57 protein-coding genes (2 of these 57 only partly in view) are annotated in these 56,122 nt (G+C 53.4%); 33 read left to right on the forward strand and 24 right to left on the reverse strand.

The genetic code is table 11. The features are described from left to right. Positions 1 to 1,164, reverse strand: partial view of a glutamate synthase large subunit gene (gene gltB / locus KIF87_RS12070; protein WP_063143593.1) — the 5' end (the start) only. 3,297 nt of this gene lie to the left of the window's left edge; 1,164 of the gene's 4,461 nt are visible here — the first part of the coding sequence; its start codon is at positions 1,162 to 1,164; its stop codon lies off the left edge, out of view. A 687-nt stretch (positions 1,165 to 1,851) separates the two neighbouring features. Between gltB and mnmL the strand changes: the two genes are divergently transcribed. Then, on the forward strand, positions 1,852 to 2,793 hold the full coding sequence (gene mnmL, locus KIF87_RS12075) for a tRNA modification radical SAM protein MnmL/YtqA (RefSeq protein ID WP_213328848.1): 942 nt from the start codon (positions 1,852 to 1,854) through the stop codon (positions 2,791 to 2,793). On the opposite strand, the gene KIF87_RS12080 is transcribed toward mnmL, so the two are convergent. Next, the gene (locus tag KIF87_RS12080) at positions 2,773 to 4,275 is read right to left on the reverse strand and encodes a helicase HerA-like C-terminal domain-containing protein (protein WP_213328849.1); all 1,503 of its coding nucleotides are present in this window, start codon (positions 4,273 to 4,275) and stop codon (positions 2,773 to 2,775) included. The genes mnmL and KIF87_RS12080 overlap by 21 nt on opposite strands. A 137-nt stretch (positions 4,276 to 4,412) precedes the next feature. Here KIF87_RS12080 and KIF87_RS12085 point away from each other — a divergent pair, with 137 nt between their 5' ends. After that, positions 4,413 to 6,059, forward strand: coding sequence for a dihydroxyacetone kinase subunit DhaK (locus KIF87_RS12085; RefSeq protein WP_213328850.1), 1,647 nt, complete (start codon positions 4,413 to 4,415; stop codon positions 6,057 to 6,059). Positions 6,060 to 6,151: 92 nt separating this feature from the next. On the opposite strand, the gene ahr is transcribed toward KIF87_RS12085, so the two are convergent. From ahr to pepA, 5 genes are all read right to left on the reverse strand, one after another. Further along, positions 6,152 to 7,171 (reverse strand): NADPH-dependent aldehyde reductase Ahr, encoded by a 1,020-nt coding sequence (gene ahr / locus KIF87_RS12090; RefSeq protein WP_029739607.1) that lies wholly within the window; start codon positions 7,169 to 7,171, stop codon positions 6,152 to 6,154. 83 nt (positions 7,172 to 7,254) lie between these two features. Continuing rightward, complete coding sequence (locus KIF87_RS12095; protein WP_198886065.1) at positions 7,255 to 7,758, reverse strand: GNAT family N-acetyltransferase; 504 nt, start codon at positions 7,756 to 7,758, stop codon at positions 7,255 to 7,257. Positions 7,759 to 7,881: 123 nt separating this feature from the next. Next, positions 7,882 to 10,737 carry a valine--tRNA ligase gene (locus tag KIF87_RS12100; RefSeq protein ID WP_213328851.1) on the reverse strand — a complete coding sequence of 952 codons (2,856 nt, stop codon included), beginning with the start codon at positions 10,735 to 10,737 and terminating at the stop codon, positions 7,882 to 7,884. Continuing rightward, complete coding sequence (gene holC / locus KIF87_RS12105) at positions 10,737 to 11,180, reverse strand: DNA polymerase III subunit chi (RefSeq protein ID WP_008502815.1); 444 nt, start codon at positions 11,178 to 11,180, stop codon at positions 10,737 to 10,739. Before holC ends, KIF87_RS12100 begins: the two co-directional genes overlap by 1 nt. A gap of 118 nt (positions 11,181 to 11,298) precedes the next feature. Continuing rightward, on the reverse strand, positions 11,299 to 12,810 hold the full coding sequence (gene pepA / locus KIF87_RS12110) for a leucyl aminopeptidase (protein ID WP_023309366.1): 1,512 nt from the start codon (positions 12,808 to 12,810) through the stop codon (positions 11,299 to 11,301). A gap of 266 nt (positions 12,811 to 13,076) precedes the next feature. On the opposite strand from pepA, the gene lptF reads away from it, so the two are divergent. The 5 genes from lptF to mtgA all read left to right on the forward strand — a co-directional run bounded on the left by lptF (position 13,077) and on the right by mtgA (position 19,336). After that, positions 13,077 to 14,177: an LPS export ABC transporter permease LptF gene (gene lptF / locus KIF87_RS12115; protein ID WP_213328852.1), complete on the forward strand. Its 1,101-nt coding sequence runs from the start codon at positions 13,077 to 13,079 to the stop codon at positions 14,175 to 14,177. After that, positions 14,177 to 15,259 carry an LPS export ABC transporter permease LptG gene (gene lptG / locus KIF87_RS12120; protein WP_213328853.1) on the forward strand — a complete coding sequence of 361 codons (1,083 nt, stop codon included), beginning with the start codon at positions 14,177 to 14,179 and terminating at the stop codon, positions 15,257 to 15,259. The genes lptF and lptG overlap by 1 nt, the downstream gene beginning before the upstream one ends. Positions 15,260 to 15,394: 135 nt before the next feature. Continuing rightward, the gene (gene arcB, locus KIF87_RS12125) at positions 15,395 to 17,728 is read left to right on the forward strand and encodes an aerobic respiration two-component sensor histidine kinase ArcB (protein ID WP_213328854.1); all 2,334 of its coding nucleotides are present in this window, start codon (positions 15,395 to 15,397) and stop codon (positions 17,726 to 17,728) included. Between the two features lie 232 nt (positions 17,729 to 17,960). Further along, entirely contained in the window at positions 17,961 to 18,614 is a 654-nt protein-coding gene (elbB, locus tag KIF87_RS12130; protein ID WP_213328942.1) for an isoprenoid biosynthesis glyoxalase ElbB, read from the forward strand. Further along, entirely contained in the window at positions 18,611 to 19,336 is a 726-nt protein-coding gene (gene mtgA / locus KIF87_RS12135; protein ID WP_213328855.1) for a monofunctional biosynthetic peptidoglycan transglycosylase, read from the forward strand. Before elbB ends, mtgA begins: the two co-directional genes overlap by 4 nt. Positions 19,337 to 19,374: 38 nt before the next feature. Here the strand turns inward: mtgA and npr are convergent, their stop codons facing one another. The 11 genes from npr to KIF87_RS12190 all read right to left on the reverse strand — a co-directional run bounded on the left by npr (position 19,375) and on the right by KIF87_RS12190 (position 27,294). Beyond that, the gene (gene npr / locus KIF87_RS12140; protein ID WP_003861872.1) at positions 19,375 to 19,647 is read right to left on the reverse strand and encodes a PTS phosphocarrier protein NPr; all 273 of its coding nucleotides are present in this window, start codon (positions 19,645 to 19,647) and stop codon (positions 19,375 to 19,377) included. After that, entirely contained in the window at positions 19,644 to 20,498 is an 855-nt protein-coding gene (gene rapZ / locus KIF87_RS12145) for an RNase adapter RapZ (RefSeq protein ID WP_014885397.1), read from the reverse strand. The genes npr and rapZ overlap by 4 nt, the downstream gene beginning before the upstream one ends. 45 nt (positions 20,499 to 20,543) lie before the next feature. After that, entirely contained in the window at positions 20,544 to 21,035 is a 492-nt protein-coding gene (gene ptsN / locus KIF87_RS12150; protein ID WP_008501443.1) for a PTS IIA-like nitrogen regulatory protein PtsN, read from the reverse strand. Between the two features lie 82 nt (positions 21,036 to 21,117). Next, positions 21,118 to 21,405 (reverse strand): ribosome hibernation promoting factor, encoded by a 288-nt coding sequence (gene hpf, locus KIF87_RS12155; protein ID WP_008501444.1) that lies wholly within the window; start codon positions 21,403 to 21,405, stop codon positions 21,118 to 21,120. Positions 21,406 to 21,427: 22 nt separating this feature from the next. After that, entirely contained in the window at positions 21,428 to 22,861 is a 1,434-nt protein-coding gene (rpoN, locus tag KIF87_RS12160; protein ID WP_063143582.1) for an RNA polymerase factor sigma-54, read from the reverse strand. A 47-nt stretch (positions 22,862 to 22,908) separates the two neighbouring features. Further along, complete coding sequence (lptB, locus tag KIF87_RS12165; RefSeq protein ID WP_023309359.1) at positions 22,909 to 23,634, reverse strand: LPS export ABC transporter ATP-binding protein; 726 nt, start codon at positions 23,632 to 23,634, stop codon at positions 22,909 to 22,911. Positions 23,635 to 23,640: 6 nt separating this feature from the next. Next, the gene (gene lptA, locus KIF87_RS12170; protein ID WP_023309358.1) at positions 23,641 to 24,195 is read right to left on the reverse strand and encodes a lipopolysaccharide ABC transporter substrate-binding protein LptA; all 555 of its coding nucleotides are present in this window, start codon (positions 24,193 to 24,195) and stop codon (positions 23,641 to 23,643) included. After that, the gene (gene lptC / locus KIF87_RS12175) at positions 24,164 to 24,739 is read right to left on the reverse strand and encodes an LPS export ABC transporter periplasmic protein LptC (RefSeq protein WP_121424777.1); all 576 of its coding nucleotides are present in this window, start codon (positions 24,737 to 24,739) and stop codon (positions 24,164 to 24,166) included. Before lptC ends, lptA begins: the two co-directional genes overlap by 32 nt. Next, a complete protein-coding gene (kdsC, locus tag KIF87_RS12180; RefSeq protein WP_023309356.1) occupies positions 24,736 to 25,302 on the reverse strand; it encodes a 3-deoxy-manno-octulosonate-8-phosphatase KdsC in 567 nt (188 codons plus the stop codon). The genes lptC and kdsC overlap by 4 nt, the downstream gene beginning before the upstream one ends. Positions 25,303 to 25,316: 14 nt before the next feature. Next, complete coding sequence (gene kdsD / locus KIF87_RS12185) at positions 25,317 to 26,303, reverse strand: arabinose-5-phosphate isomerase KdsD (protein ID WP_213328856.1); 987 nt, start codon at positions 26,301 to 26,303, stop codon at positions 25,317 to 25,319. A 13-nt stretch (positions 26,304 to 26,316) separates the two neighbouring features. Beyond that, positions 26,317 to 27,294 carry a calcium/sodium antiporter gene (locus KIF87_RS12190; protein ID WP_023309354.1) on the reverse strand — a complete coding sequence of 326 codons (978 nt, stop codon included), beginning with the start codon at positions 27,292 to 27,294 and terminating at the stop codon, positions 26,317 to 26,319. 227 nt (positions 27,295 to 27,521) lie between these two features. Here KIF87_RS12190 and mlaF point away from each other — a divergent pair, with 227 nt between their 5' ends. The 7 genes from mlaF (at position 27,522) to murA (ending at position 32,315) form a co-directional block, all read left to right on the forward strand. Beyond that, complete coding sequence (gene mlaF, locus KIF87_RS12195; RefSeq protein WP_213328857.1) at positions 27,522 to 28,334, forward strand: phospholipid ABC transporter ATP-binding protein MlaF; 813 nt, start codon at positions 27,522 to 27,524, stop codon at positions 28,332 to 28,334. A gap of 7 nt (positions 28,335 to 28,341) precedes the next feature. Next, positions 28,342 to 29,124, forward strand: a complete 783-nt coding sequence (mlaE, locus tag KIF87_RS12200) for a lipid asymmetry maintenance ABC transporter permease subunit MlaE (protein ID WP_023333605.1) — start codon at positions 28,342 to 28,344, stop codon at positions 29,122 to 29,124. A 4-nt stretch (positions 29,125 to 29,128) separates the two neighbouring features. Next, positions 29,129 to 29,677, forward strand: coding sequence for an outer membrane lipid asymmetry maintenance protein MlaD (gene mlaD, locus KIF87_RS12205; protein WP_023309352.1), 549 nt, complete (start codon positions 29,129 to 29,131; stop codon positions 29,675 to 29,677). 18 nt (positions 29,678 to 29,695) lie between these two features. After that, the gene (gene mlaC, locus KIF87_RS12210; protein WP_023333604.1) at positions 29,696 to 30,331 is read left to right on the forward strand and encodes a phospholipid-binding protein MlaC; all 636 of its coding nucleotides are present in this window, start codon (positions 29,696 to 29,698) and stop codon (positions 30,329 to 30,331) included. After that, positions 30,331 to 30,624, forward strand: coding sequence for a lipid asymmetry maintenance protein MlaB (mlaB, locus tag KIF87_RS12215; RefSeq protein WP_032639716.1), 294 nt, complete (start codon positions 30,331 to 30,333; stop codon positions 30,622 to 30,624). Before mlaC ends, mlaB begins: the two co-directional genes overlap by 1 nt. Positions 30,625 to 30,750: 126 nt before the next feature. Next, positions 30,751 to 31,005, forward strand: a complete 255-nt coding sequence (ibaG, locus tag KIF87_RS12220) for a BolA family iron metabolism protein IbaG (protein ID WP_023333602.1) — start codon at positions 30,751 to 30,753, stop codon at positions 31,003 to 31,005. Positions 31,006 to 31,055: 50 nt separating this feature from the next. Further along, a complete protein-coding gene (gene murA / locus KIF87_RS12225) occupies positions 31,056 to 32,315 on the forward strand; it encodes a UDP-N-acetylglucosamine 1-carboxyvinyltransferase (protein ID WP_023309349.1) in 1,260 nt (419 codons plus the stop codon). A gap of 60 nt (positions 32,316 to 32,375) precedes the next feature. On the opposite strand, the gene sfsB is transcribed toward murA, so the two are convergent. Beyond that, on the reverse strand, positions 32,376 to 32,663 hold the full coding sequence (sfsB, locus tag KIF87_RS12230) for a DNA-binding transcriptional regulator SfsB (RefSeq protein WP_121424774.1): 288 nt from the start codon (positions 32,661 to 32,663) through the stop codon (positions 32,376 to 32,378). 230 nt (positions 32,664 to 32,893) lie between these two features. Further along, positions 32,894 to 33,865, reverse strand: a complete 972-nt coding sequence (gene ispB / locus KIF87_RS12235) for an octaprenyl diphosphate synthase (RefSeq protein WP_024906360.1) — start codon at positions 33,863 to 33,865, stop codon at positions 32,894 to 32,896. A 257-nt stretch (positions 33,866 to 34,122) separates the two neighbouring features. Here ispB and rplU point away from each other — a divergent pair, with 257 nt between their 5' ends. The 4 genes from rplU to cgtA all read left to right on the forward strand — a co-directional run bounded on the left by rplU (position 34,123) and on the right by cgtA (position 36,965). After that, positions 34,123 to 34,434, forward strand: coding sequence for a 50S ribosomal protein L21 (gene rplU / locus KIF87_RS12240; RefSeq protein WP_003025032.1), 312 nt, complete (start codon positions 34,123 to 34,125; stop codon positions 34,432 to 34,434). Between the two features lie 19 nt (positions 34,435 to 34,453). Continuing rightward, the gene (gene rpmA / locus KIF87_RS12245; protein ID WP_004385076.1) at positions 34,454 to 34,711 is read left to right on the forward strand and encodes a 50S ribosomal protein L27; all 258 of its coding nucleotides are present in this window, start codon (positions 34,454 to 34,456) and stop codon (positions 34,709 to 34,711) included. Between the two features lie 97 nt (positions 34,712 to 34,808). Continuing rightward, complete coding sequence (locus KIF87_RS12250; protein ID WP_159515010.1) at positions 34,809 to 35,774, forward strand: DMT family transporter; 966 nt, start codon at positions 34,809 to 34,811, stop codon at positions 35,772 to 35,774. Positions 35,775 to 35,789: 15 nt separating this feature from the next. After that, positions 35,790 to 36,965 carry an Obg family GTPase CgtA gene (gene cgtA, locus KIF87_RS12255; RefSeq protein WP_010436018.1) on the forward strand — a complete coding sequence of 392 codons (1,176 nt, stop codon included), beginning with the start codon at positions 35,790 to 35,792 and terminating at the stop codon, positions 36,963 to 36,965. Between the two features lie 34 nt (positions 36,966 to 36,999). Here the strand turns inward: cgtA and pmrB are convergent, their stop codons facing one another. The 3 genes from pmrB to dacB are packed head-to-tail and all read right to left on the reverse strand — an operon-like array spanning position 37,000 to position 40,138. Beyond that, entirely contained in the window at positions 37,000 to 38,043 is a 1,044-nt protein-coding gene (gene pmrB, locus KIF87_RS12260) for a two-component system sensor histidine kinase PmrB (RefSeq protein ID WP_213328858.1), read from the reverse strand. Further along, positions 38,040 to 38,702 (reverse strand): two-component system response regulator PmrA, encoded by a 663-nt coding sequence (pmrA, locus tag KIF87_RS12265; RefSeq protein ID WP_024906362.1) that lies wholly within the window; start codon positions 38,700 to 38,702, stop codon positions 38,040 to 38,042. The genes pmrB and pmrA overlap by 4 nt, the downstream gene beginning before the upstream one ends. A 2-nt stretch (positions 38,703 to 38,704) precedes the next feature. Further along, positions 38,705 to 40,138, reverse strand: coding sequence for a serine-type D-Ala-D-Ala carboxypeptidase (gene dacB / locus KIF87_RS12270; protein ID WP_213328859.1), 1,434 nt, complete (start codon positions 40,136 to 40,138; stop codon positions 38,705 to 38,707). Positions 40,139 to 40,366: 228 nt separating this feature from the next. On the opposite strand from dacB, the gene greA reads away from it, so the two are divergent. Continuing rightward, positions 40,367 to 40,843: a transcription elongation factor GreA gene (gene greA / locus KIF87_RS12275; RefSeq protein WP_014171793.1), complete on the forward strand. Its 477-nt coding sequence runs from the start codon at positions 40,367 to 40,369 to the stop codon at positions 40,841 to 40,843. Between the two features lie 151 nt (positions 40,844 to 40,994). On the opposite strand, the gene yhbY is transcribed toward greA, so the two are convergent. Further along, the gene (gene yhbY, locus KIF87_RS12280; protein WP_032614629.1) at positions 40,995 to 41,288 is read right to left on the reverse strand and encodes a ribosome assembly RNA-binding protein YhbY; all 294 of its coding nucleotides are present in this window, start codon (positions 41,286 to 41,288) and stop codon (positions 40,995 to 40,997) included. A gap of 127 nt (positions 41,289 to 41,415) precedes the next feature. On the opposite strand from yhbY, the gene rlmE reads away from it, so the two are divergent. The 14 genes from rlmE to tssH all read left to right on the forward strand — a co-directional run. Beyond that, on the forward strand, positions 41,416 to 42,042 hold the full coding sequence (gene rlmE / locus KIF87_RS12285; protein WP_010436004.1) for a 23S rRNA (uridine(2552)-2'-O)-methyltransferase RlmE: 627 nt from the start codon (positions 41,416 to 41,418) through the stop codon (positions 42,040 to 42,042). A gap of 102 nt (positions 42,043 to 42,144) precedes the next feature. After that, positions 42,145 to 44,079, forward strand: coding sequence for an ATP-dependent zinc metalloprotease FtsH (ftsH, locus tag KIF87_RS12290; RefSeq protein ID WP_010436002.1), 1,935 nt, complete (start codon positions 42,145 to 42,147; stop codon positions 44,077 to 44,079). A 98-nt stretch (positions 44,080 to 44,177) separates the two neighbouring features. After that, complete coding sequence (folP, locus tag KIF87_RS12295) at positions 44,178 to 45,026, forward strand: dihydropteroate synthase (RefSeq protein WP_213328860.1); 849 nt, start codon at positions 44,178 to 44,180, stop codon at positions 45,024 to 45,026. Beyond that, the gene (glmM, locus tag KIF87_RS12300) at positions 45,019 to 46,356 is read left to right on the forward strand and encodes a phosphoglucosamine mutase (RefSeq protein WP_121424771.1); all 1,338 of its coding nucleotides are present in this window, start codon (positions 45,019 to 45,021) and stop codon (positions 46,354 to 46,356) included. Before folP ends, glmM begins: the two co-directional genes overlap by 8 nt. Before the next feature lie 272 nt (positions 46,357 to 46,628). Then, entirely contained in the window at positions 46,629 to 47,147 is a 519-nt protein-coding gene (gene tssB / locus KIF87_RS12305; RefSeq protein WP_213328861.1) for a type VI secretion system contractile sheath small subunit, read from the forward strand. Positions 47,148 to 47,176: 29 nt separating this feature from the next. Then, positions 47,177 to 48,655 (forward strand): type VI secretion system contractile sheath large subunit, encoded by a 1,479-nt coding sequence (tssC, locus tag KIF87_RS12310; protein ID WP_213328862.1) that lies wholly within the window; start codon positions 47,177 to 47,179, stop codon positions 48,653 to 48,655. A 3-nt stretch (positions 48,656 to 48,658) separates the two neighbouring features. Next, positions 48,659 to 49,087, forward strand: coding sequence for a type VI secretion system baseplate subunit TssE (gene tssE, locus KIF87_RS12315; protein ID WP_213328863.1), 429 nt, complete (start codon positions 48,659 to 48,661; stop codon positions 49,085 to 49,087). Positions 49,088 to 49,102: 15 nt separating this feature from the next. Further along, complete coding sequence (gene tssF, locus KIF87_RS12320) at positions 49,103 to 50,881, forward strand: type VI secretion system baseplate subunit TssF (RefSeq protein ID WP_213328864.1); 1,779 nt, start codon at positions 49,103 to 49,105, stop codon at positions 50,879 to 50,881. After that, positions 50,881 to 51,837: a type VI secretion system baseplate subunit TssG gene (gene tssG / locus KIF87_RS12325; RefSeq protein WP_213328865.1), complete on the forward strand. Its 957-nt coding sequence runs from the start codon at positions 50,881 to 50,883 to the stop codon at positions 51,835 to 51,837. The genes tssF and tssG overlap by 1 nt, the downstream gene beginning before the upstream one ends. Before the next feature lie 5 nt (positions 51,838 to 51,842). Beyond that, positions 51,843 to 53,099 carry a type VI secretion system-associated FHA domain protein TagH gene (gene tagH, locus KIF87_RS12330; RefSeq protein ID WP_213328866.1) on the forward strand — a complete coding sequence of 419 codons (1,257 nt, stop codon included), beginning with the start codon at positions 51,843 to 51,845 and terminating at the stop codon, positions 53,097 to 53,099. Between the two features lie 11 nt (positions 53,100 to 53,110). Next, the gene (tssJ, locus tag KIF87_RS12335) at positions 53,111 to 53,614 is read left to right on the forward strand and encodes a type VI secretion system lipoprotein TssJ (RefSeq protein ID WP_249665887.1); all 504 of its coding nucleotides are present in this window, start codon (positions 53,111 to 53,113) and stop codon (positions 53,612 to 53,614) included. Then, positions 53,614 to 54,954: a type VI secretion system baseplate subunit TssK gene (tssK, locus tag KIF87_RS12340; RefSeq protein ID WP_213328868.1), complete on the forward strand. Its 1,341-nt coding sequence runs from the start codon at positions 53,614 to 53,616 to the stop codon at positions 54,952 to 54,954. The genes tssJ and tssK overlap by 1 nt, the downstream gene beginning before the upstream one ends. Positions 54,955 to 55,014: 60 nt before the next feature. Next, complete coding sequence (icmH, locus tag KIF87_RS12345; RefSeq protein WP_349628228.1) at positions 55,015 to 55,749, forward strand: type IVB secretion system protein IcmH/DotU; 735 nt, start codon at positions 55,015 to 55,017, stop codon at positions 55,747 to 55,749. 41 nt (positions 55,750 to 55,790) lie between these two features. Next, positions 55,791 to 56,122 carry the beginning of a type VI secretion system ATPase TssH gene (gene tssH, locus KIF87_RS12350; RefSeq protein WP_213328870.1) on the forward strand. 2,263 nt of this gene lie beyond the right edge of the window, so only the first 332 of its 2,595 coding nucleotides appear in the window; its start codon is at positions 55,791 to 55,793; its stop codon lies beyond the right edge, outside the window.

The raw sequence follows: 56,122 nt of genomic DNA on the forward strand, positions 1-56,122 counted from the left end.
CTTCTCGACCACTTCGTCAGGCTGGTAATCCCAGATACCGACTTCGGAGGCGCAGGTGATGAGCTTGTCTTTGGTGATGACGTAGCGTGCCGGACGCAGACCGTTACGGTCCAGGTTACAGGCAGCGAAGCGACCGTCGGACATGACGATGCCCGCCGGGCCGTCCCACGGCTCCATGTGCATGGAGTTAAAGTCGAAGAACGCGCGCAGCTCGGGGTCCATATCCGGGTTGTTCTGCCAGGCCGGTGGCACAAGCAGACGCATGGCGCGCACGATGTCCATCCCGCCTGCCAGCAGCAGTTCCAGCATGTTATCCATTGAGCTGGAGTCAGAGCCGGTTTCGTTCACGAACGGCGCGGCATCGTGCAGATCAGGGATCAGTGGCGTCTGGAACTTATAGGTACGAGCGCGGGCCCACTGGCGGTTACCGGTGATGGTGTTGATCTCGCCGTTGTGCGCCAGGTAGCGGAACGGCTGAGCCAGCGGCCAGCGTGGAACGGTGTTGGTGGAGAAGCGCTGGTGGAACAGGCAAATGGCCGATTCCAGACGCAGGTCCGCCAGGTCCAGGTAGAAGCGCGGCAGGTCAGCCGGCATACACAGACCTTTATAGATGTTCACCAGGTTAGAGAGGCTACAAACGTAGAACTCTTTATCGTCCTGGAGACGTTTTTCAATGCGGCGGCGGGCGATAAACAGACGGCGTTCCATATCACGTGGACGCCAGCCCGCAGGCGCGTTAACGAAAATCTGTTCAATACGAGGCAGCGAGGAGAGGGCGATTTCACCGAGCACCCCTTCGTTGGTTGGCACATTGCGCCAGCCGACAATCGACAGGGTTTCACGCTGAAGTTCTTCTTCGACGATGCGGCGTGAGGCGGCAGCCTTTTCAGGATCCTGGTTCAGGAACAGCATGCCGACAGCGTAGTTTTTGGCTAAACGCCAGCCGCGCTCTTCCGCCACGATGCGGAAGAAACGATCCGGTTTTTGCAGCAGCAGGCCGCAACCATCGCCCGTTTTACCATCGGCAAGAATCGCGCCACGGTGCTGCATTCGGGCCAGTGCGTGAATAGCAGTACGCACTACCTTGTGGCTAGGTTCGCCTTCTATGTGGGCGATCAGGCCGAAACCACAGTTATCCTTCTCAAGGGATTTATCGTACAACATATCAGTGAACCTCCCCAGGCTCGTCGGGCTTCCCACTGAACTTTACCGTGGCGCACAGGCACAGAAAGAGCATGGCGACGGGGTTTGCGTTTCATACGCGGACCTCGCATTCGCCCTCTTTTTCATCCTTTCGCGCAGGTAAACAAGTTTGAGGACTTGCTTCAGAGGGAATCTCAATTACTGCATAAATATGATGAGCAGGCCGCTCATCCAGAAAGCTTCCAGCGGATTTCCAACTTATCGGGAATTGGTACACAGGTCAAATGGCAATCTTATTTATACAAAAATGTGCTAAAGAGAGTTTATCTGATTGTAATTAAAGGGTATTTAACTATTTTTACATTGATTGTATGCCCTGACAGGACGCAACGGAGTGTGATCTGACTCACTATATGAAAGCGGTATTATCAATGTAGCGTGCTGAATAGCAGTTTTATAGCAGAATAATAATCTGGAATCGGCTGCAAACCCGCATAAAGCCACTGTTTTTCAGTGGTGGCGCTATAAATGAAAAAAACAATCAGAACATAAGGAAAAGTAATCACGGATAGCGTGAATGAAATTGCAGTAATCCTGAGTATTTATTCATATAGATAAAGGCCGTCCAGGGCGATTGATCCAGGTCATCGCCGACAGAGGCTAAAAGTGGCAGGCTTGTCCCCTTTCTCCGGGACGGTCTATCAGATTATGCAGTTACAGAAATTAGTCAATATGTTTGGTGGGGATCTTTTGCAGCGGTACGGGCAAAAGGTTCATAAGCTGACGCTGCACGGCGGGTTTAGCTGCCCCAATCGCGATGGCACCATCGGGCGCGGCGGCTGCACCTTCTGTAACGTAGCGTCCTTTGCTGACGAAGCCCAGCAGCATAAATCTATCGCGGAACAGCTCGCCCATCAGGCCAGCCTGGTGAACCGCGCGAAGCAGTATCTGGCCTATTTCCAGGCCTACACCAGCACGTGGGCGGAGGCGCAGGTGCTGCGCTCTATGTATCAGCAGGCCGTCAGCCAGGCTAACATCGTTGGGCTGTGCGTGGGCACGCGCCCGGACTGCGTACCGGACGCGGTGCTGGATCTGCTCAGCGAGTACAAAGAACAAGGCTACGAGATCTGGCTGGAGCTGGGCCTGCAAACCGCGCACGACAAAACCCTGCACCGCATTAACCGTGGCCATGATTTTGCCTGCTACCAGCGCACCACGCGCCTGGCCCGTGAGCGAGGGCTGAAGGTCTGTTCACACCTGATTGTTGGGTTACCCGGTGAAGGTCAACAGCATGGCCTTGAAACGCTGGAAAAGGTGGTTGAGACCGGCGTGGACGGCATTAAGCTGCACCCGCTGCATATCGTTACGGGAAGCATTATGGCGAAAGCCTGGGAAGCGGGGCGGTTAAGCGGAATTGAGCTTGAGGACTATACGGTGACGGCGGGGGAGATGATTCGCCACACGCCGCCGGAAATCGTCTACCACCGCATCTCGGCCAGCGCCCGCCGTCCAACGCTTCTGGCACCGCTATGGTGTGAGAACCGCTGGACGGGGATGGTGGAAATCGACCGCTATCTGCAGGAGAACGGCGTACAGGGGTCGGCGCTTGGCCGCCCGTGGGTTCCCCGTCTACCGGCGACGGCCGCCTAACAGACTCCCCAGCATGCCGCGCACTATCTGATTGGTGACCTGTCGCGCCGCGCTTTTCGCCATGGTTTGTACCACGCCGTCGCGCTTGCCGCCGCGCGGCCCGGTGCTGCCGAACAGAATGTCTTTGAGCCCCCCGAGAATACCGTCATCCACGGCGACAGACTGCCCTTTAGCGGCAGGCGCATCCTGCGATTCGGTGGTCGCCTGAACCCCTTTTTGCAGCATCTCGAACGCGGACTCGCGATCCACCTCGTCTTCGTACTTCCCGTAAACCGGAGAGTGGTTAATCAGGCCGTTACGTTCATCGTCGGTAACCGGCCCCATGCGCGAGCAGGGCGCGATCACCATGGCGCGTTCCACCACGGACGGGCTGCCCTTCGCATCAAGGAACGAGATCAGCGCTTCACCGGTGCCTAACGCCTGAATCGCCGCTTCAGTGTCAAAGGCAGGATTGGCGCGCATGGTTTGCGCGGCGGCTTTCACCGCTTTCTGATCCTTCGGCGTAAAGGCGCGCAGGGCGTGCTGCACGCGGTTACCAAGCTGGCCGAGCACGTTATCCGGGATATCCGACGGGTTTTGTGAAACAAACCAGACGCCGACCCCTTTGGAGCGGATCAGGCGAATGACCTGTTCAATTTTATCCAGCAATACCTGCGGCGCGTCGTTAAACAGAAGGTGCGCTTCGTCAAAGAAGAACACCAGCTTCGGTTTTTCCAGATCGCCCGCTTCCGGTAACTGCTCGTACAGTTCGGAGAGCATCCACAGCAGGCTGGCGGCGTAGAGCTTTGGCATCTGGTAGAGCTTTTCCGAACTCAGAATGTTGATGATGCCTTTGCCGCTGCCGTCGGTGCGCATCCAGTCTTTGATATCCAGCATCGGCTCGCCAAAGAAGTGTTCGGCCCCCTGTTGCTCCAGGGTCAGCAACCCACGCTGAATGGCGCCCACCGAGGCGCTGCTGATATTGCCATACTGGTTCTGGAAGGATTTGGCGTTATCGCCGATGTACTGCGTAATGGCGCGCAGATCTTTGAAATCAAGCAGCAGCAGTCCCTGATCGTCGGCAATGCGGAAGATAATATTCAGCACGCCGGACTGCACGTCGTTGAGGTTAAGCAGACGGGCCAGCAGCAGCGGGCCGAGATCGGAGACGGTGGCGCGCACCGGATGGCCTTTTTCACCAAAGATATCCCACACCACCACCGGATTGTTATGCGGCGTCCAGTCCGTGATGCCAATATTCTTCAGCCGTTCGAGCAGTTTTTCAGAGGCCGTCCCTTCCTGAGCCACACCGGTTAAATCGCCTTTCACGTCAGCCATAAAGACCGGTACGCCAATCTCCGAAAGCGACTCCGCCAGCTTTTGCAGGGTGACGGTTTTCCCCGTCCCGGTAGCTCCGGTGATCAGGCCGTGGCGGTTCGCCATCGCGGGCAGTAAATACAGCTCTTTTTCCAGCGTCCGGGCAATTAACAATGGTGTACTCATGATGCGCTTCCTCTCTTTGTCCTGGGTGGAGTATAGGCAACCTGATAGCAATTTGGTTGAGTAAATTCCTGACTTTGCGGCGCATTATCCAGCGCGGACTATGCTTTTGCATACGGTTCACAAAATAGTGGGAAACTATGTCCAGATTCTTCTTTAACGATCGCAAACAGCTGGTCAACGATGCCATTGAAGGCATACTGCTTTCTGCGCCACACGCAAACCTCGTCAAACTTGATATCGATCCGGCCATCAGGATCGTCGCGCGCGGCGACTGGGACAAAAGCCGCGTGGCGTTGATCTCCGGCGGAGGCTCAGGCCACGAACCCGCGCACGCCGGGTTTGTCGGCAAAGGGATGCTGACGGCGGCAGTGTGTGGCGATCTGTTTGCCTCGCCGAGCGTGGATGCGGTGCTGAATGCCATTGTGGCGGTCACGGGCGATCGCGGCTGTCTGCTGATCGTCAAAAACTACACCGGCGATCGACTGAACTTTGGCCTGGCGGCAGAAAAGGCCAAACGCTACGGCCTGAAGGTGGAGATGGTGATCGTGGCGGACGATATCGCGCTGCCCGATAACAAACAGCCGCGCGGTATTGCCGGTACGGCACTGGTGCATAAGGTTGCGGGCTATGCGGCGGAGCACGGGAAATCGTTGAGCGAAGTGCGGGAAATTGCGCAACAGGCCTGCGACAACCTGTGGAGCCTGGGCGTTGCAATGCAAACCTGCAACCTGCCGGGCAGCGACGAGGAAGAGGGGCGCATTAAGCAAGGCCATGTTGAGCTGGGTTTGGGCATTCACGGCGAGCCGGGAGCTTCCGTCGTGGATACGCAGAACAGCAAAGCCATTATCGACACGCTGGTGACGCCGCTACGCGCGCAGGCGGGAGAGGGGCGCTTTGCGGTATTGATTAACAATCTTGGCGGCGTATCGGCGCTTGAAATGGCGCTGCTGACCAAAGAGCTGGCGCATTCGGCGCTGAAAGAGGAGATCGCGTACCTGATAGGCCCCGCGCCGCTGGTGAGCGCGCTGGACATGAAGGGCTTTTCGCTCACGCTGCTGAAGCTCAACGATTTCTTCGAAAAGGCGATTCACGCCGAGGTTGAAACGCTGGGCTGGCAGAAGCCCGTGGCGTTTGCGCCACTGCGCACCGTGGCGCATAGCGCCATCCACGATCGCGTGGAATACACCCCGTCGGACAATCTGCGGGTGGGCGAATATGTCTCCTCGGTGACCAGCACGCTGCTCCAGCTGGAAAACCGGCTGAACGCGCTGGATGCCAAAGTGGGCGACGGTGATACGGGCTCCACCTTTGCGCAAGGCGCGCGGGATATTGCGCAGCGCCTGGAGGATCGCAAGCTCCCGCTTGATAACGTATCGACGCTGCTGCTGCTGGTGGGTGAGCGGCTGGCCACGGTGATGGGCGGATCGAGCGGGGTGCTAATGTCGATCTTCTTTACCGCTGCCGGGCAAAAGCTTCACGAGGATCGGTCTTTGCCGGAGGCGTTGCTCAGCGGGCTGACACAGATGAAGCAGTACGGTGGGGCAGATCTCGGCGATCGTACCCTGATCGACGCGCTGCAGCCGGCGCTGGAGGCGTTGCAGAAAAAAGATCTTCAGTCAGCGGCGCAGGCGGCACAGCAGGGGGCAGAGGCAACGGCGAAAATGGCGAAAGCCGGAGCAGGGCGCTCGTCATATGTGAATAAAGAGAATCTGGACGGCGTAATGGACCCGGGGGCGGTCGCGGTGGCAGAGGTGTTTAAGGCCATGGTAGAAGCAAAACGGTAACAACCGTTACCGTTTTTAGTGTTTGCGCCCTCTCCCCGTGGGAGAGGGTTGGGGTGAGGGCATCAGGCCGCACATTCCCCGGCAATGTCACATCAAAAATCCGCTTTCAACACCACGCGGTAGCGGGCTTTGCCGTCACGCACGTGCTGGATCGCTTCGTTGATTTTCGACATCGGATACAGTTCGGTGGTCGGGGCCACTTTGGTGCGTCCGGCAAACTTCATCAGCTTGCGCAACTCAAATGGCGTACCGGTCGCGGAGCCTGACACGCTGCGATCCCCGCCGATCAGGGTAAACGCCGGAACCGGCAGCGGCTTCATTACGGCACCTACGGTATGGAAGTTGCCGCCGTAGGCCAGCGCTTCAAAGTACGGCTGCCAGTCGAGATCCACGTTCACGGTGTTGATGATCAGATCAAACTGCCCGGCCAGCGCGTTCAGCGCTTCAGGATCGCGGCTGTTCACAACTTTATCCGCACCCATCGCCAGCACTTCTTTCTCTTTTGCCGGGTTCGAGCTAAACGCCGTGACTTCACAGCCCATCGCGTGCAGCAGCTTGATGGCGATATGCCCCAGACCGCCAATACCGATCACGCCCACGCGGCTGGTGGCGGTGATATGGTGCATCAGCAGGGGTTTGAAGACGGTGATACCGCCGCACAGCAGCGGACCGGCGGATTCGATATCAATGCTGTCCGGCAGCGGGATGACCCATTGCCAGTCGGCGCGCAGCTTATCGGCAAAACCGCCCTTGTTCAGAATGGTGGGAACGGCGCCTTCGAGGCAGTTGATCTGATTGCCGCTGATACAGGCATCGCAGTGGCCGCAGCTGCGTGCCGTCCAGCCAATGCCCACCCGCTGGCCCACTTTCAGCCCTTTGTCCTGCGCGGCGCTACCGAGCGCCACGACGCGGCCAATGACTTCGTGCCCGGCAACCAGCGGATAGCTCGAGAAGCCCCATTCGTTGTCGATCATCGAGAGATCCGAGTGGCAGATCCCGCAGTAATCAACCTGTACTTCGACGTCTTCTGCTTTTAGTTCGCCCGCATCGTACTCGTACAGCTCAAGTTCTGCACCCGCCTGCGGTGCGGCGTAGCTTTTTATCTTCGACATCGTGTTTCCCCCGTTATGGTGTGAACTGAGAGTGTAGAGCATTCAGTTTACAGCCGCTTAACAGAAGAGGGCAGGAACGAAAGTTACAGACTTTTCAGCATCCTGACTTCGCAGTCAACGTGGCCGGTACAGCCCAGCGGCGCATCGATATGCTCAAAGCCCAGATGTTCATACAGGCCGATGGCCTCTTTGAGGAAAGCGGTGGTTTCAAGGTAGCAGCGGGTAAAACCCTGCTTGCGCGCGTGGTCCAGCGCAATCAGCGCCAGCTTTTTCGCCAGCCCTTGTCCGCGCGCCGTTGGCAGGAAATACATTTTCTGTAGTTCGCAGATATCCGGCTCGCTGCAGCTGAGGGGCGCCACGCCGCCACCGCCCACAACCTGGCCGTTCTGCTCGATTACCCAGTAGGCATGCCCTGGCTGGCTGTAGAGCTGGAAAAGCTCGTCCAGGTTCGGGTCCGCAACCGTGTAGCCTTTGTCAGCCGTCAGGCCATATTCGGCAGAAACGGTGCGGATAACGGCGGCGATAGCCGGATTATCCTGCTCAGTGATCCGACGCATCGTCGTCGCGACGGGGGTAATCACGCTCATAGCATTACTCATTACAAAAATTCACACATAACTGCTGTTAATAGCACCGCAGAAAGGGGAGTGCAAGCGAGGAGTTTTCAGGAAGGTTACCCCTTACGCCCTGAAGCGTAAGGGGTAAAAGCATTACAGTGCGGCAATAACCGCCTGCTGCTCAATCAGCTTGGTCTTCGCATCGGCGAAAGCAACCAGACGCTCACGCTCTTTCGCGATGACCGCTTCCGGCGCGCGGGCGACAAAACCTTCATTCGCCAGCTTGCTTTCGATTTTGCCAATTTCCACGTCAACTTTCGCCACTTCTTTCGTCAGACGCGCCAGCTCGGCGTCCTTGTCGATCAGGCCTGCCATCGGGATCAGCAGCTCGGCGCCGTCGATGATTTTGGTCACGGAAACCGGACCTTTGTCATCCGCAGGCAGCACGGTGATGCTTTCCAGACGCGCCATGGTCTTAAGGAAGGTGTTGTTCTCGGTGATGCGACGAACAGCCGCTTCGCTGCAGCCACGAAGCAGCAGCTCCAGCGGTTTGCCAGGGGCGATGTTCATTTCAGCACGGATGTTACGTACCGAAACGATCGCCTGCTTCAGCCACTCGGTATCCGCGGACGCCGCTTCATCAACCTTAGCCGCATCGAATTCCGGGAACGGCTGCAGCATGATGGTATCGGCGTTGATGCCTGCAATCACCTTCACGCGCTGCCAGATAGTTTCGGTGATAAATGGAATGACCGGATGCGCCAGGCGCAGCAGACCTTCCAGAACGGTAATCAGCGTGTTGCGCGTGCCGCGCAGTTCCGCCTCAGTACCGCCGTTCATCACCGGCTTCGCCAGCTCCAGATACCAGTCGCAGAACTGGTTCCAGGTGAATTCATACAGGATGCCCGCCGCGATATCGAAGCGGTAGCTGTCCAGCGCCTCACGGAACGCTTTCACCGTCTGGTTGAATTCCGCCAGGATCCAGCGGTCCGCCAGAGACAGCGTCATCTCGCCGCCGTTGAAGCCACAGTCCTGATCTTCGGTGTTCATCAGCACGAAGCGGCTGGCGTTCCACAGCTTGTTACAGAAGTTACGGTAACCTTCCAGACGCTTCATGTCCCAGTTGATGTCACGGCCGGTAGAGGCCAGTGCCGCCAGGGTGAAGCGCAGGGCGTCGGTACCGTGAGACTCGATCCCGTTCGGGAACTGTTTCTCGGTGCGCTTGCGGATTTTCTCAGCCAGCTGCGGCTGCATCATGTTGCCGGTACGTTTTTCCAGCAGGTCTTCCAGAGAGATACCGTCAACCATGTCCAGCGGGTCAATCACGTTACCCTTGGACTTGGACATCTTCTGGCCTTCGTCGTCGCGGATCAGACCGGTCATGTAGACGGTATGGAACGGAACCTGCGGCTTGCCGTCTTCGTCTTTGATGAAGTGCATGGTCATCATGATCATGCGCGCAATCCAGAAGAAGATAATGTCGAAGCCGGAGACCATCACGCTGGTTGGGTGGAACTGACGCAGCGCGTCGGTGTTTTCTGGCCAGCCGAGGGTGGAGAAGGTCCACAGCGCGGAGGAGAACCAGGTGTCCAGCACGTCTTCGTCCTGACGCAGCGCAACGTCCGCGCTCAGGTTGTTTTCCTGACGGACTTCATCTTCCGTACGGCCAACGTAGACGTTACCTTCGTTGTCGTACCACGCCGGAATACGGTGACCCCACCACAGCTGACGGGAGATACACCAGTCCTGAATGTCACGCATCCAGGAGAAGTACATGTTTTCGTACTGCTTCGGCACGAACTGAATGCTGCCGTTCTCAACCGCTTCAACAGCTGGTTTCGCCAGCACGTCGGCACGCACGTACCACTGGTCGGTCAGCATTGGCTCGATCACCACGCCGCCACGGTCGCCGTACGGCACGGTCAGATCGTGAGGTTTGATCTCTTCGAGCAGGCCGAGTGCGTCGACGGCAGCCACAATCGCTTTACGCGCGGCAAAGCGTTCCAGCTTTTGGAACTCCGCCGGGATGTCGCTGGAGTAAACGTCAGACTCTTCGCCTTTAGTGTCATACACTTCTGCGCTTTCACGGATATCGCCGTCAAAGGTCAGGATGTTGATCATTGGCAGGGCGTGACGACGACCGACTTCATAGTCGTTGAAGTCGTGCGCAGGGGTGATTTTTACGCAGCCGGTGCCTTTTTCCATGTCGGCGTGTTCGTCGCCCACAATTGGAATACGGCGGTTTACCAGCGGCAGCACTACGAATTTGCCGATCAGATCTTTATAACGCGGATCTTCCGGGTTAACGGCCACGCCGGTATCGCCCAGCAGGGTTTCCGGACGGGTGGTCGCGACCACCAGGTAATCTTTACCGTCGGCGGTTTTTGCGCCATCGGCCAGCGGATAGCGGATGTGCCACATGGAGCCTTTAGACTCGCGGTTTTCCACTTCCAGGTCAGAGATGGCGGTGCGCAGTTTCGGATCCCAGTTTACCAGGCGTTTGCCGCGGTAAATCAGGTCTTCTTTGTACAGGCGGACGAAAACTTCTTTAACGGCGTTGGATAGGCCTTCATCCATGGTGAAGCGCTCGCGCTCCCAATCCACGGAGTTGCCGAGACGGCGCATCTGACGGGTAATGGTGCCGCCGGATTCCGCCTTCCACTGCCAGATTTTGTCGATGAACGCGTCGCGACCGTAGTCGTGGCGGGTTTTTCCTTCTTCAGCGGCAATTTTACGCTCAACCACCATCTGGGTCGCGATACCCGCGTGGTCAGTCCCCGCCTGCCACAGGGTGTTTTTACCCTGCATGCGCTGGTAGCGGATCATGGTGTCCATGATGGTCTGCTGGAAAGCATGACCCATATGCAAACTGCCGGTGACGTTCGGCGGCGGGATCATGATGCAGAAGGACTCTTTGCTTTCGTCGCCGTTAGGCTTGAAATAGCCCTGCTGTTCCCAGTGCTCGTAAAGCGGCTGTTCGATATCGCGTGGGTTATATGTCTTTTCCATTATTTCCAGGTTGCCGTATTCAGGTTAAAACCAGCCAGGCGGTACGCTTTATAGCGTTCGCGCGCCAGTTGTTTCAAAGATTCTTCGTAAGGGACAAAGTCTACCACTTCTGTGAAAGCGGTGGCAAAATCTGCAAAATCTATCCGCAGGCTAATCAGAATATCGCGCGCGCTGCTGTTACGCTTTTGCGGCCAGGCAATTTCAACCGGTGCTCCACCGCGCGGGCCTTCGCCCGACAGGTTATGCGGGACAAAACTCTCCGGCGGGCGCGCCCACAGCGCCTCATCAAGGCGAATGGCCTGCTGTTCATCTTCACAGGCAATCAGAACGCGTTTACCTGCGCGCCAACGTTCTGCGGCAATTTCACACACCAGCTGTTCGACGGCGCTGAGGCCATCCTGATGGGTGTCGTTGTCCAGAAGGTAGAACGTTGCATTCTTCATATATGGGGCTTCTTGTCGTGGATTTAAATGCAAAGCCGGGTGGCGCTACGCTTACCCGGCCTACGGTTGAGTGACGCTGTAGGCCGGGTAAGGCGAAGCCGCCACCCGGCGTTTTACATCACTCGTCGCCGTTAAAACCCGCACGATTGAGCAGGAACTGCGACAGCAGCGCCACTGGACGACCGGTTGCGCCTTTGGCTTTACCGGAGCGCCATGCGGTGCCCGCGATATCCAGGTGCGCCCAGTTGTACTTGCGGGTGAAGCGTGCCAGGAAGCAGCCCGCAGTGATCGCACCGCCAGGACGTCCGCCAATGTTCGCCATATCAGCAAAGTTGGACTCCAGCTGATCCTGATACTCGTCACCCAGCGGCAGACGCCATGCGCGGTCCCCGGCCTGCTCTGAGGCACCAATAAGCTCGTGCGCCAGCGGATTGTGGTTCGACATCAGGCCGGTGATATGGTGGCCCAGCGCAATCACACAGGCACCGGTGAGGGTGGCGACGTCAATCACCGCTTCAGGCTCGAAGCGCTCAACGTAGGTCAGCACGTCACACAGCACCAGACGGCCTTCGGCGTCGGTGTTCAGCACTTCAACGGTCTGGCCGGACATGGTGGTCAGCACGTCACCCGGACGATAGGCACGCCCCCCAGGCATGTTTTCGCAGCCCGCCAGTACGCCGATCACGTTGATAGGCAACTGAAGCTCCGCAACCATGCGCATCACGCCGTAAACCGCCGCCGCGCCGCACATGTCGTATTTCATCTCGTCCATGCCTTCGGCAGGCTTGATGGAGATACCGCCGGAGTCGAAGGTCAGGCCTTTACCGACCAGTACAATCGGGCGCGCGTCTTCGGACGGGTTGCCTTTGTACTCGATGACGGACATCAGGGATTCATTCTGCGAGCCGTTACCGACCGCCAGGTAAGAGTGCATCCCCAGCTCTTTCATCTGCTGTTCGCCGATGACGCGGGTAATGACGTTTTTGCTGTAGGCGTCGGCCAGCTGACGTGCCTGAGAGGCCAGGTACGCTGCGTTACAGATGTTAGGCGGCATATTGCCGAGATCTTTAGCCGCTTTAATGCCGGCTGCGATCGCCAGACCGTGCTGGATCGCGCGTTCGCCGCTGGTCAGTTCGCGACGGGTTGGCACGTTAAAGACCATTTTACGCAGCGGACGACGCGGCTCGCTTTTATTGGTCTTCAGCTGATCGAAGCTGTACAGGCTCTCTTTTGCCGTTTCAACCGCCTGACGTACTTTCCAGTAGGTGTTACGTCCTTTGACGTGCAGCTCGGTCAGGAAGCAGACGGCTTCCATTGAGCCAGTATCATTCAGCGTATTGATTGTTTTCTGAATCACCTGCTTATACTGACGTTCATCCAGCTCGCGCTCTTTGCCGCAGCCAATCAGCAGAATACGCTCTGACAGTACGTTCGGAACATGGTGCAGTAACAGCGTCTGCCCAGGTTTGCCTTCCAGTTCGCCACGGCGCAGCAGGGCGCTAATATAGCCGTCACTGATTTTATCGAGTTGCTCGGCGATCGGGGAGAGTCGGCGTGGTTCAAAGACGCCCACAACGATGCAGGCACTCCGCTGTTTCTCCGGGCTACCGCTTTTTACACTGAACTCCATGCACTACGCTCCTGAATCTTAAAGACAACGGCGGCTGCTACGGATAGAATTGAAACCTTTCGTAACTCATGTCCGCTGTTGTGGTGACTTCGTGTTAATCTTACGTTACTACGGTTTCGACACGTCAGAAAAAGTCCTGAAGCGTGAATCCGCTGGATGTTTTAATCTTAGCGATGATTTCGACGACTCAAGAGAATAAATGACGTTTAAGCCATGAAACAAGCGAAATTCCTGCAAAGAGACGGGTTTTTACGGGCGTATTTAAAGTGATAATCATAAGATATCTGGTGCGGGAGACGCTCAAAAGCCAACTGGCGATCCTCTTTATCCTGCTGCTGATTTTTTTCTGTCAGAAGCTGGTTAAGATCCTCGGTGCGGCCGTTGACGGCGAAATTCCAACAAATCTGGTGCTTTCCCTGCTTGGTTTAGGGATCCCGGAAATGGCGCAGCTCATCCTGCCGCTAAGTCTTTTCCTTGGCCTGCTCATGACGCTTGGGAAACTCTACACCGAGAGTGAAATCACGGTGATGCATGCCTGCGGCCTGAGTAAAGCCGTACTGGTGAAAGCGGCCATGATACTGGCGCTGTTCACGGGCATTGTTGCGGCGGTGAATGTGATGTGGGCGGGTCCTATGTCTTCCCGTCATCAGGACGAAGTGCTGGCCGAGGCGAAAGCCAACCCCGGCATGGCGGCGTTAGCCCAGGGTCAGTTCCAGCAGGCAACCGACGGCAACTCCGTGCTGTTTATTGAGAGCGTTGACGGCAGTAAATTCAACGACGTCTTCCTGGCGCAGTTACGTCCCAAAGGTAACGCGCGTCCGTCAGTGGTGGTTGCAGACTCCGGTCAGCTTGCTCAGCGCAAAGATGGTTCTCAGGTCGTGACGCTGAACAAAGGCACCCGTTTCGAAGGCACCGCGATGCTGCGCGACTTCCGTATTACGGATTTCCAGAACTATCAGGCCATTATCGGCCATCAGGCGGTGGCGCTCGATCCAACGGATACCGAGCAAATGGACATGCGTACCCTCTGGAATACCGATACCGACCGAGCGCGCGCTGAGTTCCACTGGCGTATTACGCTCGTCTTCACCGTGTTTATGATGGCGCTGATTGTCGTTCCGCTGAGCGTGGTGAACCCGCGCCAGGGACGCGTGCTCTCTATGCTGCCGGCGATGCTGCTTTACCTGATCTATTTCCTGCTGCAAACCTCGATTCGTTCTAACGGCGCGAAGGGTAAGCTGGACCCTATGGTCTGGACATGGTTCGTCAACAGCCTGTACATCTTACTGGCGCTGGGATTAAACCTGTGGGATACGGTGCCTGTGCGCCGCATACGTGCCCGATTCTCGCGTAAAGGAGCCATCTAATGCAGGCGTTTGGCGTTCTTGATCGCTATATCGGTAAAACCATTTTTACCACCATCATGATGACGTTGTTCATGCTGGTGTCGCTCTCCGGCATTATCAAATTTGTCGATCAGCTGAAAAAAGCCGGGCAGGGGAGCTATGACGCGGTGGGCGCGGGGATGTATACCCTGCTCAGCGTGCCGAAAGATGTGCAGATCTTCTTCCCGATGGCGGCCCTGCTGGGCGCGCTGCTGGGGCTGGGAATGCTGGCGCAGCGCAGTGAGCTGGTCGTTATGCAGGCCTCGGGCTTTACCCGCATGCAGGTCGCGCTGTCGGTCATGAAAACCGCGATCCCACTGGTGCTGTTGACCATGGCGATTGGCGAGTGGGTCGCACCGCAGGGCGAACAGATGGCGCGTAACTACCGTGCGCAGGCAATGTACGGCGGTTCACTGCTCTCGACACAACAAGGTTTATGGGCGAAAGACGGTAAAAACTTCGTCTACATCGAACGGGTAAATGGGAATGATGAGCTGGGTGGGGTGAGCATCTACGCGTTCGATGACCAGCGCCGTCTGGAGTCAGTCCGCCATGCCTCTTCGGCGAAATTTGACGCCGACAAAAAACAGTGGCGTTTGTCCCAGGTAGATGAGTCTGACCTGACCGATCCGAAACAGATCGCCGGTTCTCAGACGGTCACCGGGACGTGGAAGACTAACCTGACGCCCGATAAGCTCGGGGTCGTGGCGCTGGATCCTGACGCGCTCTCCATCAGCGGGTTACACAACTATGTGAAATACCTTAAGTCGAGCGGGCAGGATGCAGGACGTTATCAGCTCAACATGTGGAGCAAAATCTTCCAGCCGATGTCCGTGGCGGTGATGATGCTGATGGCGCTGTCGTTTATCTTCGGCCCGTTACGCAGCGTGCCGATGGGCGTGCGCGTCGTGACCGGTATCAGCTTCGGCTTTGTGTTCTACGTGCTGGACCAGATCTTCGGTCCACTGACGCTGGTTTATGGCATTCCGCCGATCATTGGTGCGCTGCTGCCAAGCGCCAGCTTCCTCCTGATCAGCCTCTGGCTGTTGTTGAAACGCTCCTGATTGACCTCTCCTCGCTTCCGGTTAACCGGGAGCGAGGCTAATCTCCTGTTTCACCCCGCACTTTTTCTCACAACCTTCAACGCCTCGCCCTGAATTTGAGTATTATTGAGCGATAAAGTCGTGAAGGGATCCTCTATGAAGCAAATTCGAATGCTTGCCCAGTATTACGTCGACCTGATGATGAAGCTTGGGCTGGTGCGTTTCTCCATGCTGCTTGCGCTTGCGCTGGTCGTTCTGGCCATTGTCGTGCAAATGGCCGTTACCATGGTTCTGCATGGTCAGGTCGAGAGTATCGACGTCATCCGCTCCATCTTCTTTGGCTTGCTCATTACTCCCTGGGCGGTCTATTTCCTTTCCGTGGTGGTTGAACAACTGGAAGAGTCCCGTCAGCGTCTGTCAAAACTGGTCGATAAACTGGAAGAGATGCGCGAGCGCGACCTGAAGCTCAACGTCCAGCTCAAAGACAACATTGCGCAACTGAACCAGGAGATTTCAGATCGTGAGAAGGCGGAGGCCGAGCGTCAGGCTACGCTTGAGCAACTTAAAATCGAAATGAAAGAGCGCGAGGTCACGCAGATCCAGCTTGAGCAGCAATCCTCTTTCCTGCGGTCGTTCCTCGATGCTTCGCCGGATCTGGTGTTTTACCGTAATGAAGATAAAGAGTTTTCCGGCTGTAACCGGGCGATGGAGTTGCTCACCGGGAAAAGCGAGAAGCAGCTGATTAACCTGAAGCCGCAGGACGTTTACTCTGAAGAGGCGGCGGCCAAGGTCATGGAGACGGACGAAAAAGTATTCCGCCATAACGTCTCGCTGACCTATGAACAGTGGCTGGATTACCCGGACGGACGCAAAGCCTGCTTTGAGATCCGTAAGGTGCCCTACTATGACCGCGTGGGGAAACGCCACGGCCTGATGGGCTTTGGCCGCGATATCACCGAGCGTAAGCGCTATCAGGACGCCCTGGAGCGCGCCAGCCGCGACAAGACGACCTTTATCTCCACCATCAGCCACGAGCTGCGTACGCCGCTTAATGGCATTGTCGGGCTGAGCCGTATTCTGCTGGATACCGACCTGACCGCAGAGCAGGAAAAATACCTCAAGACTATCCATGTCTCCGCGGTCACGCTGGGTAATATCTTCAACGATATTATTGATATGGATAAGATGGAGCGCCGTAAAGTTCAGCTTGATAATCAGCCTGTTGATTTCACCAGCTTCCTTGCCGATCTGGAAAACCTGTCCGGCCTGCAGGCGCAGCAGAAGGGGCTGCGTTTTGTCATGGAGCCAACCCTGCCGCTGCCGCATAAAGTGGTGACTGACGGCACGCGTCTGCGCCAGATCCTGTGGAACCTTATCAGCAACGCGGTGAAATTTACCCAGAAGGGGCAGGTGGCGGTGCGCATCCGCTTTGACGAAGGCGATATGCTGCACTTCGAGGTGGAAGACTCCGGGATGGGTATTCCACAGGAGGAGCAGGACAAAATTTTCGCGATGTATTACCAGGTGAAGGACAGCAACGGCGGGAAACCGGCGACCGGAACGGGCATTGGCCTGGCGGTCTCTAAACGGCTGGCGAAAAGCATGGGGGGCGATATCACCGTTGCCAGCCAGCCGGGTAAAGGGTCAACCTTCACGCTGACGGTCCACGCGCCGGCGGTGGCGGAGGAGGTTGAGGATACCTTTGAAAACGACGACATGCCGCTGCCTGCGCTGCACGTCCTGCTGGTGGAAGACATTGAGCTGAACGTGATTGTGGCGCGCTCTGTGCTGGAGAAACTGGGCAACAGCGTGGATGTCGCGATGACCGGTAAGGCCGCGCTGGAGATGTTTAAACCGGGCGAATACGATCTTGTCCTGCTGGATATTCAACTACCGGATATGACCGGGCTGGATATCTCGCGTGAGCTGACGCGTCAGTACGCGGCCGACGAGCTGCCGCCGCTGGTGGCGCTGACGGCGAACGTGCTGAAAGATAAAAAAGAGTATCTCGATGCCGGTATGGACGATGTACTCAGCAAGCCGCTGGCGGTGCCTGCTCTGACCGCCATGATTAAGAAGTTCTGGGATACCCGTGATGAAGAGGAGAGCACCATGACGTCTGTTGATAGCGCAAAAGCCCAAACGATACTCGATACCGCGATGCTGGAGCAGTACATCGATCTGGTCGGCCCGAAACTGATTACCGATGGTCTGGCGGTGTTCGAAAAAATGATGCCGGGCTATCTGAGCGTGCTGGAATCAAACCTGACGGCTCGTGACCAGAAGGGCATTGTGGAAGAAGGACATAAAATTAAAGGTGCCGCCGGCTCGGTTGGCCTACGCCACCTGCAGCAGTTGGGTCAACAGATTCAGTCGCCTGATTTACCTGCATGGGAAGATAACGTGGGTGATTGGGTTGAAGAGATGAAACAAGAGTGGCAAAACGATGTTGCGGTGCTTAAAGCCTGGGTCGATGCCAGAAAAAAATGACCCCGGCTTAACCGGGGTGCGCGAATACTGCGCCAACACCAGGGAAATCGTGGCTGCGCCTGTTTTTTAAAGTTATTTTCGAAAGGGCGCTGCCTGAAAAATTTAGGCCGCACGCAGATAAGATAGCAAATCTTAAATGGTTTGTTACATGAATCAGTGAAATGTGTGAAGCATAGCGTTTTAATCAAAATTATTAATGTGCTTCAGCAAGTTGCAGAAAAGGATTGTCATGATGAAAAAGATTGGTGTCGTGCTGAGCGGATGCGGTGTTTACGATGGTTCTGAGATACATGAAGCCGTAATCACGCTGCTGGCCCTGGCTAAGCACGGAGCAGAGGTTATTTGTTTTGCGCCAGACAAAAATCAGGCGGATGTAATTAATCATCTGACCGGTGAGCCGATGGCGGAAACCCGTAATGTACTGATTGAAGCCGCGCGTATTGCTCGAGGTGATATCCATCCTCTTATTCAGGCAGATCCTACAGAGCTTGATGCGCTGATTGTGCCGGGTGGGTTTGGCGCGGCCAAAAATCTCAGTACCTTTGCTGCGCAGGGCGCGGAGTGTCAGGTCGATCCTCATTTAAAGGCGCTGTCGCAGGCCATGCATGCGGCAGGAAAACCGCTGGGCTTTATCTGCATCGCGCCGGCAATGCTGCCCAGAATTTTTGATTTCCCGCTGCGCCTGACTATCGGGACGGATATTGATACCGCAGAGATCGTCGAGGAAATGGGGGGCGAACACGTTCCGTGCCCGGTTGATGACATTGTGGTTGATGAAGATAACAAAATTGTCACTACACCAGCGTATATGCTGGCGAATAATATCGCTGAGGCGGCCTCAGGCATTGAAAAGCTGGTGGCCCGCGTGCTGGTGCTGACTGAATGAGGCGTAAATTTGCCGCAGGCGCAGGGGTGAAACGTATTCTCTTGCGTATCGTTCTTGTACTGGCGGTATTCTGGGGAGGCGGGCTGGCTTTATTCAGCATTATGCCGGTTCCGTTCTCTGCCGTTATGGTTGAGCGCCAGCTTAGCGCGTGGTTCAGCGGTGATTTCGGCTATGTTGCCCACTCTGACTGGGTGAGCATGGACGAGATCTCACCGTTCATGGGGCTGGCGGTCATCGCGGCGGAGGACCAGAAATTCCCGGAGCACTGGGGGTTCGACGTGGCGGCCATTGAGAAGGCGTTAGCCCATAACGAACGCCATGAAAACCGCGTGCGCGGTGCGTCAACCTTGTCGCAGCAGACGGCCAAAAATCTGTTTCTGTGGGATGGTCGAAGCTGGGTGCGAAAAGGGCTGGAAGCGGGGTTGACCCTGGGGATGGAAACGGTCTGGAGCAAAAAACGCATTCTGACCGTCTATCTCAACGTCGCTGAGTTTGGCGACGGTGTTTTTGGCGTGGAAGCTGCCGCGCAGCGTTATTTCAATAAGCCAGCCAGCCGTCTGAGCATGTCAGAAGCAGCGCTATTGGCCGCTGTTTTACCGAATCCCATCCGCTTTAAAGCCAGTGCCCCATCAGGATACGTGCGAAGCCGTCAGGCGTGGATCATACGCCAGATGAATCAGCTGGGCGGAGAGGGTTTTATGCAGCGTAATAATCTTATGTAGGGCGGGTAAGCGCAGCGCCACCCGCCGAGGGGCGAACGTTAGTCTTCGTCAAAGCCAGCGTTAAACAGGGCAATCACCGCCGCCAGTGCTTCCTCTTCCTGAGGCCCGGTGGCTTCAACTTCAATCTGGCGCCCTTTGGCGGAATCCAGCATCAGCAGGGCGATCACGCTGTTCGCTTCCGCTTCGGTACCTTCGTCATTTCGCAGCAGAACCTCTGCATCAAAACCCTGCATCAGCTCAAACAGTTTCATCGCCGGGCGTGCATGCATACCCAGCTTATTGGTGATCTCAACGGTTTGTTTTACGGTCATGTTTTACGTTTTTCCAGCGTGCGATGACGGGACTGAACGTTCTTCCCGCGCGAGCGGAAATAGTCGGCCAGCTGTTCGGCGATATAAACCGAACGATGTTTACCGCCGGTACAGCCAATCGCCACCGTCAGGTAGCTACGATTGTTTGTCTCCAGCATAGGTAACCATAGCTCAAGGTAGCTTCGCGTCTGGTAGATAAAATTGTGAACTTCTGTGTGCCGGTCGAGGAAGGCCGCGACGGGTTTATCCAGACCGGTCATTGGACGCAGCTTCGGATCCCAGTGCGGGTTCGGCAGGAAGCGCACGTCGAAAACGTAATCCGCATCAATCGGAATACCGTGCTTAAAGCCGAAGGATTCGAACACCATTGTCAGTTCACGCTCGCGTTTACCCAACAGTCGGGTACGCAGCATTTCCGCCAGCTCGTGAACGGACATCTCAGAGGTGTCGACAATCAGGTCGGCACGAGAACGCAGCGGCTCCAGCAGGTCGCTCTCTTCATCGATAGCGCTCTCCAGAGAGAGGTTCTTGCTGGAAAGCGGGTGCAAACGACGGGTATCGCTGTAGCGACGGATCAGCGTATTGCGGTCTGCATCAAGGAACAGCAGCTGAGGCGAGAACGCATCAGGCAGGTTGCTCATGGCCTGTTCGAAGATCTCTGGCGATTCAGGCATGTTACGGACGTCGATACTGACGGCGGCAGAGGTTTGTCTCTCCGCAAGCGTGCGGGCCAGGTCGGGCAATAACACGACCGGCAGGTTATCGACGCAGTAAAAACCCATGTCTTCCAGCGCGCGCAGAGCAACGGATTTCCCCGACCCTGAACGGCCACTGACAATCATCAGCACCATGTTCCGTTTCTCCTCAGGACAACAGATGTGAAGGCCATCTCCTGGTTATGCATCATCCTGATTGCCTTCTGCTTCAGTGATAATTTGATAGAGCTCTTCATCACTTTGGGCCGAGCGCAGTCGACGGCAAATGGTTTTATCGGCCAGACGTTTTGCGACCAGCGACAGCGTATGCAGATGGGTTTTCGTCTGATCGGCAGGCACCAGCAGCGCGAAGAGGAGATCGACGGGCTGGTTATCAATGGCATCGAAGGCGATGGGTGTTTCAAGCTGCACAAACACACCAACGGCACGCAGGGTATCCTCTTCCAGTTTGCCGTGCGGGATCGCGATGCCGTTGCCGATACCGGTACTGCCCATTTTTTCACGGGTCAGAATCGCTTCGAATACCACCTGCGGCGGCAGGCCCAGCTGTTTTGCAGCCAGTTCACTGATGATCTCCAGCGCACGTTTTTTGCTCTGGCAGTGAACCGCACTGCGGGTACATTCCTGGTTAAGGACATTGCTCAGTTGAAGAGCGGAATCGTTGTTCATCATAATTTCACCTAAGCGCTAACTGTACAAATGGCCTGTTGTGTTTCACAACAGGCCGTCCTGCACCCGTTAACTGCCCGGACAATTAGTGTTGTTTCAGTTTATCTTTATGTTTATTGAGCTGTCGTGCAAGCTTATCAATCAAGCCGTCGATAGCAGCGTACATGTCTTGCCCTTCCGCACTGGCATGCAGTTCACCCCCGTTAACATGCAGGGTGGCATCCGAGATATGAGTCACTTTCTCCACTTTCAACACAATATAGACCTGATTGATCCTTTCGAAATACTGCTCGAGTTTTGCAAACTTCGCGTTCACAAAGTCGCGTAAAGCCTCAGTAATTTCGACGTTTTGTCCAGTGATGTTGAGCTGCATAGTGTCTTCCTTATCGGTTGTGTCAGACCAGCTGTTTACGCTGGTTGGACGGCGGAATGGATAAAGACTCTCGATACTTCGCAACAGTACGACGTGCCACCATAATACCCTGATCGGACAGCATGGTGGTTAACTTACTGTCGCTTAGTGGCTTCGCGGGGTTCTCCGCGGCGATCAACTTCTTCACCAGGGCACGAATGGCCGTTGACGACGCTTCGCCGCCGCCCTCGGTATTCACATGGCTGGAGAAGAAATACTTAAGCTCAAAAATACCGCGTGGACTGTGCAGATACTTCTGCGTGGTGACACGGGAAATGGTTGATTCATGCATTTCGACGGCCTGGGCGATATCCGCCAGTACCATCGGTTTCATATACTCTTCGCCCTGCTCAAAGAATGCCTGCTGCTGTTCGACAATACAGCGGCTGACGCGTAGCAGCGTATCATTTCGGCTCTCCAGACTTTTGATCAACCATCGCGCTTCCTGAAGATTGCTACGAATATATTGATTGTCGGAGTCGTTACGCGCGCTGGTGCACATGGAGGCATACTGCTGGTTGATTTGCAGGCGAGGGATGCTGTCTGAATTCAGTTCAACGACCCAGCGGTCATTGTGTTTTCTGACCAGCACGTCCGGGATCACGTACTCGGGCTCGCTGGTCTGGATCGACTGTCCCGGGCGCGGATCGAGCGACTGGATCAGATTCACCGCTTCTTTCAGCACCTCTTCCTTCAGGCGCGTGACGCGCATCAGGGAGCGGAAATCGTGGTTGGCCAACAGATCCAGATGATCGCTGATGATTAAGCGCGCCTCGTCGATCCATGGCGTCTCTTTGCTGAACTGAGAAAGCTGGATCAGCAGGCAGTCGCGCAGATCTTTTGCGGCCACGCCTACCGGATCGAAACGTTGGATGCGCTTCAGTACGGCTTCGATCTCCTCAAGCTCAATCTCTTCGTCGCCCATGCTTTCCAGGATATCGTCCAGCGTGACGGTCAAATAGCCGGTGTCGTCAACGGCATCGACAATTGAGGTGGCAATCGCGCGGTCGGTATCGGAGAAGGGGGTGAGTTCCACCTGCCACATCAGGTAATCCTGCAGCGACTGGGTGGTTTCTCCCTGATAGACCGGTAGCTCATCATCCTGGTAGTCTGCACGCGTACCGGAAGGGGTTCCGGCGGTGTAGATTTCATCCCAGCTGGCATCCAGCGGTAGCTCGTCGGGCATCTCTTTTTGTTCGAGTGCATCCGCGGTGTCGAGCGCTTCTGTATCCTGAGATTGCTGGGTATCTACCTCGTCATGAAGATCGGTTTGTTCCAGCAGGGGGTTGCTGTCCAGCGCCTGCTGGAGCTCCTGCTGAAGTTCTAACGTGGACAGTTGCAACAGGCGAATTGCCTGCTGTAGCTGCGGCGTCATCGCCAGTTGTTGGCTGAGCCTTAATTGCAAACCTTGCTTCATGTTCAGAGCATTTTTCTCCGGTTCGGCGTTACGTTACCTCTACCCTATCAGAGTCTGAAGTCTTCCCCAAGATAGACGCGCTTAACATGATCGTCTTCGAGGATCTGCTGCGGCGTACCGTGGGCGATCAGATTGCCCTGGCTCACAATATACGCGCGTTCACACACGGCCAGCGTTTCACGAACGTTGTGGTCGGTGATCAGTACGCCAAGCCCGCTGTCACGCAGGTGTTCAATGATACGTTTAATGTCGATAACCGAGATCGGGTCAACGCCCGCAAACGGCTCATCCAGAAGGATAAATTTCGGGTTTGCGGCCAGCGCACGCGCAATCTCAACGCGGCGGCGTTCACCCCCGGAGAGTGCCTGACCGAGGCTGTCACGCAGGTGCTCAATGTGGAACTCTTCCATCAGCTCGTTGGCACGATCCTGACGCTGTTCGCTGGTTAGGTCGTTACGAATTTGCAGGACCGCCATCAGGTTATCGTAAACGCTAAGACGACGGAAAATAGAGGCTTCCTGCGGCAGGTAGCCGATCCCGCGACGCGCGCGCGCGTGCAGCGGCAGAAGGCTGATGTCTTCATCGTCAATGATAATGTTGCCGGCATCGCGCGGCACAATGCCAACGACCATGTAGAAGGTGGTGGTTTTACCCGCACCGTTAGGGCCAAGCAGCCCTACAATTTCGCCGGAGTTGACGGTCAGACTGACATCTTCTACGACACGGCGGCCCTTATAGGCCTTCGCGAGATTTTTTGCAGTTAATGTTGCCATAACGAATTAGTTACTCTTCTTCTGTGCCGGGGCCTGGCCTTTGCCTTTATCCTGCAGCTGCGACGGAACCAGTACGGTCGTGACGCGTTTGCCTTTCTCGCTGGAGGCCTGCATTTTTTGCTCTTTCACCAGATAGGTGATCTGGTCGCCGGTAATGTTGCTGTCCAGCTGTTCCAGATACGCATTTCCGGTCAGGATGACCAGGTCCTTCGCCAGCTCGTAGTGCATATGCGAGGCGTGACCTTTCACCGGCTTGCCGTTGTCCTGCATCTGGTAGAAGGTTGCCGGGTTGCCGTAACCATCAATAATCTCTTTGCCCTGTTCGCCACCCGGACGGGTCACGACCACTTTGTCGGCGTTAATTTTGATGGTGCCCTGAGTCATGACGACGTTACCCGTGAAGGTGACGACGTTACCCTGCATATCGAGAGACTGGGTATCGGACTCGATATGGATCGGTTGATCGGTATCGCCCGTTACAGCAAGCGCGGGGAGACTGGTCGCCAGCATCGCGCTGGCGATAATTACTTTAAGGCTGAGTTTGTTTGTTTTGAATTTCATAGGAGGTTCTAACCTTTTCAATCAGCTCGGCGTTTTTGCTGCGTAAGTTCCCGCGCATTCTCAAACCGCTGGAATTAAATGTTGTGCCATACAGTGTGACCAGATCCTGCGAGGTCACGTCCTGGGTTACCAGGTTAATCTGGGCGTTATCCGTCGTAATTTTTCGCAGTTGCGAGTCAGCGGTCAGGGCGTTGACTTCAACGTGGCCATACAGATAAAGCATACGGTCATTTGTCAGTTTTGCCCGATCTGACTTAATTGACCACGTCGGGACTTTGTCCTTATCAAAGGTGGTCATGACAGGCTGGGTAAACCACGAAATACCGTCATCTGAAAAATATTCAACGTGCTGGGCAATCAGGCGATAGTTCAGCGCACCTTCCGGGCTGTAGACCACGGTGTCGCTGTGATCGCTTTTATAGGTTGGATCGTTATTGTTGACCACTTGCGTTTGCGTATCGTCGCGATCGGCAAGGTTCACGCCAATCAAGACCAGTGCGACAAGCGAAAGCAAAATGATAATCCAACGTCTGGTTTTACTCATATCGATTGCCCTTTGGCCTCATCAAGCTTGCCCTGCGCCAGCAAAAGCAGATCGCAGACTTCACGTACGGCACCACGGCCCCCGTTGATGTGGGTAACGTAGTCAGCGCGCGGGATCAGCAGCGGATGCGCATCGGCAACGGCGATGCTCAGCCCCACTTCAGCCATCACGGGCCAGTCAATCAGATCGTCCCCGACGTAGGCCACGTTTTCCGGTGCGATAGCCAGTTTACCCAGTAAATCCTTAAACGCCGCCATTTTATCGGATTGACCCTGATACAGATGGGTAATTCCTAAGGTTTCACAGCGGTCTTCTACCAGTTTAGCTTTTCGCCCGGTGATGATAGCCACCTCAATACCGGAGGTGAGCGCACAGCGGATACCGTAGCCGTCGCGAACGTTAAACGCCTTCAGCTCTTCACCATTATTGCCCATGTAAATCAGGCCATCGGAGAGTACCCCATCCACATCCAGGATGAGCAGACGAATGTTTTCCGCCTTTGCCATCATCTGGGTACTGACCGGACCATAACAGGTTGCAAGGGATGCACCCGCATTACTCATTGTCTTATCCTTCATTACACTACGCCTGCGCGCAGCAGATCATGCATATGTACCACACCCAGCAACTGGTCGCCATCGGCAACCATAACGGAGGTGATATGGCGGGACTGCATCAGGTTCAGCACATCCACGGCCAGCGTACCCGGACGCACGCGGATACCGCCCGGCGTCATCACGTCGGCAATGCCGAGCGTGCGGACATCTACACCCATGTCGAACACGCGACGCAGGTCGCCATCGGTGAAGATCCCCTGAATTTTCATCAGATCGTCGCACACGACCGTCATACCCAGATTCTTGCGGGTGATTTCCAGCAGCGCATCACGCAGGGAGGCTTCTTTACTCACGTGAGGGATCTCATCCCCGGTGTGCATAATATCGTTTACCCGAAGCAGCAGCTTGCGCCCCAGCGCACCGCCCGGGTGGGAAAGCGCGAAATCTTCCGGCGTAAAACCGCGGGCTTCGAGCAGCGCGACGGCAAGCGCATCGCCCATGACCAGCGCGGCGGTGGTGCTGGACGTTGGCGCCAGGCCGAGCGGACAGGCCTCCTTGGGCACCTTCACGCACAGGTGAATATCAGCCGCGCGCGCCATGCTGCTTTCCGGACGGCTGGTCATGCAAATAAGCGGCACCTGCAGGCGCTTCAGTACCGGGATCAGCGCCAGGATCTCATTGGACTCACCGGAGTTGGACAGCGCGATGACGATATCCTGCGGCGTGACCATACCCAGGTCGCCGTGCGCGGCTTCCCCCGGGTGTACAAAGAAGGAAGAGGTTCCGGTGCTGGCAAATGTTGCCGCCATTTTGCGTCCAATGTGGCCGGACTTACCCATCCCCATCACCACGACTTTGCCGGCACAGTAGAATATCTTCTCACATGCCAGACTAAAATCCTGATTAATGTACCGATCTAACTGCGCCAGACCTTCACGTTCAATCTCCAGAACCTCTTTGCCTGCTTTCTGAAAGTCAAAACCCGGCTGCAATTCTATTTGCGACATAATGCGTTTCCGTTTACCCAGAGAGAAGAGGCGAGAGCCAGTACAGCATCGCCATCCATACGATAAATCCACCCGTCAGCAGCGCGCCTGCGCCTTTGCCGATCTGTCGTTGCCGCCGCCAGCAGAGCAGGGCAAATATCACGCTGACCAATAACATCACGCCGTAGTCGCGTGAGAACGCCAGGGGATTAAAGGGCCCTGGCGTAATCAGGGCTGGCAGACCCATCACAATGGCGATATTAAAAATGTTAGAACCGATGATATTACCAATGGCAATGTCATCCTCACCTTTACGTGCCCCCGCAATGGCCGTGGCCAGCTCCGGCAGGCTGGTACCGATGGCAATCACCGTCAGGCCAATGGTCAGTTCACTGATGGCGAAATAGTTCGCCAGCACCGTCGCGTTATCCACGACCATGCGCGTGGCCATCGGCATGATGATCAGCGCAACGCCAAGCCAGAGCAGGGCAACAGGCAGCGTGCCTTCTCGCGGAAGTTCGGCAACCTGCTCACGCGTGAGGCTATCCTGGCCCTGTTTCTCAGCCAGACGGGCGATTTTAACACTATACAGCAGCCAAATAACGGCCAGCGCCAGCAAGAAAATGCCGTCGCTGTAGCTCAGTACACCATCGTAAAAAACGCAGCCTGCCAGCAGGCTTACGATTAACATTAGCGGCAATTCACGGCGCAGAACATCAGAATGCACGCGAAATGGATGGAGCAGGGCGGCCAGGCCTAAAATCAAGAGTATATTGACGATGTTAGAGCCAATCGCGGTACCGACTGCCAGGTCTAACTGGCCATGCAGCGATGCCGAGACAGAGACGATGATTTCAGGAAGTGACGTTCCAACACTGACCACGGTCATCCCGATGACGACAGGCGGTACGCCCGTCAGGCGACACAGGATAGATGCAGCAAACACTAAACGGTCAGCACTGTAGACCACCAATAGTAAACCAATTATTAACAGTGCTGTTGCTAAAAGCATCAAAAGTCCTTTCTTCAGGTATACTCGTCGGTCCATCGCGCGGGAATGGCTGGACTGCATACAGTCTGAGGCGTAACGAATTCCTAATTTTGACTTTATGCGCCGGAAAAGTAAAACAAATGCCAGCTTTCGCTAACCTCAACGGCTATTATTCTGTAAAAATGCGGAGTTGAGGGCTGATTCAGGCGGCATGCCTTAACGTGAGCAGGGTAATAAAGGAACCATAAATGAGCCAAACGATGGCGAATTTAGTCGATGTTCGCGGTGTGAGTTTTTCTCGCGCCAACAGATTGATATTTGATGATATTTCGTTGACCGTACCGCATGGCAAGATCACTGCCATCATGGGGCCGTCCGGGATCGGTAAAACGACCCTGCTGCGCCTTATTGGTGGGCAGATCCCACCCGATCGCGGTGAAATCCTCTTTGATGGCGAAAACATCCCGGAGATGTCACGCTCGCGCCTGTATACTGTCCGCAAACGCATGAGCATGCTCTTTCAGTCTGGAGCCTTGTTCACCGACATGAATGTCTTTGATAACGTGGCCTACCCGCTGCGCGAGCATACCAGCCTGCCGCCGGAACTGCTGAAAAGCACGGTGATGATGAAGCTTGAAGCCGTCGGTTTGCGGGGCGCCGCGAAGCTGATGCCTTCTGAGCTGTCCGGTGGGATGGCGCGCCGTGCCGCGCTGGCGCGAGCCATTGCATTAGAACCTGATTTAATCATGTTCGACGAACCGTTTGTTGGACAGGATCCCATCACGATGGGCGTGCTGGTGAAGCTCATCTCTGAACTGAACAGCGCGCTTGGCGTCACCTGCATTGTGGTATCTCACGATGTACCGGAAGTATTGAGCATTGCCGATTACGCCTATATCGTGGCGGACAAAAAGATCGTCGCACACGGTAGCGCCCAGGCGCTGCAGGAAAATTGCGATCCGCGCGTGCGGCAGTTCCTCGACGGTATTGCCGATGGCCCTGTGCCGTTCCGCTACCCGGCGGGCGACTATCGTGACGATTTACTGGGAATAGGGAGTTAAGCCACTCATGCTGTTAAATGCGTTGGCCGCTCTCGGACACCGTGGCATAAAAACCATCAGGACGTTCGGGCGTGCCGGATTGATGTTATTCAACGCGCTGGTCGGCAAGCCGGAATTCCGTAAGCACGCACCGCTATTGGTGCGCCAGCTTTATAATGTCGCCGTGCTGTCGATGCTCATCATCATTGTTTCCGGTCTGTTTATCGGTATGGTGCTTGGGCTACAGGGCTATCTTGTGCTGACAACCTACAGTGCGGAAACCAGCCTCGGGATGCTGGTGGCGCTCTCGCTGCTGCGTGAACTGGGGCCGGTTGTGGCGGCGCTGCTGTTCGCCGGGCGTGCGGGGTCGGCATTAACGGCTGAAATTGGCCTGATGCGTGCGACCGAGCAGCTCTCCAGCATGGAGATGATGGCGGTCGATCCGCTGCGTCGCGTGATCTCACCGCGTTTCTGGGCGGGGGTGATCTCTTTACCGCTGCTGACGATTCTGTTTGTCGCCGTGGGTATCTGGGGCGGTTCGCTGGTCGGCGTGCACTGGAAAGGCATTGATGCCGGTTTCTTCTGGTCCGCGATGCAGGACGCCATTGACCTGCGAATGGATCTGGTTAACTGCCTGATTAAAAGCGTGGTATTTGCCATTACGGTCACCTGGATTGCATTGTTCAATGGTTACGATGCCATCCCGACGTCGGCGGGCATTAGCCGTGCAACTACACGTACAGTCGTACATTCGTCGCTGGCCGTACTGGGTCTGGATTTTGTGCTCACCGCACTGATGTTTGGGAATTGAGTTCATGCAAACGAGAAAAAATGAAATTTGGGTCGGTGTATTCCTGCTGCTGGCGCTGCTGGCCGCGCTGTTTATCTGCCTGAGAGCGGCGGATATCACGTCTGTGCGCACCGAGCCGACGTATCGCATCTATGCCACCTTCGACAACATCGGCGGGCTGAAGGCGCGCTCACCGGTTCGTATCGGCGGCGTGGTGATCGGACGCGTATCTGACATTACGCTTGATGAGAAAACCTATCTGCCACGCGTCGCGATGGATATCGAAGAGCGTTACAACCATATCCCGGACACCAGCTCCCTTTCTATCCGTACTTCCGGCCTGCTGGGCGAACAATATCTGGCGCTTAACGTCGGCTTTGAAGACCCCGAGCTGGGAACGACTATCCTTAAAGACGGTAGCGTCATTCAGGATACGAAATCCGCGATGGTGCTGGAGGATATGATTGGTCAGTTCCTTTACAGCAGTAAAGGGGATGAGAAAAAATCCGACGCTGCCCCAGCGCAGAGCGAAGATCATACCGACGTCGCACCGACGCCAGGTGCTGCGAATTAATATCAGGAGAAGTCATTCATGTTTAAACGACTGTTAATGGTTGCCATGCTGGTCATCGCCCCTCTTACCGCCGCTCACGCTGCGGATCAGAGTAACCCGTACAAACTGATGGACGAAGCGGCGAAGAAGACCTTCGACCGTCTTAAAAATGAACAGCCTAAAATTCGTGCTAATCCTGATTATCTGCGTGACGTCGTTGACCAGGAGCTGCTGCCGTACGTGCAGATTAAGTATGCGGGTGCGCTGGTGCTGGGACGTTATTACAAAGACGCGACCCCTGCGCAGCGTGATGCTTACTTTGCCGCGTTCCGTGAATACCTGAAACAGGCTTATGGCCAGGCGCTGGCAATGTACCACGGTCAGACCTATCAGATTGCGCCTGAGCAGCCGCTGGGTGATGCAACCATCGTCCCTATCCGTGTGACGATCATCGATCCTAACGGTCGTCCGCCGGTTCGTCTGGATTTCCAGTGGCGTAAAAACAGCCAGACCGGTCACTGGCAGGCGTATGACATGATTGCCGAAGGGGTAAGCATGATCACCACCAAACAGAACGAATGGAGTGACCTGCTGCGCACCAAGGGCATCGATGGCCTGACCGCGCAGCTGCAGTCTATCTCTCGTCAGAAAATTAGCCTGGATGAGAAGAAGTAATGTCACAGCAACTCAGCTGGTCGCGTGAAGGCGAGACATTAAAGCTGTCCGGTGAGCTGGATCAGGATCTGCTGAACCCACTGTGGGACAAACGCCATGAAGCGATGCAGGGCGTGACGCTCATCGATTTAACTGACGTCACGCGGGTGGATACGGCGGGTGTTGCGCTGCTGGCCCATCTGGTTGCGGTAGGGAAAAAGCAGGGTGCTAGCGTTACGCTTCACGGCGCGAGCGATAATGTCGTGACCCTTGCACAGCTCTACAACCTCCCTCAGGACGTACTGCCTCGTTAATATTTTCAGTGCGTTACTTCCGAAAGCCCTGACAGTTTCATCGTCGGGGCTTTTTGCTTGTTTAAGACAACGCCACTTTGCTCTAAGATGTTGGGCTTGTTTTCACTATCAGATGATTAAGAGCCCATGGAAAATCATGAAATCCAGACAGTGCTGATGAATGCACTCTCCCTTCAGGAAGCCCACGTCTCTGGCGATGGCAGTCACTTCCAGGTTATTGCTGTGGGTGAGATGTTCGACGGTATGAGCCGTGTGAAGAAACAGCAGGCTGTGTACGCGCCGCTGATGGAATATATTGCGGATAACCGCATCCACGCCCTGTCGATTAAAGCGTTCACCCCGCAAGAGTGGGCACGCGATCGCAAACTAAACGGTTTTTGAGCTGAGGGCGACAGGCCCGCAGCACGGTTGAATTTATAAGAGAGCACACAATGGATAAATTTCGTGTACAGGGGCCAACGCGTCTCCAGGGCGAAGTCACAATTTCTGGCGCCAAAAACGCCGCGCTGCCAATCCTCTTTGCTGCGCTGCTCGCGGAAGAGCCGGTAGAAATTCAGAACGTACCGAAGCTGAAAGATATCGACACCACCATGAAGTTGCTCACCCAGTTGGGCACGAAAGTTGAGCGTAACGGTTCCGTCTGGATCGACGCCAGCAAGGTGAATAACTTCTCAGCTCCTTACGATCTGGTGAAAACCATGCGCGCATCTATCTGGGCGCTTGGCCCGCTGGTGGCGCGTTTTGGTCAGGGTCAGGTCTCTCTGCCGGGCGGCTGCGCTATCGGTGCGCGTCCGGTTGACCTGCACATCTTTGGTTTGGAGAAACTGGGCGCAGAGATCAAGCTGGAAGAAGGTTACGTTAAAGCGTCCGTCAATGGTCGTCTGAAAGGCGCGCACATTGTCATGGACAAAGTGAGCGTGGGCGCAACGGTCACCATTATGTCTGCGGCGACGCTGGCAGAAGGGACCACTATCATCGAAAACGCCGCGCGCGAACCGGAAATTGTGGATACCGCCAACTTCCTCGTTGCGCTGGGCGCGAAGATCTCCGGTCAGGGGACCGACCGTATCACCATCGAAGGCGTTGAACGTCTGGGCGGTGGTGTCTATCGCGTACTGCCGGACCGTATCGAAACCGGTACTTTCCTGGTCGCTGCGGCGATTTCTGGCGGTAAGATTGTTTGTCGCAACGCGCAGCCAGATACCCTGGATGCGGTGCTGGCGAAACTGCGCGATGCGGGTGCGGATATCGAAATCGGTGAAGACTGGATCAGTCTTGATATGCACGGCCAGCGTCCAAAAGCGGTCAATGTGCGTACGGCACCGCATCCGGCGTTCCCAACGGACATGCAGGCGCAGTTCACCCTGTTGAACCTGGTCGCCGAAGGTACTGGCTTCATCACAGAAACCATTTTCGAGAACCGCTTTATGCACGTACCGGAGCTGATCCGTATGGGTGCGCATGCTGAGATCGAAAGCAATACCGTGATTTGCCATGGCGTTGAGAAACTGTCTGGTGCTCAGGTGATGGCAACCGATCTGCGTGCGTCCGCAAGCCTGGTGCTGGCGGGTTGTATCGCGGAAGGCACAACGATCGTGGATCGTATTTATCACATCGATCGTGGCTATGAGCGTATCGAAGATAAGCTGCGCGCGCTGGGTGCCAATATCGAGCGAGTGAAGGGCGAGTAATCGTTCCGGCAGCCCCCTGCCAGCAATGACCGGGGGGTTGCTGTTCCTGTCAAAAACGCATTACTCCTGCGGTTCTCTTTTTGCCTTTCTCTGGCGAATCATGCGCGATCTGTCGATAAATTCATGGGTGATGGGATCGTGGTAGCGCGAAGGCCAAATTACCCACGGATGCGTATCCAGCGCCGTCGCGATAATTAATTCTCCCTTCGGCCAGGGGCGGGTGAGGGCGTTTGCCAGAGTTGAAGAACTCAGTCCATGGCGGCGGGACTCTGCTGCCAGTGAAGTGCCTCTTTTGCGCAGCGCGGCAATAATATCAGCCGTGTGCCAGTCGATAAATTTCGTATCCATAACGCCGTCCTTAAGTTCGGATTCAACTACGCCGTTTCTTCTGAAACGACGGGGTTACTATACCCATTTCAAACTCTTGTTCTAAAAAGTTCGCGTTACTTGAAGGGATATTCAGAATAAGACATGGCTTTATTCATGCGGTCTCTAAACTGATGAATTTACAGGAATACGGAATTTACAGGAGTTTATTGGAATCTCCCCGCCAGGGCCGCGGGGAGAGACAAGGAGGATTAACGGTCGCGCTGAACGGCGATGTGGGCAAGACCAATCAGCGCCTCGCGCCACGGGCTGTCGGGAATGACCTGGAGAGCTTCGATGGCTTTGTCGGCTTCTTCTTCCGCACGCTGACGCGTCCATTCCAGCGATCCGCAGATAGCCATGGTTTCCAGCACAGGTTCCAGAAGATGGCGGCCATTTCCCTGCTCAATCGCTTCACGGATCATTTTCGCCTGGTCGGCCGTTCCGTTGCGCATAGCATGGAGCAGGGGCAGGGTCGGTTTGCCTTCGTTCAGGTCATCGCCCACGTTTTTGCCGAGCGTCTCGCCGTCCGCACTGTAGTCCAGCAAATCGTCAATCAGCTGGAATGCCGTACCAAGATAGCGGCCATAGTCCTGCAGACCTTTCTCCTGCGCTTCGGTACAGTCAGCCAGAATGCCGGAACACTGGGCAGCCGCTTCAAACAGGCGCGCGGTTTTGCTGTAGATCACGCGCATGTAGTTTTCTTCGGTGATGTCAGGGTCGTTGACGTTCATCAGCTGCAGTACTTCGCCTTCAGCAATGACGTTTACGGCTTCAGACATCACTTCCAGCACTTTCAGGGAGCCCAGACTGGTCATCATCTGGAAGGCGCGGGTATAGATAAAATCCCCCACCAGTACGCTGGCTGCGTTCCCGAAAGCGGCGTTTGCCGTGGCTTTGCCACGACGCATATCCGATTCATCCACCACATCGTCATGCAGAAGCGTCGCCGTGTGAATAAATTCGATGAGCGCTGCGATAGTGATGTGAGCATTTCCCTGATAACCAACGGCTCTGGCAGCCAGAATGGCGATCATCGGACGAATGCGTTTACCGCCGCCGCTGACGATGTAATAGCCCAACTGATTGATCAGCTGAACGTCAGAGTTGAGTTGCTCCAGGATTGCTGCATTCACACCCGCCATATCTTGCGCGGTTAACTCGTTGATTTTTTCTAAATTCATCGCAAAAGCCGGGCTTTTTATCCTGTTGATCCCATCTTCAATGGGGTAACGAAGGGTTTCGGTTTATCAATAGTAGTGCTGATTGTACTGAAAAAACGGCACAGATAAACGTTACCGTACGTGTTGTGTTTTTTTTCTTCATGTATTGACGGTAGCACTTGTCAAAGGCTCGCGTTTTGCGTAATATTCGCGCCCTATTGTGAATATTTATAGCGCACTCTGAATCATACGAGGATGTGCGCGGAAGCGGAGTTTATATGTACGCGGTTTTCCAAAGTGGTGGTAAACAACACCGAGTAAGCGAAGGTCAGACCGTTCGCCTGGAAAAGCTGGACATCGCAACTGGCGAATCTGTTGAGTTCGCAGAAGTTCTGATGATCGCAAACGGTGAAGAAGTCAAAATCGGCGTTCCTTTCGTTGATGGCGGCGTTATCAAAGCTGAAGTTGTTGCACACGGTCGTGGCGAGAAAGTTAAAATCGTTAAGTTTCGTCGTCGTAAGCACTACCGTAAGCAGCAGGGCCACCGTCAGTGGTTCACTGATGTGAAAATTACTGGCATCAGCGCCTAAGACCTGAGGAGAGATTTAAATGGCACATAAAAAGGCTGGCGGCTCCACACGTAACGGTCGCGATTCAGAAGCTAAACGCCTTGGCGTTAAGCGTTTCGGTGGCGAATCCGTTCTGGCGGGTAGCATCATCGTTCGTCAACGTGGTACCAAATTCCACGCTGGCAACAACGTAGGTTGCGGTCGTGACCACACTCTGTTTGCTAAAGCAGACGGTAAAGTGAAATTTGAAGTTAAAGGCCCGAACAACCGTAAATACATCAGCATCGTTGCTGAGTAAGGTTTTCTCGGTCCGGTAACGGATTAAAGCCCCGCAACCTGTTGCGGGGCTTTTTACATTGGAAACCCGGTAATTTTTTTCTGTAGGGAAAACGGGCATGAAGCAGCAGGCCGGCATGGGCATTCTTTTGGCACTTACCACCGCAATGTGCTGGGGTGCGTTGCCAATTGCAATGAAGCAGGTACTGGAAGTGATGGAGCCGCCTACGGTGGTCTTTTATCGCTTTCTGATGGCAAGCATCGGCCTCGGGGCCATTCTGGCTATCAAAGGTAAGCTTCCATCCTTGCGGCTCTTCCGTAAACCGCGCTGGCTGGTATTGCTGGCTATCGCGACGGGTGGTCTGTTCGGTAACTTCATCCTGTTCAGCTCTTCCCTGCAATATCTCAGCCCCACGGCGTCGCAGGTGATAGGTCAGCTTTCACCGGTGGGCATGATGGTCGCCAGCGTCTTTATCCTCAAGGAGAAGATGCGCGGTACGCAGATCATCGGGGCGAGCATGCTGTTATGCGGTCTGGTGATGTTCTTCAACACCAGTCTGATAGAGATTTTTACCCGCCTGACGGATTACACATGGGGTGTCATTTTCGGTGTGGGTGCAGCAACGGTCTGGGTGAGCTATGGCGTCGCGCAAAAGGTGTTATTGCGTCGACTTGCCTCACAGCAGATCCTCTTTTTGCTGTACACTTTGTGTACAATAGCATTGCTGCCATTAGCAAAGCCGGGCGTGATTACCCAGCTTAGCGACTGGCAACTGGCGTGCCTCATTTTTTGTGGGCTGAACACGCTGGTCGGTTATGGCGCGCTGGCCGAAGCGATGGCGCGCTGGCAGGCAGCACAGGTGAGCGCGTTAATTACGCTTACTCCGCTGTTTACGCTGTTATTTTCAGATTTGTTATCAATGGCCTGGCCCGATGTCTTCGTCAGACCGATGCTCAACCTGTTGGGTTATCTCGGTGCGTTTGTCGTGGTTGCGGGCGCGATGTATTCCGCCATTGGTCATCGTCTTTGGGGACGTTGGCGCAAAAATGAAGCGGTTGTAGTAGTCCCCCGCTCAGGCGAATGAGTTACGGAGAGTAAAATGAAGTTTGTTGATGAAGCGACGATCCTGGTCGTGGCTGGTGATGGCGGCAATGGTTGCGTGAGCTTCCGCCGTGAAAAGTATATCCCACGTGGCGGTCCTGATGGCGGCGACGGCGGGGATGGTGGTGACGTGTGGCTGGAGGCGGATGAAAACCTCAACACGCTGATCGACTACCGTTTCGAAAAATCTTTCCGTGCCGAGCGCGGCCAGAACGGTCAGAGCCGTGACTGTACGGGTAAACGTGGTAAAGACGTCAACATCAAGGTTCCGGTCGGTACGCGTGTGATTGACCAGGGCACCGGTGAAACCATGGGTGATATGACCAAACACGGTCAGCGCCTGCTGGTTGCTAAAGGTGGCTGGCACGGTCTCGGTAACAGCCGTTTTAAATCATCGGTTAACCGTGCTCCGCGTCAGAAAACCATGGGGACACCGGGCGATACGCGCGAGCTGCAGCTGGAACTGATGCTGCTGGCTGACGTCGGTATGCTGGGAATGCCTAACGCCGGTAAATCGACGTTTATCCGTGCTGTATCAGCCGCGAAGCCAAAAGTGGCGGATTATCCGTTTACGACGCTGGTGCCAAGCCTGGGCGTTGTTCGTATGGACCACGAAAAGAGCTTTGTTGTCGCTGATATCCCTGGTTTGATCGAGGGCGCAGCAGAAGGCGCAGGACTGGGTATTCGCTTCCTGAAACACCTTGAGCGCTGCCGCGTATTGCTGCACATCGTTGATATCAATCCAATCGATGAGTCCGATCCGGTCGAAAACGCCCGTATCATTATCGGTGAACTTGAAAAATACAGCGAAAAACTCGCAGGTAAGCCACGTTGGCTGGTCTTCAACAAGATCGACCTGATGGATAAAGCCGAAGCGGAAGCAAAAGCCAAAGCGATTGCTGAAGCGATGGGTTGGGAAGATAAATACTACCTGATCTCTGCGGCAAGCCAGGTTGGCGTGAAAGATCTGTGCTGGGATGTGATGACCTTTATCATCGAGAACCCAATCGTTCAGGCGGAAGAAGCGAAACAGCCTGAAAAAGTTGAATTCATGTGGGATGACTACCACCGCCAGCAGCTTGAAGAGCTGGAAGCTGAAGAAGATGATGAAGACTGGGACGATGACTGGGATGAAGACGACGAAGAAGGCGTCGAGTTCATCTACAAGCACTAATATCTGTCTAAGGCCCCCATTATGGGGGCTTTTTTTATTCCAGCGCTGAGGGCAGCCAGCAGCTGGCGATTAAGCCGCCTTCAGCGCCATTTTCAAGCGTTAATCTGCCGTGGTGGAGCTGCACGATGCGCTGCACAATACTCAGGCCCAGACCGCTGCCTCCGTAGCGCTGGTCAAGACGGCGGAATGGCTCGGTAATTGACTGTCGGTGTGCTTCATCAATCCCTGGCCCCTGATCGATAACGCCGATCTGCGTCCCCCCGTCGACCTCGGTTAAAGTCACCGTAATCGTTGTCCCTGCCGGGCTGTAGCGTCCGGCATTCTCCAGCAGGTTGCGCAGCATCAGGCGCAGGAGCACGGCGTCTCCCTGAACCGTGAGCGCGCTTTTAGCAGGCCAAATCACCGTATGCTCTTTGGCTTCATGCCCCAGGCCGAGAGGTTCAATGATATTTTCCGTCCAGCTTACGGTTTCGTAGTGGCCGCTCGCCATTGCCTGTCCGGCACGGGCCAGCATCAGCAGCTGTTCGACGGTATGCATCAGCTGATCGATACGGCTAATTAACGTCGCGGCCTGAGGCGCGCCTGACTGCGCCATGAGCTCAAGATGGAGCCGGATACCGGCAAGAGGTGTTCGAAGCTCGTGTGCGGCGTCAGCGGTGAAGAGGCGCTCCTGCTGAATGGTATTGTCCAGTCGGGCGAGCAGCTGGTTCAGGGAGGTTGTCACCGCGCCGATTTCTTCCATGTCGGAATACATGGGAAGCGGAGTTAAGTTATCCGCCGAACGGTTAGCCAGGCTGGCACGCAGTTTGTTCAGGGGCTGGGTTATCCAGGTAACCGCCCAGAATGAAAACAGCAGCGTGAAACCGACCATCACCAGAGAAGGGACGAGAAGAGATGCAATCGCCTCGCGGATCTCTTTCTCGACATGGTTATTGCGGGCTTTTGCCGACAGCGTTTCACTGACCAGAAAACCAATCTGCTCACGGCTTTCATGCCACAGCCAGATGACGCTTATTAGCTGGAAAAATAACAGAATGACCGCCAGCAGCACCATCAAACGCCGACGCATGCTGTTCATTTCTGGCTCTCCAGGCGATAGCCAACGCCACGGACGGTTTTGATTCTGTCCTTGCCGAGCTTGCGACGCAGGTTGTGAATGTGCACTTCAAGGGTATTGGACCCCGGATCGTCCTGCCAGGAGTAGATATCCTGCTGGAGCGTTTCTCTGTGCACCGTTTGCCCGCTGCGCATGATCAGACGCGTAAGCAAGGCAAACTCTTTTGGCGTCACCTCTACCGCCTGATCCTGGCGCAGTACCTGCTGGGTTTGCAGATTCAGCGTAATATCGCCGTCGGTCAGTAAGTTATCACTATGGCCCTGATAGCGGCGAATCAACGCTCGCACCCGAGCCTGCAGCTCTGCAAGCGCGAAAGGCTTCACCAGGTAATCATCTGCGCCTGCATCGAGGCCGGTGATACGATCCTCAATGGCATCGCGTGCCGTCAGGATCAATACCGGGTTGGCGATACCGCGGCGTCGCCACTGGCTGAGCAGCGTGGCGCCGTCTTTATCAGGCAGGCCCAAATCGAGGATCACCAGACTGTATTCGCCGCTCTGAATCAGGGCGTCCGCCTCCGCCGCGGTGCCGGCACAGTCGAGGGCATACCCCTCATTGGCCAGCCCCAGCGCCAGCCCTTCCTGCAATAACAAATCGTCTTCAACTATGAGTAGTTTCATCGCTAGTTATTCTGGTAGATGTCCTTATAAAGCCTGCTTTCGAAGCGAACAAGCGGAATACGACGATTGCGCTGGTCGGTCGGTTCGACGGCATAGCCGGAAAGATACTGCACGAATGCCATGCGTTGTCCGCTGGCGGTAGTGATGAAGCCTGCAAGGTTGTAAACCCCCTGCAGTGAGCCTGTTTTAGCGGATACTTTGCCATCCACGCCGGCAGCGTGAAGCCCGGCGCGATACTGCAGTGAACCGTCATGCCCGGCCAGCGGCAGCATTGAAATAAAGTTTAGCTCAGTGTCATGCTGTGCAATGTACTGAAGCACCTGCATCATCGTGGCCGGGGAGATCAAGTTATGACGCGATAATCCGGAGCCATCGACCGCGATGGTATTACCCAGCTCGATCCCGGCCTGCTGGCGCAGGATCTGACGAACGGCGTCTGAACCCGCACGCCAGGTGCCCGGCACGCCGAAACGCGCGTGACCAATCATGCGAAATACAGTGTCGGCAATCATGTTGTCAGACTTTTTCAGCATGATTCGCAGTAAATCGTGCAGCGGCGGGGACTGTTTGCTGGCGATGACCGTGCCGGGCTGGTTGACCTGCGTCTGGCGAAGCAGCGTGCCGGAGTAGGTGATTCCCGCCTGTTTCAGTTCATCTTTCAGAATGGCGCCCGCATAGCTTGCCCCATCCTGTATCGCAAAGGCCAGCGGCAGCGGATCGGCGCGCTGCGTCAGGCAGCCGGTAAGCGTGAAGCGGTTAAGATCGCCTGGCACGACGTCCAGCTCACAATATTGCGCATCCGGGGAGCCTTTCGCCAGCGTGCGAACCTGGCTAAACATCGTGACCGGGTAATAGGACGCTATGCGAATAAACGCTAAATCATCTGGCTTCGGCGCGCTGTAAAGCGAAACCGAGAAGCAGTTACGGTCGACAATCGCGGCGGCGGGCGGGGCGCTAAAGCACTGGGTCATGTCGTTCCACGGCCAGCCAGGGGCTTTATCGTGGCTGGCAAAGATGGAGGTGTCGATCAGCACATTGCCATCAATTTTCTGCACGCCAGATTTTTTCAGCACCGCAACCATATTGCGGATATCCTGACGCTTAAAGGTCGGATCGCCGCCAAAACGGGCGATAAGATCGCCTTTCAGTTCACCGCCTGCTACGTTACCTCTGGTTTCGAGTGTGGTCGTAAAACGGAAGTCAGGCCCGAGCTGGAGCAGGGCGGCGAGGGCAGTGATCACCTTTTGGGTACTGGCAGGCAGGGCCATCTGTTGACTGTGATAGTCAATCTCGGGAGCCTGTGCGCCAACCTTCTGCACCATCAGGGCAAGGTTCGCGCCTGCGGGGAGCTGATTAATGTACTCATCAACATTCGCGGCCTGGGCGGTGAACGTTATACTGGTAGTCAATCCGATGATAAATCTGGAAAATCGCATAATCTCGCGCTAACAACCCGAAAACAAACCGTCATACTACGGTGCATGGCACTGCAAAGTAAACGATGACCCATAGTGAACTTCGCGGTAAAATGCATATCAAATTGAAAAATTGCTGCTGACCTGGGGCATTGCTCCCGGGTCGGTTTTCTTTTTGCTTCTTGCCCGCTTAGGGGGGCAGGAGCAGGGAACACTGCTCCCAACAGGAATGTTTAAGAGGTATAACAAATGCAAGCTATTCCGATGACCTTACGTGGTGCCGAAAAACTGCGCGAAGAGCTGGATTTTCTGAAATCCGTGCGTCGCCCTGAAATCATCGCCGCTATCGCGGATGCGCGCGAGCATGGCGACCTGAAAGAGAACGCTGAATACCACGCCGCGCGTGAGCAGCAGGGCTTCTGTGAAGGGCGTATTAAAGATATCGAAGCAAAACTGTCCAATGCACAGGTTATCGATATCACCAAAATGCCTAACAATGGGCGTGTGATCTTTGGTTCTACCGTGACCGTGCTGAACCTGGACAACGACGAAGAGCAGACCTATCGCATCGTGGGTGATGATGAAGCAGACTTCAAACAGAACCTGATTTCAGTGAACTCTCCGATTGCTCGCGGCCTGATTGGCAAAGAGCAGGACGATGTTGTTACCATCCGCACCCCTGGCGGTGAAGTGGAATACGAAATTATTAAGGTTGAATACCTGTAATTCGCTTCTCTACTAAGATGTTGATACATTGTAAAGAAAAGAAAAAGGCCGCATAGCGGCCTTTTATCAACTCAAGGAGCATGGCATTTTGCTCGCCTGCTGACAGAAATCCCTCGTTTCACACAGAAAATGTGTTTGATTCAGGATATCCTTAGCGTGGCAGCGAGATTTTGCGCTCTTTAGATGGGCGATAGAGCACCAGCGTTTTACCGATGACCTGTACATTACAGGCGCCGGTTTCGCGCACGATGGCTTCCACGATCAAGGTTTTAGTGTCTCTGTCTTCAGAGGCGATTTTCACCTTGATCAGCTCGTGGTGTTCCAGCGCTTGTTCAATCTCGGCAAGCACCCCTTCGGTCAAACCATTGTTGCCAAGCATGACTACAGGCTTGAGCGGATGTGCCAGACCTTTAAGGTGCTGTTTTTGTTTAGTACTCAGATTCATCGTATATTTTTGCTTACGTTGGGATTGAAAACGGTTCATTCTACCGCCATCTCCCTAATATCGCCAAATAGCAGCGTAGAAATTTACGCCAAAGGTAAGCAACGATGAACCCGGACGGAAATGTTAAATGACAGGTAAAAAGCGTTCTGCCAGTTCCAGCCGCTGGCTTCAGGAACACTTTAGCGATAAATATGTTCTGCAGGCGCAGAAAAAGGGGTTGCGTTCCCGCGCCTGGTTTAAACTTGATGAAATACAGCAAAGTGACAAACTTTTTAAGCCGGGGATGACGGTTGTCGACCTCGGCGCTGCCCCTGGCGGATGGTCCCAGTATGCGGTCACGCAGATCGGCGGAGCGGGTCGAATCATCGCATGCGATCTTTTACCAATGGATCCCATCGTCGGTGTCGACTTCCTTCAGGGCGATTTTCGTGATGAATTAGTGCTGAAAGCGTTACTTGAACGTGTGGGTGACAGTAAGGTTCAGGTTGTCATGTCTGATATGGCACCAAATATGTGTGGAACACCGGCGGTGGATATCCCCCGCGGCATGTATCTGGTTGAGCTAGCGTTAGAAATGTGTCGTGATGTTCTGGCGCCTGGTGGTAGTTTTGTTGTGAAGGTGTTTCAGGGCGAAGGTTTCGAGGAGTATCTTAAGGAAATTCGCTCCCTGTTTGCGAAGGTTAAAGTTCGTAAGCCGGACTCTTCCCGGGCCCGTTCCCGAGAAGTGTATATTGTAGCGACCGGGCGAAAATGATAACCGGTAGATTTCAGGCGAAAGTTTGAATGAAACTGGATATAGAGTATCCTGACGCTGTTTTTAACACAGTTGTAATGTGAGGTTAATCCCTTGAGTGACATGGCGAAAAACCTAATTCTCTGGCTGGTCATTGCCGTCGTGCTGATGTCAGTATTCCAGAGCTTTGGGCCCAGCGAGTCGAATGGCCGCAAGGTGGATTATTCTACCTTCCTGCAGGAGGTCAATCAGGACCAGGTTCGCGAAGCGCGTATCAACGGACGTGAGATCAACGTTACCAAGAAAGATAGTAACCGTTACACGACTTACATCCCGGTGAACGATCCTAAGCTGCTTGATAACCTTCTGACCAAAAACGTCAAGGTAGTTGGCGAGCCGCCAGAAGAACCAAGCCTGCTGGCTTCTATCTTCATTTCCTGGTTCCCGATGCTGCTTCTTATCGGCGTCTGGATCTTCTTTATGCGCCAGATGCAGGGCGGCGGTGGCAAAGGTGCCATGTCGTTCGGTAAGAGCAAGGCGCGTATGTTGACGGAAGACCAGATCAAGACCACGTTCGCTGATGTCGCCGGTTGTGACGAAGCGAAAGAAGAGGTGGGTGAACTGGTTGAGTACCTGCGTGAACCGAGCCGTTTCCAGAAGCTGGGCGGTAAGATCCCGAAAGGCGTGCTGATGGTTGGCCCTCCGGGTACCGGTAAAACCCTGCTGGCGAAAGCCATCGCGGGTGAAGCGAAGGTGCCGTTCTTTACTATTTCAGGTTCTGACTTCGTTGAAATGTTCGTGGGTGTCGGTGCATCTCGTGTGCGTGACATGTTCGAGCAGGCCAAAAAGGCAGCTCCGTGCATTATCTTCATCGATGAAATCGACGCCGTAGGCCGCCAGCGTGGCGCAGGTCTGGGCGGTGGTCACGATGAACGTGAACAGACGCTAAACCAGATGCTGGTTGAGATGGACGGCTTCGAAGGTAACGAAGGTATCATCGTTATCGCGGCGACTAACCGTCCGGACGTACTTGACCCTGCGCTGCTGCGTCCAGGCCGTTTCGACCGTCAGGTTGTTGTGGGTCTGCCGGACGTTCGCGGTCGTGAACAGATTCTGAAAGTTCACATGCGTCGCGTACCGCTGGCACCAGATATCGACGCGGCAATCATTGCGCGCGGTACCCCGGGCTTCTCCGGTGCGGACCTGGCTAACCTGGTCAACGAAGCCGCTCTGTTTGCCGCTCGCGGTAACAAGCGCGTCGTATCGATGGTGGAGTTTGAGAAAGCGAAAGACAAAATCATGATGGGTGCGGAACGTCGCTCCATGGTGATGACGGAAGCGCAGAAAGAGTCCACGGCATACCACGAAGCGGGTCACGCGATTATCGGTCGCCTCGTGCCGGAACACGATCCGGTGCATAAAGTGACGATTATTCCGCGCGGTCGTGCGCTGGGTGTGACCTTCTTCCTGCCTGAAGGCGACGCGATTAGCGCCAGCCGTCAGAAACTGGAAAGCCAGATTTCTACCCTGTACGGTGGTCGCCTGGCAGAAGAGATTATCTACGGTGTGGAACATGTTTCTACCGGTGCGTCCAACGATATCAAAGTCGCGACAAACCTGGCGCGTAACATGGTGACGCAGTGGGGCTTCTCCGACAAACTCGGTCCGCTGCTGTATGCAGAGGAAGAGGGTGAAGTATTCCTGGGCCGTTCTGTGGCTAAAGCGAAACATATGTCCGATGAGACGGCTCGTATCATCGACCAGGAAGTAAAATCTCTGGTAGAGCGTAACTATGCACGTGCTCGCCAGATCCTGAACGACAATATGGACATCCTGCATTCGATGAAAGATGCGCTCATGAAATATGAGACCATCGATGCACCGCAGATTGACGACCTGATGGCGCGCCGTGAAGTGCGTCCGCCAGCAGGCTGGGAAGACCCAGGCGCTTCCAATAATTCTGACAACAATGGCACCCCGCGTGCGCCGCGTCCGGTTGATGAACCGCGTACGCCAAACCCGGGCAACACCATGTCAGAACAGTTGGGCGATAAGTAAGTCACTGCTGTTGACGCGTTTGTCTGTACCTCAAACCCTGGAGCTTGCTCCGGGGTTTTTCATTTCTGTTTAACGATATAGATATCAGGGATTTCGCCATGAAATTATTCGCTCAGGACTCGCATCTCGATCTTTCACATCCCCATGTGATGGGGATCCTGAATGTTACCCCTGACTCCTTCTCTGACGGCGGCACGCACAACACGCTTATCGAGGCGGTTAAGCACGCGAATTTAATGATTAATGCGGGTGCCACCATTATTGACGTTGGCGGCGAATCGACGCGTCCGGGTGCGGCGGACGTGTCTGTGGAAGAAGAGCTGGCGCGCGTGGTGCCGGTGGTTGAAGCGATTGCCCAGCGGTTTGAAGTGTGGATCTCCGTTGATACCTCCAAACCGGAAGTGATTCGTGAAGTGGCGAGAGTGGGCGCTCACATTATTAATGATATTCGCTCACTGACTGAGCCTGGCGCGATTGAGGCGGCAGCGGAAACTGGCCTGCCGGTCTGCCTGATGCATATGCAGGGTCAGCCGAAAACCATGCAGGAAGCACCGAAGTACGACGATGTCTTTGCCGACGTGAATCGCTTCTTTATTGAGCATATCGCGCGCTGTGAACGTGCAGGTATCCCAAAAGAGAAATTGCTGCTCGACCCGGGGTTCGGTTTCGGTAAAAATCTCTCACACAATTATGCGTTGCTTGCGCGTCTGTCGGAATTCCATCACTTTGGTCTGCCGCTGCTGGTGGGGATGTCGAGAAAGTCGATGATTGGGCAGTTGCTGAACGTGGGGCCGAGCGAGCGCCTGAGCGGCAGCCTGGCCTGCGCGGTGATTTCGGCTATGCAGGGCGCGCACATAATTCGTGTCCATGACGTCAAAGAAACAGTAGAAGCCATGCGTGTGGTGGAAGCCACACTGGCAGCGAAGGAAAACAAACGCTATGAGTAATCGTAAATATTTTGGTACCGATGGTATCCGCGGGCGTGTAGGCGATGCTCCCATCACCCCTGATTTTGTCCTGAAGCTCGGCTGGGCTGCCGGTAAAGTGCTGGCGCGTCATGGTTCCCGTAAGATCATTATCGGTAAAGACACCCGTATTTCGGGCTATATGCTGGAATCTGCGCTGGAAGCGGGTCTGGCGGCGGCCGGACTGTCCGCCTCCTTTACGGGCCCAATGCCAACGCCTGCAGTCGCGTATTTGACGCGCACCTTCCGTGCGGAAGCGGGGATTGTCATCTCGGCTTCTCACAACCCGTTCTACGACAACGGCATTAAATTCTTCTCCATTGACGGCACCAAGCTTCCGGATGACGTGGAAGAGGCTATTGAAGCTGAAATGGAAAAAGAGATCACCTGTGTTGATTCCGCAGAGCTGGGTAAAGCCAACCGTATCGTTGATGCAGCGGGTCGTTATATCGAATTCTGTAAAGGCACCTTCCCGAATGAGCTGAGCCTCGCTCACCTCAAAATTGTGGTGGACTGTGCAAACGGCGCGACCTATCACATCGCCCCGAATGTCTTCCGCGAGCTGGGTGCGAAAGTGATCACCATTGGCTGCGAGCCGGATGGTCTGAACATTAACGAGCAGGTAGGGGCAACTGACGTTCGTGCCCTGCAGGCGCGTGTTCTGGCGGAGAAAGCCGATCTGGGTATTGCCCTGGACGGCGACGGTGACCGCGTGATCATGGTCGACCACGAAGGCAACAAGGTCGACGGCGATCAGATCCTCTACATCATTGCACGTGAAGGTCTGCGTCAGGGCCAGCTGCGCGGTGGTGCGGTGGGTACGCTGATGAGTAATATGGGCCTGGAACTGGCGCTGAAACAGCTCGGTATTCCGTTTGTCCGCGCGAAAGTGGGTGACCGCTATGTGCTGGAAAAACTGCAGGAGAAGGGCTGGCGCATCGGTGCAGAAAACTCGGGTCACGTGATCCTGCTCGACAAAACCACCACCGGTGACGGTATCGTAGCCGCGCTGCAGGTGGTTGCCGCGATGGCGCGCAACCATATGAGCCTGCACGATCTGTGCAGCGGGATGAAAATGTTCCCACAGATCCTGGTAAACGTACGCTTCACTGCCGGTAAAGGCGATCCGCTGGAAAATGAGAACGTCAAAGCGGTGATGGCTGACGTTGAAGCGGCCCTGGGCACTCGTGGACGCGTGCTGCTGCGTAAGTCCGGTACCGAACCGCTGATCCGCGTGATGGTGGAAGGTGAAGACGAAGCGCAGGTAACCGAATTTGCACACCGTATTGCGGATGCGGTAAAAGCAGCATAAAACTGACGGTAAGCGTTCTGAGAGGCGGCTTTTGCCGCCTTTTTTCTTTTTGTATGTCCTCAATTATTACCATAAATTATCCAGATAACATCCCTCTTGATTCACAGTCATGAATATATTTATGTATAACTAATTTTTTGGATGAATATTATATATTTAATGATTTGTTTCGCTGTTTGAAATTATCGAAACGTATTTTTCTTTGCCATTCTAGTGTGTTATAAAAAATTATAAGACTAGCTAAACTTAACATGGAGTGGAGTTAAATGCGGATGGGTAATAAATTATATGAAGGAAGTATTGCACCGAAAGAACGTATAAATATTAAGTATGTTCCAGCAACAGGTGATGAACAAGCTGAAGTCGAACTGCCTCTTAATATTCTCGTTGTCGGCGATTTCAACGGTGGGAATGAAGATTCTGCCATTGAAGAAAGAGAGGCGATCTCAATTAATAAGCACAATTTTGACTCGGTCATGGAGACGGCAGGTTTACATCTGGATTTTTCAGTGGCAAACAGACTGCAGGATGGTACAGAGGAAGCACTACCGATTAGCTTAAACTTCAATGCGCTAAAAGAATTCTCTCCAGACAACATCGCCCGTCAAGTCCCTGAACTGAAAAAACTACTCGAGTTGAGGGAGGCTTTGGTCGCATTAAAAGGTCCATTGGGTAATATTCCTTCTTTCCGGACTAGTTTACAGAAGTTATTAACAGATGGCGAAATGCGTGCACAACTTCTCAAAGAACTTGACATCGCTCTTGAAGAAGAACATTCCACAAAAGAGTAATTTCCTCAGAGAATTAATAAGGTGCGCGTATGACAGTTCAAAGTGTTATTCATGATAGTGAATTAAAAAACGAATCGTCCTCTTTACTTGATCACATAATGTCCCAGGCAAGACTCCAACCTGAGGATGAGGGGTATGATATTGCTAAGCAGGGGATATCGGCATTTATAGCGAATTTACTGGAGTCAGGGCAGGAAGATGTTCCAGTAAATAAACTGCTTGTCGATCGAATGATCGTGGAACTCGATAAAAAAATGAGTGCCCAGATGGATGAGATCCTGCATTCTGATGAGTTCCAGAATATGGAATCCTCCTGGCGGTCGTTAAAACTGCTGGTAGACAGAACAGATTTCAGAGAAAACATCAAAATCACGATCCTGCATGCCACAAAAGAAGAGCTATTAGACGATTTTGAATATTCACCTGAGATAGTGCAATCCGGATTCTATAAACATATCTACGCGAGTGGCTATGGACAGTTTGGCGGAGAGCCAGTGGGTGCTGTTATTGGCAATTACGCATTTACCCCCTCAGCCCCGGATATGAAACTTCTGCAGTATGTAAGTTCCGTCGGCGCTATGGCCCATGCGCCATTCATCTCCTCAGTCTCTCCAGCCTTCTTTGGCCTCAAAAGCTTTACCGAGCTCCCCGCCATTAAGGAATTAAAGGCTGTTTTCGAAGGTCCGGCATACGTCAAGTGGCGTGCATTGCGAGAGTCAGAAGATTCACGCTATTTAGGACTCACGGCACCGCGTTTCTTGTTACGTCTTCCTTACGACAGTCAGGATAATCCGGTTAAATCTTTTGATTATCATGAGACCATACAGGGTGAACATGATAATTATCTGTGGGGAAACACGGCCTATCTCATGGCCTGTAACCTGACGGATAGCTTCGCACGTTATCGCTGGTGCCCGAACATCATTGGACCTCAAAGCGGTGGTGCCGTGCATGACTTGCCCGTTCATAAGTTTGAATCTCTTGGGCAACTCCAGGCCAAGATCCCAACCGAGGTTCTGATAACCGACCGTCGTGAGTTTGAACTCGCTGAAGAGGGATTCATCACGCTTACGATGCGTAAAGGAAGCGATAACGCAGCTTTTTTCTCGGCAAACTCAGTACAGAAATGCAAGGTATTCCCTAATACACGCGAAGGCAAGATTGCTGAAACTAATTACCGCCTTGGCACTCAACTTCCTTATATGTTCATCATTAACCGCCTGGCTCACTATGTAAAAGTACTCCAGCGAGAACAGCTTGGCGCATGGAAAGAGCGACAGGATCTGGAAAGAGAACTAAATCGATGGATCAGGCAGTACGTTGCTGACCAGGAAAATCCGCCAGCAGAAGTGCGTAGCCGTCGTCCTTTACGCGCCGCTCAGATAACGGTTTCTGATGTTGAAGGTGATCCAGGCTGGTACCAGGTATCCATGGCGGTACGGCCACACTTTAAATACATGGGCGCGAGTTTCGAGCTTTCTCTCGTTGGTCGTCTGGATAAGGAATAAGGGATGTCAGCGCTTACCGCATGGCGAAGAAGTCGTTCTGCCAGTCTTTTTGAGCGCATTGAAGAGAGCAAAACCATCAGGTCTTCGGATGACACTAACGACCTGGTGGACTCTTTGAAACGCAATCTTCAGGCGATTCTCAACACCCGCTCTGGTAACGCGCAGAGTTGTCCCGAATTAGGCATTATCGATTTCAACGATGCAACTGGAAGTTCTGTTGAGGTTTATTCGGCGATATGTAGAGCAATTAAACGATGCATAGAGGATTACGAACCGAGAATAAGCAGGGCAGAAATCATCGCACAACCTAATGAAGCCGATCCTTTAACACTTTATTTTTTGGTGAGGTCTTATGTTTCGTTCGAGGAGCGCGAGAGCATTATCAATTTCAATTTGCGTATTGATGGAAATCACAAATACAAACTGGAATGAATATAAATAATATTTATGAAACTAGATGAGTTTTTCAGAGATGAATTGTCCTGGTTGCGAAGGCAGGGTGCTGATTTCTCCAGAGCATGGCCTCAGCTTACGCGTTTCCTCGCGGAAAAAAGTGCCGATCCTGACGTTGAACGACTTCTGGAAGGTTTTGCGTTCTTGTCTGGCACATTGCGCGCGAAAATTGAGGATGATTTTCCGGAGCTCACCCATGGTTTGCTAAATATTTTATGGCCAAATTATTTACGGCCCGTTCCGTCATTTACCATTATCGAATGCCAACCGAAGGTGGGCTCTATTACCGAGGCTTGTCAGGTCAAAAAAAGCATTAAGCTAGGTTCAAAGGCAATAAAAGGAACTGCGTGTACGTTCTCTACCTGCAGGGACATCGGGATATTACCCGTAGAATTGACCCATCTAACGATGGTAAATACTAACGAGAATGGATGCCTGACGCTTTCACTTAAACCCTTCATCGCAATGCCCCTCGATAAGATTGGCCTGGAAAATCTTAGGTTATTTCTCGGCAGCGACTATTACGTCGCTACGCAGCTGTATCTATACATGCTAAACCATCTTAAAAAGGTGACGATTAAGCTGAATGGGGCAGAATTTGCGCTACCAAATGCCAGCGTTAGCCCTGTGGGCTTTTCTGAACACGATGCTTTATTGCCGTATCCTAAAAATGTCTACTCCGGGTACCGTATTTTGCAGGAGTTTTTCTGTTTTCCTGAAGGATTTCTGTTCGTTGACATTAATGGCTTTGACCCGCTTCCGCAGACGATACCGGTAAACGATATTGAATTATGTTTCCATTATGACAAACCTTTTTCTTCAGATTGTCGTATTACACCTTCATCTATTAAGTTGAATTGTGTGCCTGCGGCGAATTTGTTTGAACATCATGCGGAACCCATTCAACTTGACGGGAAGCGAATCCATTATCCTCTCAAGGCAAGCCATATGCTACCCGAGCATTATGAAGTGTTTTCTGTCGAGAAGGTCGAAGGATGGAAAAGTGAACACGCAGGAAAGAATGGGGAACGTACCAAGGGCGAGCTCAGAACGTATCATGCCTTTGAAACGTTCAAACACGAGGTCGAGTTTGAAAAAAAGAGGACGATGAGTTATTTCAAAGTGAGCGTTTGCAATTCACTCAAACTTAAGGGCTATGAGCATAACATTTCATTTCTGCGTAGTGATGAGAACATCCTGACGAGCAGTGATGAAATTGTCGCGGTGAAAATGCTCTGTACAAACAGGAATTTGCCCGCCGAGCTAAGTAGCGGTGAAATCTGTCTCCCTTTGGGAGACTCACCACCCTGGCTTGCTTATAGCAATATATCGTTACCTTCGCAGACATTGCGCCCTTTGATTGATGAGAAACTACACTGGACTCTGATCTCCAGCATGGCGTTAAACTACCATTCTTTATTAGACAAAGATGCGTTGTTACAAATTATTCGAAATTATGATTTCCCCGCAATGAACGATCAACATGCGGCAAAAATTGCGCAAAAGAGATTTGATGGGGTGGAAAAGATTGATACGAAACCTGTCGACAGATTGATTGGAGGCATGCCGGTCAGAGGGATTCATTCAACATTATTTGCAAAACAGAGCGCTTTTCTTAGCGAAGGTGAATTCTACTTGTTTGGCTGTATTCTGGCCCGTTTTTTATCACTTTTTTCTACTATCAACTCATTTCATGAACTGTCATTAATAGATACTGAAAATAACTCAGCCTATCATTGGCCATTGCAACAAGGTAGTCATTCATTGATATAATGAATAATAACTTAAAAGATTATAATTTTTACCAGCTTGTAGAGTTGCTCTATCGTATCGAAGGGCAGGATATCGAAAAGCTTGATAATCAGTTACCCAAAAATGAGCGGATCCGGTATTCCGCCAGTGCGTCATTAGGATTTCCTTCTGGTGATATTATATCCGTTAGTAAGCATGAATATGGTTATGATCTGGAGGTGTCATTCCTCGGGCTGCATGGGGCTCAGTCGCCACTGCCAGGATATTACCTGGAGAATCTTGCCTGGCAGTATATGCATCAGGAAGATGGACCCGGACAGTTTTTGAATTTTTTCAATCATCGTTTTTTGATGCTTTTACATCGCGGATGGCGGAAATATCGTTACCATGTTCGGTATCGCCCTGGCGGTGTCGATAGATTTTCTCAATGCATGTTTTCCCTGATAGGTCTGGGAAGTGAAGCTCTACGCCATTCAGTCGCGATAAATCACAGTAAAATGTTAGCCTATGCTGGCCTGCTTTCTGCTCCAGGCCGCTCTCCTCAGGTTGTTGAGGGATTGATTTCCCACTGTTTTGATTTGAATGACGTTAAGATTTTATGCTGGCAATATCGCCGCGTTGCTATTGCAAAGCAGCAACAAAATCGGCTTGGCCAGGCAAATATGTCGATTGGGAACGATTTTGTCGTTGGAGAATACACGCCAGACATCAGTAGTAAATATATATTAAAAATAAATAATTTAAGCTATTCCACCTTTTTGCGATTTCTTCCGAATGGCGATCTGTTCGCACCGCTAACAAAAGTGATGTCTTTTATCATGAGAGAACAGTTTGCGTGGGATTTAGAGTTGAATTTAGCACACAACCAGTCTGAAAAGACGAGTCTTGGTCGTGGAAAGGGGTGTCTACTCGGATGGACAACTTTTCTTGATCCTTTGCCAAATAATTTAAAAGTCACTCTCTGTGTTCAGGAATAATTTATATGAATGATTCAATGGAACTGATTCTAAACATTGTTGATTTAAACAGTGCCGGCAGAAAAATCGATCGCTCTCATCGTTTTAATAAAGAAGGCGGAACGATAGGAAGCCAGGATGCGGGAGAAGCCCTGCACTGGCATGTGCAAGATAGCCATCAGGCGATTCAAACTATTCACGCCAGAATTCTCTGGCAGGATGGCCAATTCTGTCTTGAAGATGTGAGTGGACAAACCTTTATCAACGAAGCTGAGCACAGCATTGGCGCGAAAAATGTGGTGGCATTGTCCTCTGGAGACCAGATCAAAATGGGGAGCATAGCATTCACTACCCAAATAATCGTCGGCACAGAAAAAGAGGATATTGCGGACTATCAGCGTACCCAGAGTCTTATGGCTATGTCGAGCCCGAGCGATGTGAACCAAATAATTGAAGAGCCCTCCGGGGCAAGTGCTCCTTCCGCTTTACCGAAATCGATGGTTTACAGTCATCACCCTTACGATCCGGGCACACTGGGTATGGGAGGCTCGCTTTCATCTCCGGAAATGATGCCTTCAGGAAATAATATTCTTGAAACCGGGGCTACTTTTTCGCGGTCAGAGCCCATGTTGGATGAAGAATTTATTGATATCCCCACGCCAGCGACGTCTCTTTATGGTGAGCGTCACGAATCTCAGCCCTTTGAAAGTGTAGCCATTACGCCATTGATGCGGGGAATGGGACATTTTTTGAACCTTTCTGATAGCCAGCAGGCAAATGGCTTTTTAGAAGAGGCTGGACGTACGCTAAAGTCCGCGATTAAAGGGATACTGCTTCTTGAGCAGGATCGTATTCGAGTTAATAAGCAACTCCAGCCCGTAGAAGATAACCCGCTGCGGCTTGGCTTAGATTACGTCGCCACGGTTGATGCGCTTTTCGCTGACCAAAAAAGCCAGGTTCATTTGTCACCTTCAGCCGCGGTAGCGGAATGCCTCTCTTTTTTACGGTTGCATGCGTATGCGTCCCGTCAGGCAGTAGGTGAAGCGCTCGCGTGTGTGATTGACACCTTCTCCCCTGACGTCCTTATGGCGCGCTTTCAGCGTTATCGACGCGATCACCTGGTTGATATAAACGATCCGGCTTGGATCTGGGAAATGTATAACCACTATTTTGAAGAGCTCAAATCGACAAGGCAGCAGGGAGTCGACCGTCTGTTCCAGGAGGTTTTCGAACAAGTCTACGATAAAGCGCTGCGTGACTTACGCGATGAGGATAAGGCATGAGGCGGCTGCGAATGTTGATGACAGTTCAACTGCTCATTCTTTTTTCAGTGCTGCTCTCAGGGTGTAAAAATCCTCTCTGGCCTGCAGATGAAACGACGACTGTCTCGAAGCTTCCCTCACAGGTTGGGCTCACATTGCTGGCCGACAGTGACATCAACCCCAATGAGAGTCTGGCTGCTTCGCCCGCCTCTTTTCAGGTTATCTGGATGTCAGATGATTCAAAACTTTTGGCCACAGATATCGATCAGCTCACTACAAAAAAGCTGGAGGATGTCCTTGGCAAAAACTATCTGAACCACCAGGACTTCACCCTTATACCGGGGCAATATAAATATCTTCCACCCGTTGAGCTGGAGAAAGAAACACGATTCATAGGTGTTGCCGTTTATTTCAGTCAACCGAATGCGACGCAGTGGAAAAAAGTGATAAAAGTTTCACCGGTCGGCCATCGTTATCAAATTTTAATTCAGCTGCATAAGAATAGCGTAGATATCCTCAAGGAGAGCGAAGACTGATGTTAACCCGCAATCGAATTATCTGGGGGGAGGGGTTATTCATTAAGCCTCAACATTTTCAGCAGCAGCAGAGGCATAACGATTATCTGCTCTATACTTCGCTTTCAGCTTTAACCGAGCATTTTTACGGTGTATCTGAGCTTAAAATCAACGAAGATCACTTAAGCTTTGGCCGAGTTACGCTTGTCTCGGCGTCAGGGATTATGCCCGACGGGACCTTCTTTAGCCTCCCTTATGAAGATGTACTGCCTCTTCCGTTACAGGTCTCAGAGGCTAACCTGGTTGGACAGGTTGTTTATCTCGCGGTACCTCTGGCGAGCGATCATATTCTTGAGATAAATACTTCTCAGGAGCATAACGGAAGCCGAACGCGCTATCAGGCGTGCCTTGAATCCGTTCGCGATCTGTATTCTCAGAGTGCAGAAATAGCGGCAGTGAATGTCGCTAAAGTTAACTTGCGGCTAATGCTGGAAAGTGAAGACAGAAGCACCTTTGCATCGATCTCTGTCGCGCGAATTGCGGATAAAAGACCTGATGGTAGTTTGCTGCTGGATCCACATTTTATTCCAACCTGTTTGACCATTAATACCGTGACGCATTTGAAAAACTTTTTGTCTGAAGTCACCGGTCTGGTGGGGGAGCGGGCAAAAAACCTGGCTGACAGGATTGGATCTCCAGGCCAGCAAGGCGTCGCTGACGTGGCCGAATTCATGTTGCTGCAGCTCTTAAATCGTATGCGACCCGTCCTTGAGCATTTAAATAGCCGGGCCGTTTTGCACCCCGAACACCTTTTCACTTTGTTATCGGGATTTTGCGGCGAATTAATGACATTTACCGATCTTAGCCGGTTGCCCAGGAGTATTCCGCACTATTTCCATGATGATTTACAGCGTAGTTTCCGCCCGCTTATGCTGGCACTCAGACAGGCTCTGAGTACCGTTCTTTCACCTCGGGCACAATCTCTGCAATTACTTGAGCAGCGCTTTGGCGTATTTGTTGCTGCGGTGGCACAAGAAGAATTACTCAGTGATGCCGATTTTGTACTCGCAGTAAGAGCAAACATGCCGCTTGATATTTTGAGTAAGCAGTTCATTCAGCAAAGCAAAATCGCAACGCCTGAAGCTATTATGAAACTGGTCAGCACGCATACGCAGGGTATTCCTCTTCGCCCGCTGGCAACCTCGCCTCGTCAATTGCCATACCATAATGGCTATATCTACTTCTCTTTAGATCGTCAAAGCCCTTACTGGCCCAGAGTGGGTACCCATACCGGGTTTGCTTTTCACATCGGCGGGAAATTCCCGGAGCTGGATATGCAATTCTGGGCTATCAGGAGATAAATTCAAATGCATGCTTCACACACGACGTTTATTCAAGATCCTGGCTTCAGGTACCCCCCAGTGTCAGGGGAAGTGGATGACTTTTCTGGCATGATTAACCATCCCAATCCGTTAATCAGAGAGTCGTCTCCTTTGCTGGGTTTTACTGTCCGGGTTAAAACATTGCTTGAGCCGCCTGATGATAAAAATCTTATCGATTTGGTTGAGCAGGATATTCGCCATATATTACGGCGCCTTGAAGCGGAGCGCTATGAACCGGGAGTATTAATATCCTGGAGTTATTTCTTCTGTACGTTTATTGATGAAATGGTTATGGCTCGCCCATGGGGAATCGAATGCTGGGCGCAACACACTTTGCTCGTGCGTTTTCATAGTGAAACCTGGGGCGGAGAAAAATGCTATCAACTTATAAACCGACTATTGCTCGAACCCTCACGCTACCATGACCTGCTGGAGTTTATTCATCTTTGTTTGTGCCTGGGCTTTCAGGGGCGCTACCGCATGACGGTGCAATACCAGGAAGAACGGGAACGTATTCTGCGGCTCATTCATCAGAAGTTACAAAGCGTCAGTGCACAGCAACCAGCAGAGCGTAACGTTCTTCTTGGCAATACGATCATTCACTTAGGCTCAACGGAACGAGAGAAAAAATATGGGCTAAGAGGATTGCTCTCGGTAAAGAAAATTGCCTGGCTGATGACTTTTATCGCGCTGGGGGGCTTTTTACTTTTCCATTGGCAGTTACATATTCAGACAGAAAATATCATAGACAGACTGGATGTTTTACTGCAGTAGGCCAATAAACTACTTTATATAAATATATCTAAGAGATAAAAATGATCAGGATTGAAATAGCCGCTCTTGTAGAACGGTTGCATCCTCTCGTTCGTCGTGCGCTAGAGCAGGCAGCGGCGGTGAGTGTTAATCAACATGCAACTGAAATTAGCGTCATTCATTTATTAAATGAATTAATTGACACTCCGCTTTGTGATATTCGATTCATTTTCCATGAATATGGAATAGAGGCCGAGCGTGCAAAATCATTACTGCAGGTTAGTCCTCTCGATCGTACTGATTATCCGCAGTCATACCCTTCATTTTCGCCCCTGCTTGTCGAGTGGTTACAGGATAGCTGGTTACTGGCGTCAACGGAATTGAATCAACATGA

This window comes from Enterobacter sp. 120016 (assembly GCF_018383635.1).
In the GTDB taxonomy this organism is placed as follows: Bacteria; Pseudomonadota; Gammaproteobacteria; order Enterobacterales; family Enterobacteriaceae; genus Enterobacter; species Enterobacter asburiae_D.

What these genes read in the sequence shown, in the direction of transcription:
- mnmL (WP_213328848.1), top strand. Translation starts at nt 1,852, where the DNA reads ATGCAGTTACAGAAATTAGTCAATATGTTTGGTGGGGATCTTTTGCAG.
- KIF87_RS12080 (WP_213328849.1), bottom strand. Translation starts at nt 4,275, where the DNA reads ATGAGTACACCATTGTTAATTGCCCGGACGCTGGAAAAAGAGCTGTAT.
- KIF87_RS12085 (WP_213328850.1), top strand. Translation starts at nt 4,413, where the DNA reads ATGTCCAGATTCTTCTTTAACGATCGCAAACAGCTGGTCAACGATGCC.
- ahr (WP_029739607.1), bottom strand. Translation starts at nt 7,171, where the DNA reads ATGTCGAAGATAAAAAGCTACGCCGCACCGCAGGCGGGTGCAGAACTT.
- KIF87_RS12095 (WP_198886065.1), bottom strand. Translation starts at nt 7,758, where the DNA reads ATGAGCGTGATTACCCCCGTCGCGACGACGATGCGTCGGATCACTGAG.
- KIF87_RS12100 (WP_213328851.1), bottom strand. Translation starts at nt 10,737, where the DNA reads ATGGAAAAGACATATAACCCACGCGATATCGAACAGCCGCTTTACGAG.
- holC (WP_008502815.1), bottom strand. Translation starts at nt 11,180, where the DNA reads ATGAAGAATGCAACGTTCTACCTTCTGGACAACGACACCCATCAGGAT.
- pepA (WP_023309366.1), bottom strand. Translation starts at nt 12,810, where the DNA reads ATGGAGTTCAGTGTAAAAAGCGGTAGCCCGGAGAAACAGCGGAGTGCC.
- lptG (WP_213328853.1), top strand. Translation starts at nt 14,177, where the DNA reads ATGCAGGCGTTTGGCGTTCTTGATCGCTATATCGGTAAAACCATTTTT.
- arcB (WP_213328854.1), top strand. Translation starts at nt 15,395, where the DNA reads ATGAAGCAAATTCGAATGCTTGCCCAGTATTACGTCGACCTGATGATG.
- elbB (WP_213328942.1), top strand. Translation starts at nt 17,961, where the DNA reads ATGAAAAAGATTGGTGTCGTGCTGAGCGGATGCGGTGTTTACGATGGT.
- mtgA (WP_213328855.1), top strand. Translation starts at nt 18,611, where the DNA reads ATGAGGCGTAAATTTGCCGCAGGCGCAGGGGTGAAACGTATTCTCTTG.
- npr (WP_003861872.1), bottom strand. Translation starts at nt 19,647, where the DNA reads ATGACCGTAAAACAAACCGTTGAGATCACCAATAAGCTGGGTATGCAT.
- rapZ (WP_014885397.1), bottom strand. Translation starts at nt 20,498, where the DNA reads ATGGTGCTGATGATTGTCAGTGGCCGTTCAGGGTCGGGGAAATCCGTT.
- ptsN (WP_008501443.1), bottom strand. Translation starts at nt 21,035, where the DNA reads ATGATGAACAACGATTCCGCTCTTCAACTGAGCAATGTCCTTAACCAG.
- hpf (WP_008501444.1), bottom strand. Translation starts at nt 21,405, where the DNA reads ATGCAGCTCAACATCACTGGACAAAACGTCGAAATTACTGAGGCTTTA.
- rpoN (WP_063143582.1), bottom strand. Translation starts at nt 22,861, where the DNA reads ATGAAGCAAGGTTTGCAATTAAGGCTCAGCCAACAACTGGCGATGACG.
- lptB (WP_023309359.1), bottom strand. Translation starts at nt 23,634, where the DNA reads ATGGCAACATTAACTGCAAAAAATCTCGCGAAGGCCTATAAGGGCCGC.
- lptA (WP_023309358.1), bottom strand. Translation starts at nt 24,195, where the DNA reads ATGAAATTCAAAACAAACAAACTCAGCCTTAAAGTAATTATCGCCAGC.
- lptC (WP_121424777.1), bottom strand. Translation starts at nt 24,739, where the DNA reads ATGAGTAAAACCAGACGTTGGATTATCATTTTGCTTTCGCTTGTCGCA.
- kdsC (WP_023309356.1), bottom strand. Translation starts at nt 25,302, where the DNA reads ATGAGTAATGCGGGTGCATCCCTTGCAACCTGTTATGGTCCGGTCAGT.
- kdsD (WP_213328856.1), bottom strand. Translation starts at nt 26,303, where the DNA reads ATGTCGCAAATAGAATTGCAGCCGGGTTTTGACTTTCAGAAAGCAGGC.
- KIF87_RS12190 (WP_023309354.1), bottom strand. Translation starts at nt 27,294, where the DNA reads ATGCTTTTAGCAACAGCACTGTTAATAATTGGTTTACTATTGGTGGTC.
- mlaF (WP_213328857.1), top strand. Translation starts at nt 27,522, where the DNA reads ATGAGCCAAACGATGGCGAATTTAGTCGATGTTCGCGGTGTGAGTTTT.
- mlaE (WP_023333605.1), top strand. Translation starts at nt 28,342, where the DNA reads ATGCTGTTAAATGCGTTGGCCGCTCTCGGACACCGTGGCATAAAAACC.
- mlaD (WP_023309352.1), top strand. Translation starts at nt 29,129, where the DNA reads ATGCAAACGAGAAAAAATGAAATTTGGGTCGGTGTATTCCTGCTGCTG.
- mlaC (WP_023333604.1), top strand. Translation starts at nt 29,696, where the DNA reads ATGTTTAAACGACTGTTAATGGTTGCCATGCTGGTCATCGCCCCTCTT.
- mlaB (WP_032639716.1), top strand. Translation starts at nt 30,331, where the DNA reads ATGTCACAGCAACTCAGCTGGTCGCGTGAAGGCGAGACATTAAAGCTG.
- ibaG (WP_023333602.1), top strand. Translation starts at nt 30,751, where the DNA reads ATGGAAAATCATGAAATCCAGACAGTGCTGATGAATGCACTCTCCCTT.
- murA (WP_023309349.1), top strand. Translation starts at nt 31,056, where the DNA reads ATGGATAAATTTCGTGTACAGGGGCCAACGCGTCTCCAGGGCGAAGTC.
- sfsB (WP_121424774.1), bottom strand. Translation starts at nt 32,663, where the DNA reads ATGGATACGAAATTTATCGACTGGCACACGGCTGATATTATTGCCGCG.
- ispB (WP_024906360.1), bottom strand. Translation starts at nt 33,865, where the DNA reads ATGAATTTAGAAAAAATCAACGAGTTAACCGCGCAAGATATGGCGGGT.
- rplU (WP_003025032.1), top strand. Translation starts at nt 34,123, where the DNA reads ATGTACGCGGTTTTCCAAAGTGGTGGTAAACAACACCGAGTAAGCGAA.
- rpmA (WP_004385076.1), top strand. Translation starts at nt 34,454, where the DNA reads ATGGCACATAAAAAGGCTGGCGGCTCCACACGTAACGGTCGCGATTCA.
- KIF87_RS12250 (WP_159515010.1), top strand. Translation starts at nt 34,809, where the DNA reads ATGAAGCAGCAGGCCGGCATGGGCATTCTTTTGGCACTTACCACCGCA.
- cgtA (WP_010436018.1), top strand. Translation starts at nt 35,790, where the DNA reads ATGAAGTTTGTTGATGAAGCGACGATCCTGGTCGTGGCTGGTGATGGC.
- pmrB (WP_213328858.1), bottom strand. Translation starts at nt 38,043, where the DNA reads ATGAACAGCATGCGTCGGCGTTTGATGGTGCTGCTGGCGGTCATTCTG.
- pmrA (WP_024906362.1), bottom strand. Translation starts at nt 38,702, where the DNA reads ATGAAACTACTCATAGTTGAAGACGATTTGTTATTGCAGGAAGGGCTG.
- dacB (WP_213328859.1), bottom strand. Translation starts at nt 40,138, where the DNA reads ATGCGATTTTCCAGATTTATCATCGGATTGACTACCAGTATAACGTTC.
- greA (WP_014171793.1), top strand. Translation starts at nt 40,367, where the DNA reads ATGCAAGCTATTCCGATGACCTTACGTGGTGCCGAAAAACTGCGCGAA.
- yhbY (WP_032614629.1), bottom strand. Translation starts at nt 41,288, where the DNA reads ATGAATCTGAGTACTAAACAAAAACAGCACCTTAAAGGTCTGGCACAT.
- rlmE (WP_010436004.1), top strand. Translation starts at nt 41,416, where the DNA reads ATGACAGGTAAAAAGCGTTCTGCCAGTTCCAGCCGCTGGCTTCAGGAA.
- ftsH (WP_010436002.1), top strand. Translation starts at nt 42,145, where the DNA reads ATGGCGAAAAACCTAATTCTCTGGCTGGTCATTGCCGTCGTGCTGATG.
- folP (WP_213328860.1), top strand. Translation starts at nt 44,178, where the DNA reads ATGAAATTATTCGCTCAGGACTCGCATCTCGATCTTTCACATCCCCAT.
- glmM (WP_121424771.1), top strand. Translation starts at nt 45,019, where the DNA reads ATGAGTAATCGTAAATATTTTGGTACCGATGGTATCCGCGGGCGTGTA.
- tssB (WP_213328861.1), top strand. Translation starts at nt 46,629, where the DNA reads ATGGGTAATAAATTATATGAAGGAAGTATTGCACCGAAAGAACGTATA.
- tssC (WP_213328862.1), top strand. Translation starts at nt 47,177, where the DNA reads ATGACAGTTCAAAGTGTTATTCATGATAGTGAATTAAAAAACGAATCG.
- tssE (WP_213328863.1), top strand. Translation starts at nt 48,659, where the DNA reads ATGTCAGCGCTTACCGCATGGCGAAGAAGTCGTTCTGCCAGTCTTTTT.
- tssF (WP_213328864.1), top strand. Translation starts at nt 49,103, where the DNA reads ATGAAACTAGATGAGTTTTTCAGAGATGAATTGTCCTGGTTGCGAAGG.
- tssG (WP_213328865.1), top strand. Translation starts at nt 50,881, where the DNA reads ATGAATAATAACTTAAAAGATTATAATTTTTACCAGCTTGTAGAGTTG.
- tagH (WP_213328866.1), top strand. Translation starts at nt 51,843, where the DNA reads ATGAATGATTCAATGGAACTGATTCTAAACATTGTTGATTTAAACAGT.
- tssJ (WP_249665887.1), top strand. Translation starts at nt 53,111, where the DNA reads ATGTTGATGACAGTTCAACTGCTCATTCTTTTTTCAGTGCTGCTCTCA.
- tssK (WP_213328868.1), top strand. Translation starts at nt 53,614, where the DNA reads ATGTTAACCCGCAATCGAATTATCTGGGGGGAGGGGTTATTCATTAAG.